Genomic DNA, 57,671 nt, shown 5'->3' with positions numbered 1-57,671 from the left:
ACGCCCACATCGAGTCGTTCAACGGGTCCCTCCGGGACGAGTGTCTTAATGTCCATTGGTTCGAAACGCTGTCCGAAGCCAAGCGGACGATCGAGGCTTGGAGGACGGATTACAATGAGAGCCGACCTCACATGGCTCTCAATGGCCTCCCGCCTGCAGAATACGCTTTATGCGCAAGGACATCTTGCGGCAAAGAAGAACAATCAGCGGTCGGAAACTCACCCTGATCCTGGACCACCAATCCCAAGCGCTTCANTTATGCGCAAGGACATCTTGCGGCAAAGAAGAACAATCAGCGGTCGGAAACTCACCCTGATCCTGGACCACCAATCCCAAGCGCTTCAAACCTGCAAGGTCTAACGCTACCGTTGGACCACCTCGCGGGGTCAGGCCAGTTGGTGCAGCTGCTTTGAACTCAGACCTCTCTGCGCGTGAGAAGCGAGACGTGCTGCAGCGAGCGCAGGCCGGGTCAGTCAAACTACTATACGTCTCTCCTGAAGGACTGGCTGCTGGCCTTCTCGAACGGGTGGCAGAGCTGCCCCTATCACTCGTCGCTGTGGATGAAGCGCACTGCATCAGTCAGTGGGGACACGACTTCCGTCCCGACTACCTCAACCTCGCCACAGCAAGGGAGGTGCTGAAGGAAGCACCTTGGATGGCGCTCACCGCTATCGCTGACAGGCGGACCCAAGCCGATATCGTCCAACTGCTGAAGCTAAGAAAGCCTTCGGTCTTTGTGGCGTCCTTCGACTGGCCAAACCTGACCCTCTCCGCCGAGCCGAAGGGGAAGGGCATGGACCAGCGTATCATCGACTACGTCAGCTCCCGCAGGGGACAGTCCGGGATCGTCTACTCCCTGGCCCGGTCCAGAACGGAAGACCTCGAAGCGAAGCTTCAGGCCGCTGGGGTACCGGCGCTCGCTTACCATGCGGGACTGGACCCGAAGGAGAAGGCCAAACGCCAGAAGCTGTTCGTGCAGGAGGAAGGCATCGTCATCGTGGCCACGATTGCTTTTGGCATGGGCATCGACAAGCCGAACGTCCGCTTCGTGCTCCATGCCGATCCGCCGAAGACGATCGAAGCCTACTGGCAAGAGGTTGGCAGGGCAGGACGCGACGGAAGGCCTGCCGAATGCCATGCTTTCTACAGCGCTGGCGATATGGCCATGCACCGGCGCTTCCTAGACGATAGCGACGCTGAGCCGGCGTTCAAGCACGTGCTGCGTGGAAAGATTCGCGACCTCGCAGCCTTCTTGGACGGTATCCAGTGCCGCAGACAGGCAGTGCAGCAGTACTTTGGGGAAGAGGGGGCCGAACCCTGCGGGATGTGCGACAACTGCACGAACCCACCGGCTGATCTGACCGATGTCACGGAGACAGCGAACAAGATCCTTTCCGCGGTTCACCGGACGAAAGGCAGCATGGGGTCGGGGCGGCTCATCCGGCACCTTCGCGGCATTGTTCAGGATGGCTACGACAGGAAGTTCGAAGGCCTATCGACCTTCGCCATCGCTGAGCAACGCACTGCCTCTGAACTCTCGCGGGTCGTGAACGAACTGCTTCTGAGGCAGCTTCTCGTCCAAACCGGGAACCAACTCCGGCCATCGTTGGCGATGGGCGATCCCGAGCAGGTTCGCCACGTTTTCAAAGGGGCAAGGCAGGTCCAGCTGCGTAGCCGATCACCGCAGCCACGAGTACCGAAGGAAGCGGACGCGACAATAAACGCATCGCCGCAACATGCGGAAAGTTCGGGGCATGCTGAGGAGTTGGAGGTTGGTGGCACCTTGCTCGATCGGTTGCGTGCGTGGCGACGCACTACGGCTAAAGAAGCGGGCGTTCCCGCCTACGTGGTGCTACAGAACGCAGCTCTTGAACAGATCGCGCATGGAAAACCTTCTACCATCAACGACCTTAGGATAATCAGCGGAGTGGGTGCGAAGCGTATTGAGCAGTACGGGGAGGAGATCCTACGATTGGTCGCAGAGCGCGAAGGTAAGGCGCAAATCGGCCGGTAGCTTCGAGCACCTCACCTCCTCCCTATTTACTATACACAATGCCATACTAACCGCTATACCGAATTGGAGAGATGTTCGCCAACTCACTGTTTTTACTGTGTATGCTCTAGGGTACGAAGCACGCTACCCGCTCCACTCGGTTTCTGCATCGGACCACAAGGCCGTAAGCGGTGAGGGTCGCACGAAGCGGCTCTTCAGTGCTCCTCAGTACTTATAGAGCCGGACGCGCTGGAGGGAGAAGCCGTTTGGCGGCAGGCGGACGTGCCGCCCCTGGTGGGTCTGGTCGCCGTTCAGCCGCCGCACCGCCTCGAACTCGCCCTCTACGATGTGTCCGAGATCCGCCCTCTCGATGCCCGACCCTCCCTCTTCGGAAGAGAACGTGATCGTGGCCCCCCTGCCAACGGCGAGAAACTCCTCGTCGCCGGTCTGGATGAGGAGCAGCCCGTGATGGGCAGGGTCCTGCGCATCGGCGGAGGCCCAGGGATCGACGAACGAGACCGTCAGCGTGTGCCCGCCTAGCTCGATCGTCTGCGGATCGGTATCGACCTCGCTGCTATAGGAGACCGAAGGCTTCAAGCCGTGCAGGGTATCCGTGCCCTGATGTTCCAAGATAAGGGGCTCAAGGGAGGCGACGAGCCGGTAGGCCTCGCCGAGGGAGTGGTCGGCAGCCATGTCCTCGATGGAGAAGGGCGCAAAGCCGATCGCATCCAGGGCGCCCACCGCCCAGAGCATGTCCGCGCCTGCGGTCTCCCTGCCTGCCCTGTTGGCCTCGGGAATGAAGACGGCGTTGCCTTCCCTGTCATAGGCGCGAACGAGCTCGACGAAGTTCTCGACATAGATGTCCGGGGACAGAAAGTCGATGGCCGGTGCGGCGGCCCTTCAAAGCTCGAACAGATGATCGAGTGGCCCGTCGGAGGGGTACTGCCCCGGCAGGGCGCCTGGCCGGTTGAGCGCGGCGTTGACGAAGAGCGGGAGGTCGTAAGCCTCGAGCCCCGCCTCGGCCACATGGTTCACATAGCGCGCCAGACCCCAGGCGCTGAACTTCTCCTCGCCCTGGGGCGTTGTCCCCACCGCGTCCCGCCAGTTTCTCCCCTCGATGCCAAGCAACCCGGAAGGCGGCGCTTCGGCGAAAACGGCTTCGGCATCGGGCGAGTGGTCTCTGGCGTTAGGCAGCAAGCCTACCTCGTTCTCTACCTGAACCATGATGACGGTCTTCTCTTGGCCGTCGATGCGGCGAAGGTGGTCCATGAGCATACGGAACGCCTTGGCATCTGCCTCCCAGTTGGCCGGTGCGTAGGGGGAGAGCATCTCCTGCGCCGTGCCGTCGGCGGCCCGGACCCGCGGGAACCGCTGGGTATCCCGTTTCACCCAGGCGGGCACGTAGCTCGACATCGAGTTCTTGTAGGAGCCGAACCAGAGAAGGACGAGCCGCATCTCCGCCTGCCGGGTCTGGGCGACCAGTCCCTCTACGGAGGAGAAGTCGAACTCGCTCTCCACCGGTTCGATCAACTCCCACGAGACCGGTGCGAGCAGGGTGTTGAGGCCGAGCGCCTGGAACGTCTCCCAGTGGCCAGAGAGGGCATCGAGATCGGAGGCCGTCGAGTTGCCTAGCTCACCGCCCCTGATCAGAAACGGCTCCCCGTCCATATGAAGCTGAACGGCCTCCCCTTTGGTCTCCAGCTCCGGAGGCGGAGCGGCCGAGGTTTGCACCGCGATAGCAGCGATCAGCATGATGAGAAGCATAGCTCCGTTCCGATTCGTTGTTCCCCGAGAGCCGTCAAGGCCCTTGCGTTAGCGCTAACATCCGCTAGCGTAAGCTCTATCGAGGCCGCCGGGCAAGAGCGGCTGCGCACTGAGCAGGAGGTGACGCATGGAGCGGTTCAGCCGTCGATCAGTCATGGCCGGGATGGCCACACTGCCCTTGGTTGCTTGCGGCGGTGGAGGCGGGGGTTCGTCGCCGACCCCTCCATCCCGTGAGACACCGCCCCCGCAGCCGCCGCCCCCTCCTCCTCCCCCGCCGCCGCCGCCGGTGAGCGTGTCGCCGATCAAGGCTGCTGCCTCGGCGAAGAACATGCGCTTCGGGACTGCCTTCTTCACGGGCGACACCTATCTCGACAACGCCTATCTCGGTCTGATGCAGGAGCACTGCAACGTCGCAGTCTCCGAGAACGAGCACAAATGGGGTGACATCCGAAGAAATCCGCCCCCCGAATACCGCTGGCAGAACGGCGATACCCTCGTCCTCTGGGCACAGCAGAACATGATAGACTACCGCTTCCACGTTCTTCTGTGGGAGGTGGAGGAGCGCTACCCGGACTGGTTCGCCTCCTATAACTGGGGCACCAACGAGGCGGCCGAGGCGGAGCGTCTGCTGACGGATCATATCGAGACGGTGGCGCGCCGCTCGCCAAGTGACTTCTACTCTTGGGACGTCGTCAACGAGGCCGTGGACAACACCAGCGGAGCCTATCGCGAGACGCCCTTCTCACGCCGCTTGGGAGGTATGGAGAACGTCGTCGAGCTCGCCTTCAGAACCGCCAGGGCCGAGCTTCCCACGGCGCAGCTCGTCTATAACGACTTCATGTCCTGGAACTCTTGGAGCGAGAACCACCGCACCGGTGTCCTGCGCCTCCTCGAGAACATGCTGGCGAAGGGCGTGCCCATCGACGCGCTGGGCCTGCAGAGCCATGTCTGGGGACCCCGAAGCGGCGGGGAGGAAGCTACCTGGCGCGCGTTCCTGAAGGAGGTCACGGATATGGGGCTCGAGCTCACCATCACCGAACTCGACATCGAGGACCAGCAACTCTCCGCCGACATCGAGACCCGCGACCAAGAGATCGCCGACACGACCAAGGCCTATCTGGAGGCCTGTTTCGAGTTCGATCAGCTCCGGGACGTTCTGTGCTGGGGCCTGGTCCACCGCTACTCCTGGCTGCAGACGTTTCAGCAGCGGGCGGACGGCCTTCAGAAGCGAGGGCTGCCGTTTGCGGACGATTACAGACCGACCCTGATGGCCGAGGCGATCCTCGAGACCTTCGAGGGCGCGACGGCGCGCAGCTAGGGGGCGGAACGGCGCTCGTCTTTTCGGCGCGGTGGTCCGGGGGCGAGGGCTCCTTCGTCGGCTCCTAGCTTCGCCTCCCTTCGCAGTTCGTATTGTTTGCAAACAGACGGAATTTTGGGTGCTGGTGGCTTGCTCCCCCTCAGCCTACCGGCAGCTCCCCCACGCGTGGGAGAGCGACATAGAGAGCAACAGCGGTTCTGCTTCCCTCCCCCATTGGTGGGGGAGGTGCCCGTAGGGCGGAGGGGGCCACCTAGGTTTGCAACAGATACAAACGCCAGCCCTTTAGCGAAGTTCTATGCTCTTGCCTCCTGACAAGGGGAGGCAATCCTGCCACGGTCTTGTGCCGACCGTTATGCTAACGCTAACATTGTCGTCAAAAAGAGTAAGATCAACGCCGCCGCCAAGCCGAGCGGTCAGATAGGGCAGGAGACCATGGACCAACACGTAACTGCGCCCGGCGAGACGGCGCTGGGCGAACCCAAGACGGGCGCGATCATCGCCATCGCCTTCGTCGCGACGCTGGGAGGCTTTCTCTTCGGCTTCGATTCGGGCGTCATCAACGGCACGGTGGACGGGCTGCAGCAGGCCTTCAACTCGAGCTCCGTGGGCACGGGGTTCTCGGTGGCGTCGATGCTGCTAGGCGCCGCCCTCGGCGCGCTGATGGCCGGGACCCTGGCCGATGCGTTCGGCCGCCGCTCCATGCTGATCGCGGCGGCGGTGTTCTTCGTCGTCTCGGCCTTTGGATCGGGGATCGCCGGGTCGAGTTTCGAGTTCATCATCTACCGGCTGATCGGCGGCTTCGCCGTGGGCGCCGCCTCGGTCATGTCGCCCGCCTATATCTCCGAGATCGCGCCGGCCCGCTACCGCGGCGCGCTCGCCACCACCCAGCAGATCGCTATCGTCGCAGGTCTCTTCTTCGCCTTCCTGTCGAACTACGTGCTGGCGGGCAGGGCGGGGGGCTCCACGGCGGAGTTCGCGCTGGGCTACGAGACCTGGCGCTGGATGTTCTGGGTCGAGCTGATCCCGGCGGGCATCTTCCTCGGTGCTTTGTTCCTGATCCCCGAAAGCCCCCGCTTCCTAGTGGCTAAGGGACGCAGCGACGACGCCCGCTCGGTCCTGGACCGGCTTTTCCGGCGCGGCGCGAAGGAGAAGGTGGTCGAGATCGAGAAGAGCCTCGCCGCCCAGCACAAGCCGCGCTTCTCGGACATCTTTGCGGGCGGCAAGCTGCGCCCCATCGTCTGGGTGGGCATCGGCCTCGCCGTCTTCCAGCAGCTCGTCGGCATCAACGTCATCTTCTACTACGGCGCGGTCCTCTGGCAGTCGGCGGGCTTCACCGAGTCCGACGCTCTCCTGCAGAACGTGCTGACCGGGGGCTCGGGCATCCTGGCGGTGATCCTCTGCCTCCTCTTCATCGACCGGATCGGGCGCAAGCCGTTCCTCCTCTTCGGCTCCATCGGCATGGCGGTGAGCCTCGGCATCATGGCCTTCGCCTTCTCCACGGGCACGGTGGGCGAGAGCGGGCTTCAGCTCTCCGACGGCATGGGCCTGACGGCGCTGGGGGCGGGGCTCGCCTACGCCTTCATCTTCAACCTGAGCTGGGGGCCGGTCATGTGGGTCATGCTGGGCGAGATGTTCCCCAACCAGTTCCGCGGCAGCGCTCTCGCCATGGCGGGCCTGGCCCAGTGGGTAGCCAATTTCCTAGTCACTTGGACCTTTCCTCGGATGCTGGAAAGCATTGGGCTGGCCGGTTCCTACGGTATCTACTGCTTCTTCGCGGTGGTCTCGGCGGTCTTCATCGCCAGGTCCGTGCGCGAGACCAAGGGCCTGGAGCTCGAAGAGATGGTGGGCTGAGCGAAGCCCACTAGGTGAACGAAAAAGGGGAGCCGAACGGCTCCCCTTTTTGCTGGGCAGTAGGGAAGCTACTGGCCGGGGCAGGGGGCGCCGCCCTCGGAAGGGGCGAGGCCCACCTCGTAGACCGTCAGGCTGAGCGGCCCCTGGCTCTCGATCGCCATGAGATCGGTAAGCGCGGAGAGGTCGCCGCCCTCATCCGCGAAGCAGGTGAGCCTCGCCTGAAAGGTCTCGAAACCGCCCGCTTCTCCCATCGGCAGGGGGAAGGACGCCCCGCCGACACCGACGCTGGCTTCGGCCTCCGACGCCTCATCGTAGCGGTAGGTGACCGACAGGCCGATATCCGCGTTGGCCTCGCGGCGAAGGTCTCGCTCTTCCGCACGCAGGACTAGCCGGGCCGTGGCCGAGCCGTCCCAGACGAGCCGTAGCGAGTCCTCCTGGGCGTAGCGGTCCGTTCGGGACAGGCGGAGGGCGCCGTTGGGGGTCTCGGCGACCGCATCAGTGATCCGGCGCTCGCCGCCGCCGGACAGAAGGACGAGCTCGCCTCCGGCCCCCGGCGCGCCGTCGGCGATCAGCGTGTTGGAGTCGCTTTCGGAGGTCTCGTAGTCCTCCGGCAGTGTGCCGACGGTTCCCTCCTCGCCGTAGGACAGCCCGTAGCCAAGGGCGAAGAGCGGGTCGTAGTCCTCGTCCTGGGGGTTGAGGCGGAACTGGTCAGGGCGCTTCGGCCAGGAGAAGGAGAGCCTGCCGGTGAAGTCGGCCCGCGGCTCACCGTCCTCGCCCGCCACCAGGACGTCGGCGACGCCGCCGCCCTCGCTCCCCGGCAACCAGGCGGCCACGAAGGCGTCGGAGGCGTTGATCTCCGGGTTGGTCCAGAGCGGGCGTCCCGAGAGGAAGACGGCGACCACCGGGATGCCCGCCTCCTTCAGCGCCCGCATCCGGGCCTGGGGCTCCTCTGGCGTGAAATCGAGATTGGGCCGGTCGCCCCGGAACTCCGCATAGGGGTCCTCGCCGAAGACCACGACGGCAAGGTCCGGCTCCTCGCCCTCCGGCATCTCGTCCAGATACGCCTCGCCGCCCGAAGCGCCGATGGCCCCCTCCAGCCCTTCGAAGATGGTGTCGGCGTTCGGGAAGTCCTCTCGGCTGTTGCCGTCCCCCTGCCAGGAGAGGGTCCAGCCGCCGGTCTGCTTGCCCATATCGTTCGCGCCGTCCCCGGTGATGAGGACGCGCTGCCTTGGCCGGATGGGCAGGACGCCGCCCTCGTTCTTCAGGAGGACCAGGGATTTGGCCACCGCCTCGCGGGCGACGGCGCGGTGCTCGTCCGAGCCTAAGAGATCGAGCTCTCCGGCAAAGGGCCGCTCGGAGGGCAGGCCCCGCTCCATCAGGCCCATGCGTAGCTTCACCCGAAGGATGCGCAGCACCGCTTCGTCGAGGCGCTCCATGGGGATGGTGCCCTCCTCCACATGGCGGAGCGTGCTTTCATAGAGGCCCTTCCAGCTATCCGGCGCCATGTACATGTCGACCCCGGCGAGAAGCGCCTGGGGGCAGTCCGTCGCCTCGCAGCCCGCCACCTGTCCGTGTCCGTTCCAGTCGCCGACGACGAAGCCGTCCAGACCCATCTGGCCTACCAGCACGTCGGTGAGAAGCTCCTTGTAGCCGTGCATCTTGCGGCCGTTCCAGCTCGAGAAGGACGCCATGGCCGTCTGCACGCCTGCCTCCAGCGCCGGCACGTAGCCCGCCACGTGGATGTCGCGCAGCTCCTCCTCGGTGGCGACGGTCTCGCCCTGATCGGTGCCGCCCCTCGTGCCGCCGTCGCCGACGAAGTGCTTGGCGGTGGAGAGGACGCGGCCGGGGGCGAGGAACTCGTCCGTGTTCGCCCTGCCCTGAAGACCCTCGACCAGCGGCCTGGCGAAGGAGGCGACGATGGCCGGGTCCTCCGAATACCCCTCATAGGTCCGGCCCCATCGGTCGTCCTGGGGCACGGCAAGGGTGGGGGCGAAGGTCCAGTCGAGGCCGGTGACGGCGATCTCCTTCGCGGTGATCTCGCCGATCCTGCGCATCAGCTCTGGGTCGTTCGCGGCCCCAAGCCCGATATTGTGCGGGAAGATCGTGGCGCCGACGATGTTGGAGTGTCCGTGTACGGCGTCGGTTCCCCAAAGAAGCGGGATGCCGCTGCCGTCCTCGCCGGTGGAGGCGCGCCAGAAGGCGTCCGCCAGCGCCACCCAGTCGCCAGGGTCGCCGCGAAGCTCTCCTTTGGGGGCGGAGTTGCCGCCGTTCAGCACCGAGCCGATATGGTAGGCGCCCGCCTCCTCCGGCGTGATCGAGGCGATGTCGGGCTGAATGATCTGGCCGACCTTCTCCTCCAGGCTCATGGAGGCGAGAAGGCGCGCCGCCTCCTCCTCGATGGCCGGGTCTCGGTCGACGGGGCTCGTGATCTTCGGCCAGTTCTCGGGGTTCACCATCGGTGCCTCAGCGGTTTCCGCCGATGCCGCCTGCCCTTGCGGTTCAGGTTCGGAGGGGGTCGGGGTCGAAGGCTCTTCTCCGCATGCCGACAGGCAGGCAGCGAGGCTCGTCGTGAGAAGCAGTCCTTTGAGGGTCATCGTCATCGCCGCTACTCCGTCACCGTGAGGGTTGCCGTCTTCAGGTCCTCGGAGCTCGAGCCGACCATGATCTCGAACTCGCCCGGCTCGACGATACGCTCCATGTCGGCGTTCCAGAAGCGAAGATCCTCCGGGCCGATCTCGAAGCGCACGGTGCGCCGCTGGCCGGGCTTCAGGCTCACCCGCTGGAAGCCGCGCAGCTCCTTGACCGGGCGGGTCACCGAGCTGACCTTGTCGCGGATATAGAGCTGGACCACTTCGGCACCCTCGCGATCGCCTGTGTTGCGCACCTGGACGGAGACCGTCGCTTTGCCGTCCGCCTTGATGGAGCTGCGGCGCAGCTTGGGCTCGCCGATCTCGAAGCTCGTATAGCTCAGCCCGTAGCCGAAGGGGTAGAGAGGCTCGGTCGAGCCGAAGGCGTAGCCCCGAAGCGCGCTGGGCTTGCGGTTGTAGACCAGGGGGAGCTGGCCGACATCGCTGGCGATGGTGACCGGCAGCTTGCCGCCGGGGTTGGCCTTGCCGACGAGGATGTCCGCGAGCGCCGTGCCGGTCTCCTGGCCGAGATACCAGGCCTCGACCAAAGCGTCCGTGCGCTCCGCCACCTCGTCGACGCCCAGGGGCCTCCCGTTGATCAGCACCGTGACGACCGGCTTGCCGAGGTCGAAGATCGCGTCGGCCAGCTCCTGCTGCTCGCCGAAGAGCTCGATATCGGTGCGGTCGCCGAGATGGTTCGCGGCATAGGCCTCGCGGCTCGTGGCCTCGGAGCCGCCGATGGCGAGGATGACGAGGTCGGCGTCCCTGGCTGCCTCGGCCGCCTCCTCGATCATGGCGAGGTTCGCGTCCCTGTCCGCAGGGACGGGTTCGTTGGTCCACCAATCGTCACCCGATTCGAACAGCTTGACGCCTTCATGGTGGACGATCTCGGCCCCCTCGCCGAACTCGTTGCGAAGACCATCGAGAAGGCTGATCGTCCGTGTGGGCACGTCCGAGTAGCCGCCGAGGCGCGTGACTGCCGCGTTCGGTCCGATTACGGCGATCTTCTGGTAGGCCGCCTTGTCGAGGGGCAGCACGCCCTCGTTCTTGAGAAGCACCACGGAGCGCCGCGCCGCCTCCTCGGCCAGTGCGCGCGCCTCTTCATTGTCGGTGATCTCCTCCGCGTAGTCCGCATCGGCATAGGGGTTCTCGAAGAGGCCCGCCTCGAACTTCATGCGCAGCATTCGGCGCACGGCGGTGTCGATCTCCTCCTCGGTGATCGCGCCCTCCTCCAGGGCGGCGGGCAGCTCCTTGAAGCTGTCGCCGTCGGGGAGGTCGTAGTCCACCCCGGATTTCAGCGCACGGACGGCGGCGCCTTTCAGGTCAGGCTCGACATTGTGGAGGGTGACGAGGTCGCGCACGCCCCAATAGTCCGAGACGACGCCGCCCTGATACTCCCACTCGCCGCGCAGCACGTCCTGCAGCAGCCAGTCATTGGCGTGGGAGGGGACGCCGTCGATTTCGTTGTAGGAGGCCATGATCGACATGACGTTGGTGCGCTCTACCGCCTCCTCGAAGGGGGGGAAGAAGACCTCGCGCAGCAGGCGCTCGGAGATGTTGGCCGGGCCGACATTGGTGCCGCTTTCGGGCTGGCCGTGGCCGGTCATGTGCTTGAGGGTGGCGAGCACCTTGCCGTCGGCGAGGGGAAGCCCCGTCCCCTGAAAGCCGCGAATGGCGGCCACGCCGATCTCCGAGACGAGGTAGGGGTCCTCGCCGTAGGTCTCCTCGATCCGGCCCCAGCGCGGGTCCCGCGCCACGTCGATGACGGGGGAGAGGACGAGATGGGCGCCGCGCGCGCGGATCTCGCGGGCGACCACGCCGTAGACCTCCTCGATCAGCTCCGGGTCCCAGGTGGAGGCAAGGGCGATGGCCTGGGGGAAGGAGGTGGCGCCGCGCGCGGCGTAGCCGTGCAGGCCCTCCTCATGGAACAGGACGGGTATGCCGAGGCGGGTCTCCTCCACGGCGTAGCGCTGGATGGTGTTGACGAGCTCGACGGTCTCCCGCTCGTCCCTGAAAGGCTCATCAAGCGGGCTCGACGAGCCCTGCCGGTCGTTGGGTCTTGCGAAATGGCCGATGCCGCCGGGATGTAGCTCCCTCGCCTTGGCCGGATCGAAGCTGCCATCCTGGGCAAAGAGGTTTCCCTTCTCGCTCCAGATGGTGGTGATCTGCGCCAGCTTCTCCTCCAGCGTCATGCGGCCGAGAAGGTCCTCGACCCGCTCCTCGATGGGCGCGGAGGCGTCCTTGTAGAGAGCTTCCTGGCTGGGCTCGGCCTGCTCCGTCCGGTCCTGCATGGCGTCCGCCTGCGGCACTGCGAGGAGCAGCGCCCCCGCCATGGCCAGCGAGCTCAGCCAAGTGGTCGATACTGCCCGTTTTCTCGTCGTCACTACCCGTTCCTCCCGGTGGCCGGATCGTCTCCTGGGGGTAGGAGTGACCCGTTCTCATTGCTTGAATGTTAGGGCTATCATCAAGCGGCGGCGGGGCAAAGGGTAAGCTGCACTGAGCCCGGTTCTTGCCATCCCTTCGGCAGGTAGCGAAAGTGAGCGCTAACATAAAAACTCGCGGGAGGTGCAGCATGGTTGGAGCAAGGGTATGGAGAAGTGGGCTTCCACTTCTGGCGGGGTCGTTCTTCGTGATCGGTGATGCCGCTGCCCAGGAGCTGCATCTCAACCAGACGGGCTTCGAACCGGGCGGCGCCATGCGGGCGACCCTGGTGTCCGACGCCAAGGAGCCGGTCCCGTTCGACATCGTCGCGAGCGATGGGGAGGTGCTGGGGCAGGGCATGACCGAGCCCTTCGGCATGGACCGGGCATCGGGCCAGCACGTCCACCGGATCGCCTTCGAGGCACCGGCGGGCAGCGGTCTGTCCCTCAAGGCGGGCGGCGCGGCGAGCGAGCCCTTCGATGTCCGGCCGGGCATCTATGACGAGCTGGCGGATGGCGCTTTGGCCTTCTTCTACCACCAGCGCGCCAGCACACCCATTGAGGCTGAGCATGTCGGCGAGGCCTTCGCGCGTGAGGCAGGGCATACGCCCGACATCGCCGCCTGCCCGGCAACCGACCATAGAGGCAATGAGTGGGGCGGCTGCCCCTACAAGCTCGACGTCTCGAAGGGCTGGTACGATGCGGGCGACCACGGCAAGTACGTCGTCAACGGCGGCATCTCCGTCTGGGCGCTGATGAACGCAGCGGAGCGCGGCATCGCCGGGCGTGACGGATCGGCTGCCATCCCCGAGGCAGGCAACGGCGTCCCGGATGTTTTGGACGAGGCGCGCTGGGAGATGGACTTCCTCCTGGCCATGCAGGTCCCCGAAGGCACGACGCTCCGCCTGCCCCTTGGCATGCAGAACGGACCGGAGTTGGAGCTGTCCGAGGTAGATGCCTCAGGCATGGCCCACCACAAGGTCGGCGATCAGTTCTGGACGGGGCTTCCCACTATTCCAGCAGAGGCGCCGGACGACCGGGCGCTTGCATACCCTTCTACAGCCGCAACCCTGAACCTAGCCGCCGCGGCGGCGCAGTGCGCACGGGTCTTCGCACCCTATGACGAGGACTACGCCGCACTTTGCCTCGAGGCTTCGGAGCGCGCCTATGCCGCCGCGCGCCGTGTGCCGGACGCTTTCGCCACCGATGTCACCGACGGCGGCAGCGGCGGTTACGGCGACCGGAACCTCGAGGACGAGTTCTACTGGGCAGCCGCCGAACTCTTTGCCGCCACTGGAAAGAGGCGCTACCGCCGCGACATGCAGCGCTCGGACCATTTCCTGGCGCTGCCCAAACCAGGTCAGCGGGACATCGCCTGGCCCACGGTCGAGGCGCTCGGCACGCTGACCCTCCTGACCACGGACAGCCTCCCCGCCCGTGAGCGGGCACGGGCCGAGGCGGCGCTCCTTGCCGTCGCCGGCCAGATGCTCGAGGAGGCCGAGGGGCAGGGCTACGGCGTTCCCTTCGACCGCAGCTATGTCTGGGGCTCCAACGGCGATATGGCCAACCGGGGCATTATCCTGGCCATGGCGGCGGAGGCGACCGGGGACGACAAGTACCGCGACGGGGTGGTCGCCATCGCCGACTACCTTCTCGGGCGCAACCCGCTCGGCTTCTCTTATGTGGCGGGCTTTGGGGAGAACGCGATGAAGAGCCCGCACCACCGCTTCTGGATGGGTTCGAGCGTCGAGGGCCTGCCCCTGCCGCCGCCCGGTGCGCTCTCGGGAGGCGCCAATGAAAGTCCCGGTGCGGAGGAGGTGGCGAGCCAGCTCAAGGAAGAGGGTTGCGCGCCCATGCTCTGCTACGCGGACGACCACCGCGCCTACTCCCTCAACGAGGTGGCCATCAACTGGAACGCGCCGCTCTACTGGATCGCCGCCTATCTCGCCGCCACCGAGGCGGGCTGAGGGCGGCTCAGACCTCCTGCGGGGGAGGGGCGACGGACTCGCGCTCGATGATCTCGACGTCGAGCTGGTAGGCAGCATCGGACTGGCTGCCGGCATCGCCCAAGAGCAGCACGGCGCGGCTGGCCATCTCGGCGATGGGCTGGTGCACGGTGGTGAGGCTCGGCCAGATGGTGCTGGCGAGGGAGGTGTCGTCGAACCCTGCCACGGAGAGCTGCTCGGGCACGCGCAGACCCCGCCGGTGCGCCTCGGCCACGGCCCCCGCCGCCATGTCGTCATTGGCCGCGAAGATCGCCGTGGGCGGTGCTGCAGCGCTGAGGATGGAGGCGGCCGCGTCCATGCCGGAGCGGTAGGTATAGGCCCCTCCGGCGATCAGCGCCTGGTCGGTCGGAAGGTTCGCCTCGTCCAGCGCCCTCTCGAACCCCCGGCGGCGCTCGGCGGACTGGAAGTCCCCTTCCGGCCCCGCGATGAAGGCGATGCGGCGGTGGCCGAGCCCGATGAGGTGCCGGGTCATCAGAAGGGCCGCCCGCTCGTCGTCGATGCCGATCCGCATCGCCGTGCTGGTTCCCTCCCCGGGGGAGAGTAGCACCACCGGAATGCCGATCCCCGAGACGGCGGCGGCCACCTCCGCGTTCTCGCTGAGCGGCGGGGCCAGGATCAGACCGTCGAGGCCGCTGTCGCGCAGCTTGCCGGCGAGCGCTTCGGGGTCGCCGACCGCGCTCTCAGGCAGCTCCTCGACCACCAAATGGTGGCCGGCGCTCCGGCAGGTGCGCAGCGCCCCGAGGAGCAGCTCGCTCAGATAGGCGCTGGAGGGGTTGTTGTAGCCCACCCCGATGAACAGTGACCGCCCTGCGGCCAGGCTCCTGGCCATGAGGTTGGGGCGGTAGTTGAGCTCCTCCACCGCCCGCTGGATGCGCTCGCGGGTGGGCTTGCGCACCATCTCGGGGGCGTTCAGCGCGCGGCTGACCGTCATCTGGGAGACGCCGGCGAGCTCGGCGACCTCCTTCAGCGTTGCCTGCGCTCGCTTCGTTCTAAGTTTGGAGCCCTTCGCCGCCAATGCCTTGCCGCCCGTCCTTCCAGCCTGCACAGCCGCCTCTTCATAGCGGTCGTTTCTCTTGCGGGGCGTTGGAGCGGAAGACAACGCTTCGGACAAGGGCACCTCCTCAGACGTAGCGCTGGAGAAGGTTCTCGAGATACTCCTGGCGGCCCGAACGCGGCTTGGGGTCGTAGCTCTCCTGAAGCGCCCTGTCGGCCAGGGTGTCGAGGGAGGCGTCCTTCATGATGAACTGGCCGAGATCGCCCTTCCACCCCTCATAGCGCTCGTCGAGGAAGCGGTCGGTCGCGCCGTCCTCGATGATGGCGGCCGCCGAGAGGAGCCCCTTGGCGAGGGCGTCGATGCCGCCGATATGGCCATAGAACAGGTCCTCGGCACCGATGGACTGGCGGCGCACCTTGGCGTCGAAGTTGAAGCCGCCCGTGGTGAAGCCGCCGTTCCTCAGGATGTGCACCATGCTCTTGGCGATATCGAGCGGGTCGTTCCAGAACTGGTCCGTATCCCAACCGTTCTGCGGATCGCCGCGGTTGGCGTCGATCGAGCCGAAGATCCCTAGCGCGTAGGCGGCGGCGATCTCGTGGTCCATGGGCAGGCCCGCGAGGGTCGCGTGGTTGGTCTCGATATTGACCTTCACGTCGGCGAGGAGGTCGTACTTCTCCAAGAAGCCGTAGATCGTGCCGACATCGCGGTCGTACTGGTGCTTGGTCGGCTCGTGGGGTTTCGGCTCGATGAGGAGGGGGCCTACAAGACCGATCTTGTGCTTGTAGTCCACCGCCATGGAGAGCATGCGCGCGTACTGGTCGAGCTCCTTGGAGAGGTCCGTGTTCAGAAGGGTGTCGTAGCCCTCGCGTCCGCCCCAGAAGACGTAGTTCTCACCGCCCAGCCGCTTGGTCGCGTCCAGCATGGCGCGGACCTGCACGGCGGCGCAGGCGAAGACCTCCGGGTCCGGATTGGTGGCGCCGCCGCCCATATAGCGGGGATGGCTGAAGAGGTTCGCCGTGCCCCAGAGGAGTTTGCGCCCGGTCTCGCCCATCTTCTCCTCGAGGGGGTCGAGGATGCGGCCGAGATTGGCGACATGCTCCTTCATCGTCACGGCCGGGGCCATCATGTCCACATCGTGGAAGCAGAAATAGGGAAAGCCCAGCTTGGAGAAGAAGTCGAAGGCCGCATCGAGCTTGGCCTCGGCCATCTCCTGGCCTTCGAGCTCGTGCCAGGGGCGGGAGAAGGTGCCCGCGCCGAAGACGTCGAAGCCGTCCCAGCAGAAGGTGTGCCAGTAGCAGGCGGCGGCGCGCAGATGCTCCGCCATGGTCTTGCCCATCACCACCTTGTCCGCATCGTAGAAGCGGAAGGCGAGGGGGTTGTCCGTATCGGGACCTTCGAACTTGATGGGGTCGATCTTATCGAAATAGCCGGACATGGATCTATACCTTTCCAAAATAGTCTTTGTTCTGTCTGTAGAGGGAGGAGAAGAGCTCGCGCTTGGTGGCCAGGCGTTCGGCGTCCTCCTTCCGGGGGCTGATCTCGTGCAGCACCGGAGGCGGGGCGAGGGCGGCCTGCCTGTCTCCGCCCGCCGCGATCTGCGCGAGGCGCGCCGCACCGTAGGCGGGGCCGACATCGGCGTCGCGGCGGTAGAGGAGAGGCCTGCCCAGCGCGGCCGAAAGGATGCGCCCCCAGTAGGAGGAGCGGGCACCGCCGCCGATCACGGTCAGCGCCTTCACGCGCTCGCTCTCGGCCAGGCAGTCGAGGCCGTCGGCGAAGGCCATGGCGACCCCTTCCAGGACAGCCTGCCCCAGGGCTGCCGCGTCCGTGTCGTGGTCGAGCCCGAACAGGACGCCGCGCGCCAAGGGATCGTTGTGGGGGGTGCGCTCGCCCGAGAGGTAGGGAAGAAAGAGAAGGGGGCCCTCCAGCGAGCCGCGCTTCTCGGCGGCGGCGATCAGGCTGCCGGCGTCACCCATGCCGGTCAGCTTGGCCGCCCAGTCCACGCAGGAAGCCGCCGACAGCATCACCGTCATCTCGTGCCAGGCATTGGGCAAAGCGTGGCAAAAAGCGTGTACCCCGCTTTGCGGGTTGGGAGCGAAGCTCGACCCGGCGACGAAGATGACCCCTGAGGTGCCGAGCGACAGGAACGCGTCGCCGGGGTTCGTCACCCCGACGCCCACCGCGCCCGCCGCATTGTCCCCGCCGCCGCCTGCGACGACGACCTCGCCCATGCCCCAGTCTCGCGCGACATGCGGCAGAAGCCTGCCGGAGACCTCGTCGCCCTCGACCAGCTCCGGCATATGGGACCGGCGCAGCCCGGTGGCCTCAAGCATCTCGTCCGACCAGGAACGATCGGCCACGTCGAGCCAGGACGTACCCGACGCATCGGACATCTCGCTCACCGCCGAGCCGGTCATCAGAAGGCGGATATAGTCCTTCGGAAGAAGAACCCGTTCGGTCCTCTCGAAGATGTCCGGCTCATTCTCGGCGACCCAGAGGAGCTTGGGCGCAGTGAAGCCCGGAAAGATCAGATTGCCGGTGATCTCGTGGGCGCGCGGCTGTCGCTGAAGCAGCGCCTCGCACTGGGGGGCGCTGCGTCCATCGTTCCACAAGATGGCGGGGCGCAGCACCTCGTCATCCGCACCCAGAAGGGTAGCGCCGTGCATCTGGCCGGAAAGGCCGATGGCCTCGACCTTACCGCGACGGTCCGCCGATAAGGAGAGGACGGCCTCATTGGCAGCGCGCCACCAATCGGCCGGGTCCTGCTCGGACCATTGCGGGCGGGGGCGCGAGACGGAGAGCCCGGCCTGCGCCTGCTCGATGACGTCCGCGTCCTCATTGACGATGACCGCCTTGACCCCCGACGTCCCGATGTCGATGCCCAGGAACATGCCGCGCTCAGCTCCTGACCGGGGCTGCGCGAAGGGCGGCAACGATGGCCTCGCGCATCGGCTTGGCCTGGTAGTCGCTGTCATAGACGGTGGGGCGCTTCTCCACATCGTCCTCGCGCGGCAGGAAGGTCTGAAGCCAGCTGTCCTTGTCCACCATGCCCCAAGCCAGAAGGTCCTTGGTCTGAGGATAGGACAGCATCATGTCGAGATAGTCCTTCGTGTAGTCGGCGATCAGCCGGTCGCGCATGGCCTCGTCCGGGCCGAGGCGCGTGTCGTTCACGTCGAACTCGGTCAGGTAGATGTCGAGGCCCATGCCCACCACCTCATCGACGAAGCCGCGCCACGCCCGCTGTCGCTCGGCGGTGAACTCGTTCGGCATATTGTAGTTGGAGTGGGACTGGATGCCCAGCGCGTCAATCGGCGCGCCGTCCTTCTTGAGGCGCTCGAGAAGCCTCAGCACCCCAGTGCGGTGGCCCTCATTGCCCTCTTCCCAGGACATGTAGTCGTTATAGGCGAGGGTGGCGCCGGGCGCCGCCTCCTTGGCCGCGTGGAAGCTGTGGGTCAGCGCATCGAAGCCCATCGCCCTCGTGAAGGTCGTCTCGCGCAGCTCGCCGGTCTTGTCGTCCACCGCCTCGTTGATGACGTCCCAGGAGTAGACCTGCGGGCTGTAGCGACCGGCGACGCGGGCGACATAGCTGTCGATCCAAGCTTCCGCACCTTGGGCGTCGAAGGCCGTGTTGTTCAGCCAATCGGGCAGCCAGCGCGGGTGCGACCAGATCAGCGTGTGCCCGCGCATGGCCAGGACTTCCTCCTCGGCGAAACGCGCAAGGGCGTCGGCGGGGCCGAAGTTCCACTCGTCCTCCTCGGCGAGGATGGTGTAGATCTTGTGCTCGTTCTCGGCGACGATCGCCCCGCACTCGCGTTTGACGATCTCCACATAGTTCGGGTCATCGAGCTGCCGCGCCGCCATGGCCGTGCCGAAGCGCAGACCCTTCGCCGCCGCAAGCTCGTGCAGCGACGCCGCCGCGGCCTCTTCACTTCGCGCCGAAGGGACGCCGCCGCAGCCAGCCGCAAGCAGGCCTCCCCCAAGAAGCATCATCGCCTGACGGCGGTCTTGACCTCGAAGCATTCCGGTTCCTCCTGCCTGGTGCCCACGGTGCAGCCCGGTGGTGCCCGTACTGTCGTTTTGTGTTAGCGCTACCACTTCCAAGCCCATGGCGTCTAGACGGAGAAGGCCGAACCATGCCGAAACATGACTGGCGCGCTGCATTCCTTACCCTTTTGGTAGCGGGGTGCACCGGGCCAGATGGAGCCGGGGCTGCCGATCCCGCACGCTTCCACCGCTTCGTCTATGAAGGCAGCGAGCCGGAGAATCTGCCGCGGCCGGGGCCTGGCCAGTACGCGAACCCCATCCTTGCGGGCTTCTATCCCGACCCTTCGATCACGAGGGCCGGGGACAAGTACTACCTCGTGACTTCGACCTTCGCCTACTTCCCCGGCATCCCGGTCTTCGAGAGCCGCGACCTCGTCTCGTGGACGCAGGTGGGCAACGTCATCGACCGTGCGGGCATGCTGGATTTTACGGGGCTCGGTCTGTCGCGAGGCGTCTTCGCGCCGACCATCGAGTTCCATGACGGTCTCTTCCATGTCGCCAACACCTGCGTCGATTGCGGCGGCAACTTCGTCGTGACGGCGGAGGATCCGAAAGGTCCGTGGTCGGACCCCATCTGGCTTTCCGAGGTGGGCGGCATCGACCCAGGGCTTTTCTTCGACGAGGACGGCAAGGTCTACGTCATCAACAACGACGCGCCGGAGGGGGAGCCGCGCTATGAGGGTCACCGCGCGGTCTGGATCAGGGAGGTGGACCCCGAGACCTTCCAGTCCATCTCCGAGCCCCGTGTGCTGATCGACGGCGGCGTTCGCCCGGAGGAGAACCCGGTCTGGATCGAGGGGCCGCATATCTACCGGGTGGGGGAGCGCTACTACCTCTCCGCCGCCGAAGGGGGCACCGCCATCAATCACAGCCAGGTCGTGCTGCGGGCGGACAATGTGCTCGGCCCCTACACTCCTTACGAGGAGAACCCGATCCTTACCCAGAGGCATCTGCCGCCGGACCGGGAGAACCCGATCACCTCCGTGGGCCATGCCGATCTCGTCACCGATGCGGAGGGGCAGTGGTGGGCGACCTTTCTCGGCATCCGTCCCTATGAGGAGGACTACCACAATCTGGGCCGCGAGACCTTCCTCATGCGAGTCGAGTGGAAGGACGGCTGGCCGGTGATGATGAGCGGCGAGGAGGAAGTGCCCTATGTCGCCGACCGTCCGGCCCTCCCCAAGGCCGAGCCGCCGGCTCTACCGACCAGGGGCGCGTTCCGGGTGGAGAACGAGTTCGACGAGCCCCTTGGCTACCACTGGATGACGGTGAGAGGCGACCCTGACGGTTTCAGCCGCGTGAAGGACGGCGACCTCCTCCTCGAACTTGGCCGCGAGCGCCTGGGTGAGCGGGGAAAGCCGTCCCTCTTGGTCAGGCGGGTGCAGCACACCAGCGCCGAAGCCGTGACCGAGCTGACCTTCAGCCCGGCCGGGGAGGGCGAAGAGGCGGGCCTCGTCATCCTGCAGTCGGATGGTTTCTTCTACAAGCTCGGGGTGGGGAGAGGTGAGGAAGGTTTGGAGGTGCGCCTGCGGAAGAAGGCGGGGGACGATGCCGCCCCTCTGGGCGATCTGGTGGCCCGCGCCCCGCTGGCGGGCGCAGGACCGGTTGAGTTACGGGTCGCGCTGGACGGGGGAGAGATGCGCTTCTTCTATCGTGAAGACAAAGAAGAATGGCTGCCTCTAGGCGGCGTCCAGGACGCGAGGATCCTCTCCACCAAGATGGCGGGCGGCTTCGTCGGCGCGACGGTAGGGGTCTACGCCGAGAGCGGGGAGTAGCCGCGCCTACCCTGCCCGCAACGGCGCGGTACCCGAGGCGCAGTGCTCGGCGATGAAGCGCTCATGGGGCGGCATGTGCTCCGTGCAGGTCGCGATGGTGCGGCGGATGTTGTCGAGCTTCGCCTCGGTCTCCTCGCGGCTCAGCACATCGGCGACGGGGTCGTAGTCCTCCGGTACAATGTTCTGGCCGATCAGGACCGAGAACCAGGACGTGTCGTTAAAGAGCTCGTCGTTCTCGCGGAAGACACGGCCATGGGTCCTGTAGAGGGCGAGCTTGTCCTTAAGATAGTCCGGTATGCTCATGGTGCGCACGTAGTTCCAGAACTCGGTATCGTCCCTTTGGGTGGCGTGGTAGTGCAGGATGAGGAAGTCCCGGATGCGCTCGAACTCGAAGGTGGAGAGCCGGTTGAAGCGGTCTATTTCCGCCTGGTCGAAGCCGCATGTGGGGAACATCTGCAGCAGCTTGGCGATGCCGCTCTGAATGAGGTGGATCGAAGTTGATTCCAAGGGCTCCAAGAAGCCCGCCGACAGACCGATGGCGACACAGTTCTTGACCCAGAACGCCTTGCGGTGGCCGGTCAGGAAGCGCAGGTGGCGGGGCTCGGCGAGGGGCTGGCCCGGCAGGTTGGCGAGCAGGGTTTCAGTGGCCTCGTCCTCGCTCGTGAAACCGTCCGCATAGACATGGCCGTTGCCGATCCGGTGCTGTAGCGGGATGCGCCACTGCCAGCCCGCATCCCTCGCGGTGGCGCGCGTATAGGGGATAGGCGGCCCGTCGCTCTCGCAAGGGATGGCGACGGCGCGGTTCACCGGCAGCCAGTGCGACCAGTCATTGTAGCCGGTCTTCAGCGCCTCCTCGATGATCAGCCCCCGGAAACCGGTGCAGTCGATGAAGAGGTCGGCCTCCAGCTCCTCCCCGCTCTCCAGCCGCACCGCGCGGACGAAGCCGTTCTCGCTGTCGAGCTTCACCTCCTCGATGCGCCCCTCCCGCCGGGTCACCCCTCGGCCCTCCGCCTGCTCGCGCAGGAAGGCGGCGTAGAGACCAGCATCGAAGTGGAAGGCGTAGGCGATGGAGGAGAGCGGCGAGTTGCCCGCATTGACGGGGCGCATGAAGAGGTTCTTCTTCGCCGCCACCGACTGCAGCGAGTAGCGCGCTAGATCCTCCGCAGACGCATGGGGGTGGCGCTTCAAGAAGAAGGCATGAAAGCTCACCCCCTCCATATCGAGGCCGTAGGGGCCGAAGGGGTGGATGTAGCGCTGGCCTTTGCGCCCCCAGTCCACGAACTCGATGCCGAGCTTGAACGTGCCCTCCGTACGCCGCACGAACTCGTCCTCATCGAGGCCCAGGGTCCGGTTGAAGGTGCCGATCTGGGGGATCGTCGCCTCGCCCACGCCGACCGTGCCGATGGCGTCCGACTCGATGAGGGTGATGTCGCAGAGCCTGTTCTTGAGGATCTTCGACATGGCCGCCGCCGTCATCCACCCGGCGGTGCCGCCGCCGACGATGAGGATCTTCTCGATACGGGCCTTCGGTGTCATGGTGTGCCTTCTCGGTCGAGTGTGCCCGGACAGTAGCGCGAGACGAACGCCGCGTGCTGCGGCATGGCGTCCGCCGTCCGCTCGATGCTGCGGTGCATACCGGCCAGCATGCGGAAGAGATCCTGGGGCGGCAGCCCGTCCGTCATTGGATCGTATCCTGAGGGCCTGACGCCCTGCCCCCACAGAACAGCGAGCCAGTTGTCCTCGTCGAAGAGCTCGTCCTGGTGGCGGAAGATGCGGCCTTTAGAGGAGAAGAGCTCGATCCTGCGCTTCAGACTTTCCGGCGGCTCGGCGGCGGTGACGTCGCGCCAGAACGCCGTGTCGCGCCGCTCGGTCTGGATGTAGTGAAGGATCAGGAAGTCGCGCACCTGTTCGAACTGAAGCGCCATCAGGCGGTTGAACTCGTCGCGCTCGATGGGGGCGAAGCGCTGGTCGGGGAAGAGGGCGATGAGCTTGTGGATCGCGGTCTGAATAAGGTGGATCGAGGTCGATTCGAGGGGCTCGAGGAACCCGGCCGACAGCCCGATGGCGACGACGTTCCCCTCCCACATACGGCGCCTGCGCCCCGTTTCGAAGCGCAAATGTCGGAGCTCGCCCGTCGGCTCGCCCGGCAGGGAGGAGAGAAGCGCGCCCTCGGCATCCTCCCTACCCAGATGAGCACTTGAGTAGACATAGCCGTTGCCGGTGCGGTGCTGCAGCGGGATGCGCCACTGCCAACCTGCGTCTCTCGCGGTGGCCTGGGTATAGGGCAGCAGCGGCTCGGTCCTCGCGCAGGGGGCGGCGACGGCGCGGTCGCAGGGCAGCCAGTGCGCCCACGATTCGTAGCCAGCCTGCATCGCTTCCTCGATCAGGAGCCCGCGAAAGCCGCTGCAGTCGATGAAGAGGTCGCCTATGATCTCTCGGCCGTCGTCCAGCACGACCGACTCCACGAAGCCGGTCTCGCCGTCCTGGCTGACCCCGGTGATCCGCGCCTCGGTTCGTACCACCCCTCGCTCCTCCGCATGCCGGCGAAGGAAGCGGGCGTAGAGCCCGGCATCGAAGTGGTAGGCGTAAGCAAGCGATGAGAGGACGTCGCCAGGGTCGCGGGAGGGGAGGGCGAAGCGGTTCCGCCTCGCGGCCACCTCGGACAGGCAGAAAGTGCCCAGCGGCGGGGTCGGCTCGATCGACTGTGCCCGCAGCCAGAGCTGGTAGAAGCGCAGGGCCTCCATGTCCCGGCCGTAGCTGCCGAAGGGGTGCATGTAGCTATGCCCGAGCCGCACCCAGTCGCGAAACTCGATGCCGAGCTTGAACGTGCCCTCGGTCGCCGAGAGGAACGCAGCCTCGTCCAAGCCTAAAAGGGTGTTGAACTGGGCGATGGGGGGGATGGTGGCCTCGCCGACCCCTACCGTACCGATGGCATCGGACTCGATCAGCTCGATCCTCAGCCCCGTCCGCTGCGAGACGGTGGCGAGGGCGGCGGCGGTCATCCAGCCCGCCGTGCCGCCGCCGACGATCACCACATTTTTGATCGGTTCGGCTTTCATGACCCTGGCCTCTCCTGAGGGGACCGCCGACGGTGCAAGGTGGAGAGAACCTGCTTCTGCGGCGGGGTGTCAGCCAGCTTTCGCTCCGTGTCCCGGAGCTGCTTGTCGAGGAGAGCTCTCGAAACGCCGGGGGGTACGGCATGAAGGGCCTTGCTGTAGCGGTCAGGCACCACTCCGTAGCCGTCATAGACGGCGAGATGCTCTTCAGCGGTGTAGCTCTCCTCATCGAACAGCACGACGCGCCCACGGCTTCGGAACTGCTCGATCTTGCGCTGAACATCCGTGCTCGGCTGCGGCAGTTCTCCTGCTAGCGCCAGATGCAGTTCTTCATGCTCGTGAAGGCGCTTGTAGCCTTCCGTCGTCACTCTTGCGTACTCGCCGCGCTCCGCCTCGCCCGGTCCGCCCACCGGCAGAAGCTTGAGGAGCGCCTCGATGCCGATCTGCGCGATGCGCAGCCGAGGTCCCGCTAGCGGCGAGAGGCGGCAGGCAGCAGGGCCGAGCCTGACGACCTTGCCCCGCCAAGGCCCCTCGGACCATCCGTTCACGCCAGCAGCCCCGAGGTTCCAAGCGCCTACCCAGCCCCCCTGCGCCAGCGGTACGTGAACGGCAACTTCTTTCCCTTGGCGTTCGAAGACAGTGGCCGAAGGGTTCTCAGGCGTAGCGACCTCTTTCCATTCGACCGGACTACCGGGAACACTGTGCCAGTCGGGGTCCGACGTCGGTAGCTGCCGCTCGGAACAGTCGATCACCAGATCGGCGTCGAGGGACTGCAGGTCGTCACCATCAGTAGGGGAAGTCGAGTCCAGCGTTCGCGCACCATAATGAACGGCGGCTCTTCGTAGAAAATCGGTATACAACCTGTAATCCAGATGCAGGCCGAACCCCTCCTGACTAGGGGTCAGAAGGGGCATATGGCCGCCTTCGGCTAACCTCGCTGCCAACTGATAGTCCGCCCACAGTCTGGCTTCTTCGTCGCGGTGCAGCCTCAGCCAGTGCTGATGGAAGGAGTGACCGTCCGCGGCAGGCAGGTCCTCCCCGAACCCCGTGGTGAACTCCCGCGATGAGAGCCTGCGATAGACTGTGCCGCCCCTCAGCGTCCCGCCGCATGCGCGGAGCACGTCGCGGACGTCGAAGCTGAGAAGTTCGTGCAGTCTGTTATAGGAAGGGAGCGTCACCAGCGCTGGCTCGGGCTGCGGCGTACCCGCCTCGGGATGCAGCACCGCCTCCGTCTGCCGCGTCAGCGACCGCGCCAGGACCGCGGCGGTGAGTGCCGCCTCTACATTGCCTCCCAGAACAGCGATACGCGCAATGCTCATCCTCGCGCCGCTACCCTCGCCGCCTGGTTCAGATAGGCGCTGTGGCTAGGCAGGGTGTTCACCACGCTTCTGATCTCAGTAGCGAGCCCTGTCAGGGCGGCCTTGGTCTTCTCGCCGTCCGTGCGCACGGCCCGCGGGTCGAACGCCTTTGGCAGAACCCTTTGGCCCAGATAGACCGCCAGCCAGCTCGGTTCGAGGAACAGGCCATCCTTGTACTGGATGACATAGCCTCGTTCGCGAAACAGGGCCATCTTCTCCGCGAGGCTGTCCGGTATGCTGAGTGTCCGCATGCGGTTCCAGAAGGGTGTGTTGTCCCGCTCGGTCGCGTGGTAGTGCAGCACGAGGAAGTCGCGCACGCGCTCATATTCGAGGTTCAGCACGCGGTCGAACTCCGCGCAGTCCTCCTCGCGAAGACCGTCGGATGGGAAGAGCTCCACGAGCTGCGTGATCGCGGCCTGGATGAGGTAGATGCTGGTCGATTCGAGCGGCTCGAGGAACCCGGCGGAGAGCCCGACGGCGACCACGTTCTTGGACCACTGCTTGCGGCGGCGACCGGTGGTGAAGCGCAGGAAGCGGGGCTCGGCGATGGCTGCCCCTTCGATGCCGGAGAGGATGTCGGAGGCTGCCTCGTCGTCGCTCAGATGGTCCGAGCAGTAGACATAGCCGTTGCCGACCCGGTGCTGCAGCGGGATGCGCCAGTGCCATCCGGCGGGCCGGGCGGTGGCCCTGGTATAGGGCCGGGGCGCTTCGGTGCTCTCGCAGGGCACGGCGACGGCGCGGTCGCAGGGCAGGACACCCGACCAGTCCTCATACCCCGCACCGAGCGCGCCTTCGATCAACAGGCCGCGGAAACCCGAGCAGTCCACGAAGAGATCTCCGCCAACCTCCCTGCCGCCATCGAGGCGCAGGCCCGTCACGAAGCCCGTCTCGGGATCGAGGCGGTGGCCTGTGATTCGGCCCTCGGTCCTCGTCACCCCGTGGCGCTCCGCGAAGGACCTCAGAAAACGGGCATAGAGCCCCGCATCCATCTGATAGGCGTAGGAGAAGGTGGACATCAGGCTCTCGGGGTCGTCCGAGGGCGGAGAGAACCTGCCCTCTTCCGCCATCACCACCGGCAGTGAGAAGTCGCAGATGCGCTGAGCTTCCGGCCCTCCGAACGCCCTCAGCCAGTGATGATGAAAGCCGACGCCGCCGATGCTGCGTCCGTAGTCGCCGAAGGGGTGGATGTAGCGGTCGCCGATCCTGCCCCAGTCGCAAAACTCGATCCCCAGCTTGATGGTCGCCTCGGTCCTGGTGATGAACTCGTTCTCGTCAATGCCGAGACGCTGGTTGAAGAAGCGCAGGTGCGGCAGGGTCGCCTCACCCACACCCACCGTGCCGATCGCCTCCGATTCGACGAGCGTGATACTGACCCCGGCGGGGCGGAGAAGTTTGGCGAGGGCGGAGGCCGTCATCCAGCCTGCCGTACCCCCGCCGACGATCACCACCTTCTCGACCTGCTGCCCGAACCTAGCCAATTCGCCGATTTTCCCATGCCTTGACGCCACTATGCGTCTTCTTTGCCACGCTCGCCAGAGGATAGCTTCAAGCCGGTTGATAGCGCAAACATTCTGTGCTTACGGTAACCAATAAACAGATCCGAGAGGGCCTCGCGTCGGGAGCAAGGTCACCTTGAGGGCGGGAGGACTCACATGAAACAGAACGACAAGCAGAAGAAAGTTGTGCCCGGATGGGCCAGCTTGTTGATGGGGACGGCCTCAGCGCTTTCGCTGGGCATCGCCGCACCTGCGCTGGCGCAGAGCACGACGGCAGAGGACGCAGAGGAGCTTCTCGACGAAGACGAGGGCGACGTCATCGTCGTTCAGGGCATCCGCCGCTCGCTCTCGAGCTCCCAGGACGTCAAGGAGAACGCCGACACTTTCGTCGATGCGATCACGTCCGAGGACATCGGCGCTTTGCCCGACCGCTCCGTGACCGAGGCGCTGCAGCGCGTGCCGGGTGTGCAGATCAGCCGCTTCGCCGCCGCCGACGACCCCGACCACTTCTCCATCGAGGGGCAGGGCGTTCTCGTGCGGGGCCTGACCTTCGTGCGCTCCGAGCTCAACGGACGCGACACCTTCTCGGCCAATAACGGCCGCGCGCTGAGCTTCGCGGACGTGCCGCCGGAGCTTCTGGGCGGCGTCACCGTGTACAAGAACCAGACTGCCGACCTCATCGAGGGCGGCATCGCAGGTACCGTGAACCTTATCACCCGCAAGCCCTTCGACCGCGACGGGCAGGTCATCGCCGGTACGGTCGAGTACAATTACGGCGACTTCCGCGAGGAGTGGACGCCCACCGTTTCCGGCCTCTACAGCAATAACTGGGACACCGATGCCGGTAAGTTCGGCATTCTGATCAACGGCGTGTTCTCCGAGCTGAAGACCCGCTCGGACGGCACGCAGATCTCGAGCTTCCAGCCCCGCGACGAGCTGACCGTGGGCGAGGGCGTCGGCGCCTTCCCCGAAACCCGTTTTCTGCCCGAAGGCGCGGTCATCCGTAGCCAGGACTACGACCGCGAGAGGAAGGGCTATGGCGGCTCGGTGCAGTGGGAGAGCCCGGACAAGACCATGCTCGCCACGGCCGAGTACCTGCGGTCCGAGGCCACCACGTCGTGGAACGAGCATGCCAGCGAGATCGCCACGGACAATGTCGGCGACAACGCCTTCTTCTTCGTTCCGGGTACGGAGTTCGGCTTCAACAGCGACCAGCTCCTCACCAACGGTACGCTGACGGCACCGACGGGCTGGCGTGCCGATCAGAACTCCGACCCGACCACGCCGATCTACGGTCTGCAATCGAACAACATCTTCCGCGGCGTCGAGCAGGAGTACCTGACCGAAGACGCGTCCCTCAACTTCAAATGGAAGCCGACGGAGCGTCTGGCCTTCAACTTCGACTACCAGTTCATCAACTCGACGGTCGAAAACACCGATTTCGGCATCTGGGGTTCGACCTTCCAGCAGGTGACGATCGATACGACCTCGGACATTCCCAACGTCGTCTTCGATGCGCCGACTCAGGCGGCTTTCGGCAATCCGAACTCCGGCATCGAGGCGGCGTGTGACGCCGATCTGACGCCTTCCAACACGTGTCCGGCCTATGCCCGCTCGGCGGCCGATCTCACCGATCCTCAGTACTCTTTCTGGCGTTCGGCGATGGACCACCTCGAAGACAGCGAGGGGACCGAGCACGCCTTCCGCGCCGATGTCGAGTACGACTTCTTCGACGAGTTCGGACCTCTCAAGTCCGTCCGCGTCGGCGGCCGCTGGGCCGAGCGCGATCAGACGACCCGCTTCTCCACCTATAACTGGGGTGCGCTGAGCGAGATCTGGGGCAATGGCGGCCCGGTCTGGATGGACGAGCTGGGCGGGCCCGAAGGCCTCGTCAGTAATTACGAGTTCGAGAACTACATGCGCGGCGACGTCACCCAGCCGCCTTCCTTCCCCTTCTACAACGTCAATCCGGGCCAGAACTATGATGCGACGGCCGATTTCGCCGATCAGGTGGTGTCCACCTGGCTCTCCGGCGGCGACGCCACGGGCGGCGGCGGCGGATGGCGCCGTCTCGCCGAGCGTCCCAACGTTGTGGAGGGAACGCCCTTCCTGCCCGCTGAGATCGCTGACGTGGTCGAGGAGAACCTCGCCTTCTACGTGAAGTTCGACTACTCCTTCGACGATTTCGTCGGCACCGGGCTGGCGCTGGACGGCAATTTTGGTGTCCGCTGGTTCAACACCAAACTCTCCTCGACGGGCGCGTTCGGTTTCCCCAACGGTGAGGAGGTCTTCCCGATCACGACCGGCGACACGCCGAACAGCGACCCGGACGATGCAGGCTTCAACGGCGGAACCGGTAACCGCTGCGTCACGCCGGTGGGCAGCTCGGCCTCCGATGCAGACGGCAACCCCGTCTCCGACGGTCAGCCCGGTGTTCCGCAGGCGAGCTACACCGCGCCTGAGTTCTGTGATCTGACGGATGCAGAAGAGGCGGCGGCAAGAGCGTTCGCCGACGGCACGGCGCAGGTTCGCGAGCTCGAGAACGACTACAACATGTTCCTGCCCAGCTTCAACGCGAAGCTGCAACTGGACGACGACAAGCTGATCAGGTTCGCCTACTCGCGGTCCATCTCGAGGCCGGATGTGGGGCTGCTTCGCCCGAGCTACACGATCACGCCGTCCAGCAACGACGATCCGCGCACGGTCGAGACAGAAGCGCCCCGAGGTGGGCAGGGCTTCTACGGCTTCCAGGCCACCGGCGGCAACCCGTTCCTGATGCCGGTCAGCTCCCACAACTTCGATGTCTCGTTCGAGTGGTACTTCGCGGAGGTGGGTTCACTGACGGTGTCGGCGTTCTACAAGGAGATCGAGGACATCATCATCTCCGGGCAGTCCTCCGTTCTGTTCGAGAACAACGGGCAGGAATACGACGTCTTCGTCACCCGCGCGCCCTCTAACAGCCAGGAGACCGGCAAGGTCCAAGGGTTCGAACTCGCCTACCAGCAGTTCTACGACTTCCTGCCCGCGCCGTTCGACGGTCTGGGTATCCAGGCGACCTACACCTTCATCGACAGTGAGGGCGTGCAGTCTTCAGGGGTGAGCCCGACCTCGGCCACACCCGTCACGGACGAAGCGCTAATCGACCTTTCGGACTTCCCGCTCCAGGGGCTTTCGAAGCACAACTACAACATCGCGGGCATCTACGAGAAAGGCCGCATCTCCACCCGTCTCGTCTACAACTGGCGTGACGAGTTCCTGGTTACGCCTCGCGACGTGATCACCCCGTTCTACCCGATCTTCCAGAACGCGACGGGGCAGCTCGACGGGTCGTTCTTCTACTCCGTGAACGATTCGATTAAGATCGGTGTGCAGGGTGCGAACCTTCTCAACGATGTGACCGAGACCACCTCGTTCATCCCGAACTCGGGCGGTCTCAAAGGTCCGCGTTCTTACTTCATGAACGATCGGCGGGTTACCCTTTCCGCTAGGTTCAGCTTCTAAGCTCCCTCCCTGGACTTGGAAGTCGACTGGGTGTCGCCAGCAATGGCGGCACCCTTTTTTATGTTGCAGCTTGATGCCGAAGCGCGATCCCGTAGGGTTTGCGTCCTCACTCACAGGACGGAAGATGCCGAACCTCGAAGAGCTGCCTCCCCTCCAGGAACGGGGTCCCGTCGACCGGCAGGACTTCGTGCAGGAGATAGTGAAGCCGGGGTTGCCCGTGGTGCTTCGCCGACAGTTCGGGAACTGGCCCATCTGCCAGGCCGCACGGCAGGGCCATCAGTCTGCGGCGCGCTACGTTGCTGGATGGGATCGGGGACACCAGGTCGAAACCGTCTTCGGCGACCCGTCGATCAAGGGGCGCTTCTTCTATAGTGAGGACCTGACCGGCCTCAACTTCGAGAAGAGACCCTCGACCATCGCCGCCGCCCTCCACGCCATCACCTCGGAGGTTTCCGCAGATAGAGGATCCGTCTACGTTCAGTCCGTGCCCGTTGCGGAACATCTGCCCGGCCTGGAGCGGGACAACCCGGCAGGCCTGGCGCCCGAGGGCGTCGCCCCTCGCATCTGGATAGGCGGCCCACTGAGGGTGCAGACCCATTTCGACCTCAAGGAGAACCTCGCCGTGGTCGCGGCCGGCAGGCGTGAGTTCATCCTCTTCCCGCCGGAGCAGCTTGCGAACCTCTATCCCGGCCCCTTCGAGCACACGCTCGCCGGACCGCCCGTCAGCATGGTGGATCTGGACGATCCGGACCACGCCAGATATCCGCGCTTCGCCGAGGCGATGAGCCGCGCCCGCCGCGCCGTGCTGGAGCCGGGGGATGCGATCTACATCCCGTATTTCTGGTGGCACCACATCCGCTCTTTGGACGGGTTCAACATTCTTCTGAACTACTGGTGGAACGACAGCCGGGCGGACCTCGGCTCGCCCTACGACGCGCTGCTGCATACCGTCCTCGCCATAAGGGACATGCCGGACCGGCAGCGGGACATCTGGCGGCATGTCTTCGGCTACTACGCCTTCGGGTCCCATGGCGACCCGGTGGCGCATCTGCCGCCTGCCGCCAGAGGGGCGCTGGGCGTCCATGACGAGCGCAGCCGCCTCCACCTATGGGCGACTCTCACCCAGGCCGCAGGAATGCAGACGGCCAAGCTGAGACAAATATTCGGTAGAGGGAACAAGCCCTAGGCCACCCTCTGTGGAAGGCCCCCTTGAAGGGATGCCAATCCCCGATCAGCAATCTCTTTGCTTCGTAAGCTGAACGAGGGGCGGACCAAGATACCGCGGCGAAGGCTCACCGGTGAACAACTGAACCTCCTGCAGGACCAGGGACGGGCTGAGCAGCTTGATCTCCACATCGTGCCTGCCCCGCTCCACCTCGAACACCGTATCCATCGGCAGGGCGTAGGAGGCGACCGCCTCGTTCCAAAGCGGCGTGTCCGGCCTAAGGTCGAAGCCACCCACCTTGGGTTGGCCCCCGCCGAGACCTACCGCGTAGCGCAGGCCTTCGGCCCCGTCCGTGTCGAAGGCGGGCAGGAACAGAAGCCTGACGGTCAGCTCGCCGGAGCGCTCAGCCTCGAGGGGCAGGGTGAGGGTGGGCGCGTCCTTGATCGGGATGGCGGTGCCGTGGTCGGGGCTAAGCCCTAGGGCATCGCCGCGCCTGCCTAGGTTCGGCAGGACGGACCACGCTGCCCCGCCGCCGCCCACTCGGCAGGTGATCGCCTCCGCGCTGATCGCGACGGGACGTTCGCCGATGACCAAGCGCCCGGCCGACGACGCCTTGGAAGGTTTACCGCCGCGCTCATTGGGCTTCGCCTGGGTTCGCCCTGCTTCCGTCTGGACACGCACCAGTTCCGGCATAGCCTGCTGCTCCGGCTGCTGCCAGTAGGTGTAGCCGATATGGGTCTGGGACATCATGTGGTCCCATTTGCCGCCCGCGATCTCCTCGTGGTAGGTGTCCGTAAGCTGCTTGTCCCGCTCGAAAGCCTTCTCCGCCGCCTCGGCCCACTTGTTGGCCGAGGCTAGACCGGCTTCGGCGTCGGCACGGTTATGCGCGACCGCGCGATAGAGGTCGTAGAGGTTGCTCATGGCCTGGATGGGGAACCACACGGTCTGATCGTATGCGGCGAGACGCTCCTCGGAAATATCCGTGCGAAGAGTATCGGCCCGCTCCGCAAGCTTGCGGTAGGCGAGGGCGACCTCGTCCCACTCGCCGGATGCGAGGTCGAAGGTCTCAGCGTCCAGAAGCTCGGGCTTCCGCCGCGCGTTGAACTTCACGGACTGCTCCAGCAGTGCGCCTATCTCGGCAGCGTGCTCACCGCCGAACATCCGGCCTGCCCAGCGCTCAGCGTAGCCATCCATCCGCTCACGGCTCATCTCGCTGGGAGCCCAGGCCTGCTCGAGAAAGAAGCTGATGGGCAGCTCCATCGGCTTGAGGTCCCCGACATTGACGATCCACAGCCTGTCCACGCCCCGGTCCCATGCGAGGGACATCTGCTGCCAGGTCCGCTCGATCTGGGTGACGTTGAGCCACTTGTAGTTCCGCGGCCCGCCGACATAGTCGAAATGATAGTACACCCCGTAACCGCCGGGGCGCTCCGCTCCTTCCTCAGGCAGGCGCCTGATGCCGCCCCAGTTGTCGTCCGCGAAGAGGAGGGTCACATCGTCCGGTACCTCCATCCCCTCGTCGTAGTAGTCCTGCACCTCCTTGTAGAGCGCCCAGACCTGGGGGGTCTCGGCGGCGGGCCTGCCGGTCGTCTCGGCGATGATCTTCCGCTGGTCGCGGACGATCCGCTCGAGAAGTGGGATGGCGGTGCCTTCGGTCATGGCCTCGTCGCCGTCACCGCGCATGCCGATCGTCACGAGTGCCTCGCCTTCACCGAGCCGCTCCATGCCGCCGCGCCAGAACTCCTGCAGCTTCTCTGGGTTCTGATCGTAGTTCCACGGACCTTCGCCGTAGCGCGACCACTCCACATGGGCTCTGGTCAGGGGTTCGTGGTGAGACGTCCCCATGACCACCCCCATCCGCTCTGCCAGCGCGCCGCTCGCCGGGTCGTCGTCGTAGAACGCCTTGCCCCACATGGCGGGCCAGACATAGTTGCCCTTGAGGCGCAGGACGAGGTCGAAGACTTTCTCGTAGAACGAGGCGTTCAGCCCGCCGAAAGTGTCCCTGGCCCAGTTGCCGAGCGCCGGCTCCTCATCGTTGAGGAAGATGCCGCGGTAGCGCACTTCCGGCGCATCGGTACGGCTTCCCGCGGCAGCGTAGAGGGTACCCTGACGATGCGGCGGTACGTCGGCCCAGTAGTGCCACGGCGACATGCCCGCCCGCTCGGCAAGGTCGTAGAGGCCGAAGATCGTGCCCCGCTGATCCGCACCGGCGATCACCAGCGCCCGCTCGATACCGGGCAGGGGATCCTCCACCACGGCCTGCATGAAGCCTTCCCAGACCCCCTCCACCTCCGAGGAGTCGAGCTTGCCGCTCTCGATCAGGGAACGGATAGTAGGAGAGCGGTCCAGCGAGCCTGCGATGATGGCGAAGGGCTTGGCCTGTCCGTCCGGAGCGTCGTCCTGCAGGCTTATTTGCGTCAGGTCCTCCGCCAGGTTCGATGCGGCCAGGCGGACACCTTCGTGCTCGGTCTGATCGGTTCGTACGCCAATAACCCAACCCCCCTCGATGAGGGGCATGCCTGCCTCGGGAGGGCTTACGCAGAGGCTCACGGCCTCGCCGCAGCTTTCGGATGGCTGCGCCAGCGCCGAGCCGCCCGCGAGCAGCAGAAGGACAAGGATAAAGCGGCAAATAATACTGAGCATCAAGACCGTCCTCAACAACCGATTGGCCCGTCCCTTCGCAGTCCAGGTAGTCGCGGCCTGTCTTCGCGGTCGGCAGCAATGGACATGCGTGTGACGTAGGGGTTCCATGTTAGCGCTAACCTATACGCGACAAGAGATGGTTGGCAACTAAATGGCTGATGAATGGTCTCACCGTCTTGTCAGAGAACAGCCAACGATCGCACTGCCCCAAAGAGAGACATGAGCTAGCGTGCTCCCTTGGCTGAGCCCCCTCGTCGTTTGAACCCACCTCGCGATCGCTGACCGAGCGGAGCTAGATCTCGACGGAACGACCGGTGGCTGCGGCTCGGTAGATCGCTTCGATCAGACGGCTGTCACGAAGGCCTATCTCGCCCGGCGTCTTGATGGGCGTTCCCTCGCGGACGGCTTCCGCGAAATGGTCAAGCTGCCCGGCGAACTGCACCTGCGGGTCGCCGGGGGTGAGGGTCTCGGACCCCTGTCCGCGGCTCAGCGTCATGGTCTGACCGCCATAGGAGGTGCCCGGCTCCATCACGATCCGGCCCTCGCTGCCGAAGATGTCGAGCCGGTTCAGACCGGCCGCGTCATAGGAGGTCGAAAGCTGCGCCGCCGCTCCGCCCGGAAAGGTGAGCTGAGAGGCGGTGTGCGCAGCGATCTCCTGAAAGCGCGCATCGCCTTCTGGCCGCATCACGCTCGCACTGATCCGCTCGGGCATCTGGCCACTGATGTAGAGCGAGGCCTGAAGGCCGTATAGGCCGTAGTCCTCGAGCGGCCCGCCCCCCGCAAGACGCCTGTTCAGCCGCCAGTTGGTCTGGGGCGTCGCCATGCCGGCCTTGTACTGATGGTTGGTCCTGATGGTACGCAGCTCGCCGATCGCGCCCTCACGCATCAGCTCCATGAGCTTGAGGTTGTAGGGCTCGAAATGGCAGCGATAGGCGATCATCAGCTTGCGGTCCGCTGCCTTCGAGGCAGCAATCATCCGCTCGCACTCGGAAGGCGAGAGGGCCATGGGCTTCTCGCAGAGCACGTGCTTGCCCGCGGCGAAAGCCTTCTCGGTCCACTCCGCATGGAGACCGCTGGGGAGGACGATGTAGACCGCGTCGATCCGGTCGTCCTCGGCGAGCCGGTCGAAGCTGTCATAGCTGTAGATCTGATCGCTCTTCAGTCCGTAGGCGTCAGCCACCCTCGCTGCCTTCTGCCGGTTGCCCGACACGAGACCGGCGATGCGGCAGAGGCGGCTTTCAGCGAAGGCCGGCATCATGCGCGCCAAAGCGTAGCGCCCGAGGCCCACCACCGCGATGCCGATCCTGCCCGATGAGGGGGGTTGTTCCCAGGACCGCGGCAGCTTGACGCCCTGGGGGAAGGGCTGACCGGCCGCCTGAGGCCCGGTGTCCTGCAACATGCTGGCCCCGGATTCTGCGCCCGTGGTCAGGGCGGCGCCCGCAGCCAGGAGCGTACCGCGCCTCGTCCATCTGATGCTCATCTCTGGTCCTCCTCATTCTCCGTCCACCGCCGAAGGGCAGTCCAGTTTTCGGTCAGAAGCAGCTTCAAGGGTTCTTCGATAGACTGCCTGAAGACGGAAGAGCGCGGAAGGTCGCTGCCGAACACGCTTTGAAGATCGAGAAAGGCCGAGAGGAGGTCGTCTGTCCGCCCCCCTCCCTTCTCAGCGGCCGTGCGAAGCTGCTTCGCGATCGGGTCGTCGATGTCGTCCAGACCGGCCGGGCCGCTGCCCGAAGCATAGGCGATCCATGCAGCCACCGCGGTGGCTAGCCTGCGGAACGGCCGCCGCGCGGCGAGGTTGTCGGCGATCGTGCTGAGGAGGCGAGGGGGCAGCTTCTGGCTGCCGTCCATCGCAATCTGAGAGGTGCGGTGCTGAAGAGAGGGGTTGCGGAAGCGCTGGCGTAGCTCAAGAGTGTAGGAGGAGAGGTCGAAACCGGATGGTCCGCGGACGACCGGGGCGATCTCGTCCTCCATCAGACGCTCGACATAGCGCCCGAGATAGGCATCGTTCATCACGTCGTGTACGAAGGGAAGCTCCTTGAGGCAGCCAAGATAGGCAATGGCCGAGTGCGGACCGTTGAGAAGGCGCAGCTTCATCGCCTCAAACCGTTGCACCTCGGAAGAGAACACCGCGCCTGCGCGCTCCCATGCGGGCCTGGGGCCGCAGAACCGGTCCTCGATCACCCATTGGGTGAAAGCTTCGGTGGCGACGAACCCCTCGTCGCGAAGGCCCAGCTTGGCCTTTGCCGTGTCCAGATCATCAGGGGTGGTGGCCGGTACGATCCGGTCCACCATGGTGGAGGGGAAGGCGCCCTCGGCCTCGATCCAGCTGGCGAGCACCGGTTCACATAGCTGCGTGTACTGAATGACCGCCTCGCGCAGCTTTCCGCCGTTGCAAGAGAGGTTGTCGCAGGAAAGAGCGGTGAACGGACGGTATCCGGCCTGCCGTCTCCGCCTCAGGGCCTCGGCGATGTAGCCGATGGGCGTTGTGGGCCGGTGCGGGTGCGCCAAGTCACTGGCGATGTCACCTCGGTCCACCAGAAGCTTGCCGCTCGAAGGGTCGAGGCCGTAGCCTTTCTCCGTGACGGTCAACGTCACCACATGGCAGGTTTCCGCGCTCATCAGGGCTAGCACCCGTTCGGGGCTCTGGGGGGCGAAGAGCGCGGCGATGTTGCTGCCGATCACCCGCAGGCGTTCCTCCCCGTCGCGCACCGCGACCGAGAAGAGCCCGTCCTGGGGAGAGAGCTGGCGGGTGACGCCGTCGCTGCGCAGGCTCACCCCCACCGACCCCCAGTCGCCGCCCTCCTCGAGGACATCGTCCGTATAGACCGCCTGGTGGGCTCGGTGAAAGGCGCCGATACCGAGATGCACCATGCGCGGCTTGAGCAATCGGCGGTCATAGGAAGGAAGCTGCACGCCCTCGCGTGCCTGTCCTATGCTGACGGATGAGAGGCGCAGGGTCATGACAGGAGACCTGGAAGAAGGAGGGTCAAAGCGGGTACATAGGCCGTGAGGAGGAGCGCCGCCAAAAGCGCGAGGTAGAAGGGCCAGATGGTCCTGACCGTGTCCTCGATCCGGATGCGTCCGATGGCCGTGCCGACGAAGAGCACCGCGCCCACGGGCGGGGTGACGAGGCCGATGCCGAGGGCCAGCATCATAACGATGCCGAACTGCACGGGGTCGAAACCTGCTTCCATCAGCACGGGCAGGAAGATCGGTGTGGTGATGACGATCAGCGGCGCCATGTCCATGAAGGTGCCGAGGACCAGAAGCGCCGCGATGACCATCAGTAGGATGACGGCTGGTTCATCCGACAGGGAAGTGATGCCCGCCGCGATCATGGCGGGCGCTTCCAGAATGGCGAGCAGCCAGCCGAACGCCCCCGCCGCGCCGATGATGAACATGATCATCGCCGTCGTCCGGACTGCCCCCGTCACCGCCAGCCCGAACTCACGAAGCCCCAGGCTACGGTAGCCGAAGGCGCCGATCAGCACGGTATAGGCCACCGCGACCGCCGCGCTCTCGGTCGGGGTGAAGATGCCTGCGAGAATGCCGACCACGATGATCACCGCCGTCAGTAGCCCAGGCAGCGCAGCGGCGGCGGCCCTTAGCAGCACGCGCCAGCCGGGGAAGGCGCCCTTCGCATAGCCGCGCCTGCGCGCCACGAGCCACGCGGCAAGGCACAGCATGCCCCCTGCCGTCAGCCCAGGGAGGAGCCCTGCGATGAAGAGTTCGCCGATCGACACGCTCACCCCCGAGGCGGCGGCGTAGATGATCATGTTGTGCGAGGGCGGGATGACCACGCCGAGGATGGCGGCGGTGGAGGTGACGTTCACGGCGTAGTCGCGGCCGTAGCCCTTCTCCTCCATCATCGGGATCATGGCCGATCCCAGGGCGGAGACGCTGGCCACCGCCGATCCCGATATGGCGCCGAACATCATCGAGGCGCCGACATTGACTTGCCCCAGCCCCCCTCGCGTCCCCCCCATCAGCGCGTCGGCGACGCGGATCAGTCGCTCGGCTATCCCTGCACGGTACATCAGCTCCCCTGCGAAGACGAAGAAGGGAATGGCCATCAAGGAGAAGATATTGATGCTGGAGGCGAAACGCTGCGCCGCGATGATCGGCGGGATGTCGAGCAGAAGGAAGGTGAGAAGCGAGGCGCCGAGAAGCGCGAACGCTACCGGCACGCCGAGGATAAGGAGGAGCCCAAGGGCGAGAAAGAGGACGGTCAGGGCCATGACGCCTCGACGTTTCTGCCGACGAAGCGACCAGCCATCTTCTCGGCGGCGAAGAGCGCGATCAGCGCGCCGCTCACCGCCATGGGGATGAAGGCGGAGCCGCGCGGCAGGCCGAGGGTGGGGATCGTGTTAGGCCACAGCCGTCTGACGAGGTCCGCCCCGAGAACGAGAAGCGCGACGCCCAGGCACAGAACCAAAGCGTCAATCAGCAGTAGGAGCGGTTTTCGCGCATCGCTTGGCAATCGGTCCTGACCCGCCGTGATGCGGATATGGAAGCCCTCCCGCACACCGGCTGCGGACGCCAGAAGCACCGACCACAGAAGGAGGTAGAGCGAGAGCTGTTCGGACCAGGACGGCGCGTCCCCGAAGACGTAGCGGCCGATGACCTGCCACAGGATGACGAGGGTCATCGCGCACAGCCCGAACCCGCTCACCCACAGGCAAAGCCGCGACAGCGTCTGGCTGAACCGGCCCACGAACCGAAGTGCGTCATGCAGCCTAGCCAAGAGGCACCGCCGTATCGCCGATCAGCTCGACCAGGGGTATGAGCTTACGGTTGATGAAGCGCTCATAGACGGGCTGGACCTTGGACCTGAACAGCGACTTGTCCGAGATGTCGTTCACCGTGACCCCAGCGCCCAGAACAATCTTTCGGCTCGTCTCGACCCGCGCGTCCCAGATTCGCCGCATCACCGGCACGGACTGGCGGGCGGCTTCCAGGACCGCCGCCCGCTGATCGTCGGTCAGAAGGCGCCAGCGCCTCATCGACATGACCAGCACCTCCGGCGCCATGATGTGCTGGGTCAGCGAGTAGAAGGGCGCCGCCTCGAAATGCCTCGTACTCTCATAGGAGGGCCAGTTGTTCTCCGCCCCGTCGATCACCTTCTGGACGAGTGCCTGGTAGACCTCCGAGAAGCTCATCGGCGTGGCGCTGGCGCCCAGCGCCTTCATGGTCGCGACATAGAGATCGGAGTTCTGCACCCTGATCTTCAGGCCCTGGAGGTCCGAAGGCTCAAGGACGGGGCGGCGCGAGTTGTAGAAGCTCCGCGCACCCGAATCGTAGAAGCAGAGGCCCTTGAGGCCCGCGGGTTCCAGCGCCTCGAGGATGTGCCGCCCCGGCTCCCCATCCATGCACGCCCTCATATGCCGGATGGAGCTGAAGACGAAGGGTAGGGCGGGGACGATGGTCTCCTCGGCGATCGGGTTCAAGGGCGCCGTGTTGACCCTGTTGATGTCGAGACCACCGAAGATGGTCATCTCCAGCGTATCCCGCTCTGGGCCGAGCTGCGCGCCCGGATAGATCTTGATGCGGAGCTCGTCGCCCGTGAGCTTTTCCAACGTCGCGGCGAAGTGGCGGAGCGCCTCGACCGTGGGGTAGTTCGCAGGCTGCGCATCTGCCGCCCAAAGGGGCCGCTCCGTCTCGCCGCACCCTGCCAGCCCGGCGAGGCTCAGGCCTGCCACGGCGGAGCGCCGCGTGAAGCTGCTAGCCACCGCTCAGAGCCTGTAGGCGGCTTTGGCGAGACCGTAGGCGAGGTCTCGCGCCACGTCATGGGCCTCTGCCTCCCCCAGCCGGTGCTCGGCGACGAGCTGCGCCAGCCAGCCGCAGTCCATCCGCCTCGCCACGTCGTGCCGGGCGGGGATGGAGAGGAATGCCCTCGTATCGTCGTTGAACCCGGCGGTGTTGTAGAAACCGGCGGTCTCTGTCGTCCGCTCACGGAACCTTCGCATGCCTTCGGGGCTGTCGTGGAACCACCAGGGCGGCCCGAGGAGGAGGGCGGGGTAGTGCCCGGCCAGGGGCGCCAGCTCGCGGGCATAGGTGTCCTCGTCGAGGGTGAAGAGGATGATGTTGAGATCAGGCTCGTTCCCGACTTCGGCCAGAAGCGGCGCCAGTGCCGAGACATAATCCGTCTGCAAAGGGATGTCGCCGCCCTTGTCGGGGCCGAAGCGGGAGGCGACCGCCGGGTTGTGGCTTCGCGCGACGCCCGGATGGATCTGCATGGTCATGCCGTCCGCAAGGCTCATCCGCGCCATCTCGGTCAGCATCTGGGCACGGAAGAGCTCGGCGTCCGCCTTCGACGACCCGCCCTTCGAGACGCGGCCGAACAGCGCCTCAGCGTCCGCCTCGGGCAGGTTCGCCGTCCGCGTGGTGGGGTGCCCGTGATCGGTGGCGGTCGCGCTTCCGACCTCGCGGAAGTAAGCACGCCTGACCCTGTGCGCTTCGAGATATCCCTGCCAGCTCAGCGTGTCCTGCCCTGTCAGCTCGCCGAAGCGGCGGAGGTTTGCCGCGAAGCACGAATTGTCCGGGTCGATCACATCGTCGGGGCGGTAAGTGGTGATGACCCGCCCCTTCCAGCCGCTCTCCCCAAGCGCGCGGTGATGGACGAGCTCGTCGAGCGCCCCTTCCGTCGTGGCCAGCACCTCGATGCCGAAGCGCTCATAGAGGCTCCGCGGCAGGAAGGCGGGCCGGCGCAGCGCGTCGTCCACCAGCGCGTAGACCCCGTCGGCGTTGGCCTCCTCCAGCACCTCCTCGCAGCCGAAGACCTCGCCCAGCACCCAGTCGAGCCACATGCGCGACGGCGTGCCGCGAAAGAGGTGGTAGTGCTTCGCAAACAGACGAAAGATGGCCCCCCCGTCCTCCTCATGCGGACCACCGTCTAGGGGCGGGATGCCCATATCCTCGAGCCTCACGCCCTGGCTGTAGAGCATCCGCAGCACATAGTGGTCGGGGGTGATCAGCAGCCGCGCCGGATCGGGGAAGGGCTCGTTCAGCGCGAACCAGGCCGGGTCCGTGTGCCCGTGCGGCGAGACGATCGGCAGGTCCCGCACCCCTTCATGGAGCCCGCGCGCGATGCGGCGCGTCCGCTCCTCGGCCGGGAACAGCCGGTCGGGGTGAAGGGTCAGCTTCAAAGGGTCACTCCTCCTGTCCGCGCTGCAGGTGCTCTCTTGACGGCCTGTCTTCGGGCGGCGAACCTCGCCAGTAAGTGAGCGCTAACATGCTTTGTCAAGGAGAGCACGCCGCATGGAGGAGGGGACCGCCAAGGAGCGCAGGATCACCGGTGCACGGGTGGTGGCCTGCTCGCCCGGACGCAACTTCGTCACCCTCGTCATCGAGACGGCGGGCGGGGTCACGGGGATCGGTGACGCCACCTTGAACGGGCGCGAGCTGGCGGTCGCGAGCTATCTTCAGGACCATGTCTGCCCAGCCCTCATCGGGTGCGACGCAGGCATGATCGAGGACATCTGGCAGTATCTCTACCGCGGTGCCTACTGGCGCAGGGGGCCTGTCACCATGTCGGCGATCGCCGGTGTGGACACTGCCCTTTGGGACATCAAGGCCAAGATGGCGAACATGCCGCTCTACCAGCTTCTCGGTGGGCGAAGCCGCGACCGGGTGCTGGTCTATGGCCACGCCAACGGGCGCGACCTCGAGCACACCATCGAGGAGATGCAGCGCTACCGCGAGATGGGCTACCGGGCCATCAGGCTTCAATCGGGGGTGCCCGGACTTCAGACCGCCTACGGCGTCTCAAAGGACAGCCTGTTCTACGAGCCCGCGAGCGATGCCCTGCCGGAGGAGCAGGTCTGGGATACGGCCCGCTACCTGGCGTTCGCGCCAAAGCTGTTCGAGCGTGCCCGCGAGGCGGCGGGGCCGGACATCCACCTCCTCCACGACGTCCACCACCGCCTGACCCCCCAGGAGGCGGCGCGGCTCGGCAAGGCGCTCGAACCCTACAGCCTCTTCTGGATGGAGGACCCGACGCCTGCGGAGAATCAGGAGGCCTTCCGCCTCATCCGTCAGCACACCACCACGCCCCTGGCCGTGGGCGAGGTCTTCAACACCATCCACGACTGCCGCGAGCTGATCCAGAACCAGCTCATCGACTATATCAGGACCACGGTGGTCCATGCGGGCGGCGTCACCCATCTCAGGCGGATCGCCGATCTCGCCTCCCTCTATCAGGTGAGGACGGGCAGCCACGGCGCCACCGATCTGTCGCCCGTCTGCATGGGCACAGCGCTCCACTTCGACACCTGGGTGCCGAATTTCGGCATTCAGGAGTATATGCGCCACACGGAGGAGACGGACGCCGTCTTCCCCCACGACTACCGCTTCGAAGAGGGCGCGCTCTTCTGCGGTGAGAGCCCCGGCCACGGCGTGTCCTTAGACGAGAAGCTGGCGGCGAAGTACCCCTACGATCCCAAGCAGCTACCCGTTGCGAGGCTCACGGACGGCACGCTTTGGAACTGGTGAGACCGTCACCGGCGAGGCCGGTCGTCTGCTTCGGGGAGGCGATGATCGAGCTGTCGTCCCTGTCCGAGAGCCAAGCGCGGCTCGGTGTCGCGGGGGACAGCTTCAACACCGCCGTCGGTCTCGCGCGGCGGCGCCTTCCGGTCAGCTATCTGACGGCGCTCGGTACGGATCACTTCTCGGAAGTGATCGCCCGGCGGATGGAGGAGGAGCGGATCTCTTCGGGCCTTGTGCTGCGTGCGGAGGGTTCGAAACCCGGCCTCTACGCGATCAGTCTGGACGAGAACCGCGAGCGTTCGTTCACCTACTGGCGGTCGGACAGCGCCGCGCGGCAACTCTTCCGTATGCCTGGTATCGAAGATTGCCTGGCGCTCGCAACCGAGGCTTCGGTCCTCTACCTGACAGGCATCACCCTCGCCCTCTTCACGGAAGCCGAACGCAGCAAGGTCCTCTGGCTCATACGGGAGGTGGGCACGCGAGGCGGCATGGTGGTGTTCGATCCGAACTACCGGCCGTCGCTCTGGTCGTCCCCTGACGAAGCGATCAAGGCCTTTACGCTAGCTGCACCACACGCGCATACCGTGCTTCCCACCTTCGACGATGAAGCCCTTCTGTTCGGTGATCAGTCCCCTGCGGATACCGCGAAGCGCTGGTCCGAACTCGGCGCGGGCTTCGTGGTGGTCAAATGCGGCGCGAGCCCCGCGCTGTTGAGCGATGGCGATAGGGTGCCCCCTGAGGAGACCATCGACCCCGTCGACACCTCCGGCGCGGGCGATGCCTTCAACGCAGGCTATATCACAGGCGTCCTCGAAGGAAAGCAGCCGGCGGAAGCCGTCTCGGACGGCCACCGCGCGGCGGCAGCGGCACTCAGATGCGAAGGCGCGATCCCGCCTATCGAAAAGCGAGACTGACCTATGAAGAGCAACCTCAAAACGGCGCTTTCCTGCCTTGCGATCGTCGCCTTGACGGGCGGCGGGGCATCGGCGGAACTGACCATCGACCACCCGTGGATGGACGGTGCGGTGATCCAGCGGGGGCAGTCCGTCGTACTCAGCGGAAGGACGGACAGCGCTTCGGCCCGGCTGCGCTTCGGGGGCAACGTCTACGAAGCTGCCGTCGACGCTGGCCGCTGGACGGTGGAGCTTCCCCCCCTCACGGCGCGGGCCGGAGACGGCCTGACGATCGAGGCAGGCGGCGAAGAGCTGCGCCTCGAAGACGTAGCGGTGGGCGATGTGATGTTCTGCTCGGGCCAGTCGAACATGGCCTGGCCGGTCTCACGCTCCACCGGTAGGCCTGACGCCGAGCTCTCCACCAGCGCCGACATCCGTCTTCTGAACGTCCCCCTGCGCCACCACGCTGCCGAGCAGGCGGAGCTGCCCACCGGAACCAGATGGCAGCGAGCATCGCCGGAAGCGGTCGAAGCGTTCTCGGCGGTATGCTGGTACACGGCGGAAAGGGTGATGGCGGACGGCGTGCCCCTGGGTCTCGTCCAGGCGGCGTGGGGCGGGTCCCAGATCGAAGCCTGGGTGCCGCGCGATTTGCTCGCGGAACTGGGCGGCTACGAGACCGAGATCGGCCTCATCGAAACCTACCGCGACAACGAGGCGGCGGCGCAGCGGGCCTTCGGCGCGCAGTGGGAGGCCGCCTGGGAAGAGAACGGCGCCCGTCCCTGGGCGGATGGCGACTTCGCCGAGAGGGCCGTTCCGGAAGGGGAGATGCGGGACTGGAAGACTTACGGTGATCCCGACGCCGACCGTCACCTCGGCCACGTCTGGTTCACCAAGACCGTGGTCCTCTCGAAGGCCGAGGCCGAGGAGGCCGAAACCATCGGCATCGGTCTCGTCGACGACATCGATGCGACCTGGGTGAACGGCATGTTCCTGGGCTCGACCTTCAGTTGGAGCGACCAGCGCCGCTACGAGCTGCCGGACGGTCTCCTGACCGAGGGGGAGAACGTCGTCACGGTCAACGTGCTGAACGGCTACGGCCAGGGCGGGCTCCTCGGTCCGAGTAAGGACATGACCATCGAACTCGCCGGGGGTGAGGCTGTCCCTATCGCCGACGGCTGGTCCTACGAGATCGTCCCTGCCGCGCCTTCCGCCGTACCGCAGCCGCCATGGAGCTCTGTCACCGGCTTCTCCACCATCCACAACGCGATGGTGGCGCCGCTGGGAACGCTGAAGGCTTCGAAGGCGATCTGGTATCAGGGCGAGTCGAACACGGATCATCCGGAGACCTATCAGGGCCTGATGAGCGCACTGGTGTCGTCATGGAAGGCACGGTTCGGCCCCGACCTGCAGACGGTCATCGTGCAGCTTCCCGGTTTCGGGCAAACCCTGAGCGAGCCATCCGAGTCCGGCTGGGCAGCGGTCCGCGAGGCGCAGCGCAAGGCGGCTTTGGCAGACGAGAACACCGCGCTGGCCGTGACGATCGACGCAGGAGACGCGACCGACATCCATCCGCCGAACAAGGTGGTCGTGGCGGACAGGGTGTCGGCGGCCTTCGAGGCGATGCGTACAGGCAGTAGCGGCGGCGACGGGCACGGACCGACCACCCCTGCTACGCGGACGCGCGACGATGTCGTCGTGCACCTTCCGGCGGGCAGCTACGAGGTGAAGAGCGGCCCATCGCCCATGGCGCTGGAGCTCTGCAACGAGGGGGGGCGCTGCCGGTGGGCGGATGGAAAGCTTGAAGGAAGCACACTGATCCTGAAGGCCGGGAACAGGCAAAGCGCCTCTAAGGTCCGGTACTGCTGGTCCGACGCCCCCCTATGCAACCTCTACCGGGCCGACGGCATTCCCGTATCGCCGTTTCAGGTCGATATAGCGAAGCAGCGGTAGCGGCTAGCCCTCCTGACAGTTGCGAAATAACTGAAGCGTACACAGAGGAAACGGTGTGAGAACGATAGCTATCTTGCTGCTCATGGTCGCTATATCGGGGTGCGCAGCCCAAGACGCCTTGAAGGCTGAACCGCTGACCGCGGAGCGGCAGTTCCGGTCGGTAGGCTCCATCGAGCGCCTGGACCCCGCGGCGGACGCGATCATTCCCGATGGGGCGGTCGTCGAGAAGCTCACGGACGACCTCTTCGGCTGGTCGGAGGGTCCTGTCCACATGCCCGAGCGAGGCGAAGTCCTGTTCACGGACGTACCGGGCAACACGCTCTACGGCTGGTCCGAAGAAGAAGGCCTGCGGATCGTTCTAAAACCTTCAGGACTGGCCGGCCCCGTCCCCAAGGCGTTCCGGGAGCCGGGGGCCAACGGCCTGGTGGCCGATGGGCAGGATGCGGTCCTCATGGGCGACCACGGCAACCGGGCCATAGCGCGGCTCGATCTGACCACGATGAAGAAAACGTTCCTAGCGCAGACTTTCGAGGGTAGGCGGTTCTCCAGCCCCAACGACCTCGTTCGCGCAAAGAACGGCCGGGTCTACTTCACCGACCCGCCTTACGGCCTCAAGGGCGGCGACGCTTCGCCGTTGAAAGAGATGGAAGCAAACGGCGTCTATCTTCTGCGCACCGATGACAGCGTGGAGCGTATCGAGGCAGGTCTCACCCGACCCAACGGCGTGGCGCTCTCCCCCGACGAACGGGTCCTCTACGTGTCCCAGTCCGATCCTGACGCTGCCCATCTCTACGCCTACGATCTTGGTACTGACGGGAGACCATCAGGAAGGCGCCTCCTTCTCGACCTGACCGAGATGGTGAGGGCGGGCGAGCCCGGCCTGCCCGACGGGCTCGCCGTGACGAGGGACGGCCATCTGTTTCTGGCGGGGCCGGGCGGAATCCATCTTCTCAGCCCCGAGGGCAAGCGCCTCGCCCTGGTCCGAACGGGAACGGCAGCGGCCAATGTCGCCCTGACCGAGGACGAGGACATGATCTACATCACCTCAGGCCCCTTCCTGGCCCGCATGGCGCTCAAGCCACGCTAGGCGGAAGGGCATTTGTGTCGTTGGCAATGATGGAGGCCTAAGCGCTGCTGCTTCCTCCCCCTCAGCCTGCCGGCAGCTCCCCCTCGGGGAGGGGGAGCGAAGAAGAGAGCAGGCGTTGGTTCTGTGTTCCTCCCCTACGCGAGTGGGGGAGGTGCCCGGAGGGCGGAGGGGGCTACCTGCATTTGCAAAGGGTACAAATGCCAAAGCAAAGCCATGCGCGTTCCCAACCGGCGTCTCGCCGAACCCCTCCAACCCATCCCCTCGACGCTCCGGTCCGGAACCGGACCTTCTACGCCTTCTCCGCGAACATCCAGGCGTAGCCGCTAGGGCAGGTGGCGGTGAAGGCCCGGTCGCCCCAGGGCATGTCCTGGGGCTCGCCGTCTACCTTGACACCCGCGCCGCGCACCTTCTCGAATTGAGCGTCCAAATCCTCGACATAGATGTAGAATGTGACCGGCATCCGCTCGATCCCCAAACTGGAGGGCGCTTTCTCGCCGCGCTGTTCCGTCCCGGCCATGAAGATGACGGCGTCCTTGTGCCCCCACTCGGTGTGGGCGAGCTTCCCCTCGCCGTCCTTCTCCGAGGAACGCAGCTCGAACCCGAACGCCTCCTCATAGGTCTTCGCGCAGGCCTCGAGGTCGGCGCAGACGATATAGTTGCTCGCCCACTGGGCGCCTTGCGGTTTACCGGTCATGCTTCAGAGTCCCCGTTTGGTTTCCGCGCACCATATAGAGCGGGTGTTCGACCAAGACCCATCACAGCTACCGGCGCCGCTGCCCGAGCGCTTCACCCGCTGGTTCGAGGCCAAGGGCTGGGAGCCGCGCGAGCATCAGCTTGCCGTGCTCGATCGCTCGCTGGCGGGTGAGAGCGTCCTCCTCATCGCGCCCACCGGCGGAGGCAAGACCCTTGCCGGGTTCCTGCCGAGCCTGGTGGAACTCTCCGCAGCACCGAAGAACGAGCGCTCGCTGCACACCCTCTATATCTCTCCCCTCAAGGCGCTCGCCGTGGACATCGAGCGCAATCTCTCCGCACCCATTGCCGAGATGGACCTGCCCGTGGTGGTCGAGAGCCGGACGGGGGACACCAAATCCTCCGTGCGCCAACGGCAGCGAACGGCGCCCCCCGATATCCTCCTGACGACGCCGGAGCAGCTTTCCCTGCTGCTGGCGCATCCGTCGGCTTCGGACCTCTTCGCGGGACTGCGCTGCGTGGTGCTGGACGAGCTTCACGCGCTGAGAAAGTCCAAGCGCGGCGATCTTCTCTCCCTCGACCTTGCGAGGCTGTGGACCCTGGCCCCGGCGCTCCGCACCGTCGGCCTGTCGGCTACGGTAGACGACCCCGAGCCCCTGCAGCGCTACCTCGTAGCGCAGGACGGCACTGACGAGGCGCTGGCGAAGCTCGTCATCGGCAAGTCGAACGTCAAGCCTGCCGTCCGTGTGCTGACGCCGGACGACAACATCCCCTGGTCAGGCCACTCGGCGAGGCACAGCTTCGAGGCGATCTACGAGCTGATCCGTCAGCACACGACGACGCTCATCTTCACCAACACCCGCTCCCAGGCCGAGGTCTGCTTCCAGGAGCTGTGGCGCATGAACGAGGACGCGCTTCCCATCGGCCTCCACCACGGCAGCCTGGAAAGGGAGCAGCGAGAGCGTGTGGAGGCCGCGATGTCCACCGGCGACCTCAAGGCGGTGGTCTGCACCGCGACCCTGGACATGGGCATCGACTGGGGCGCGGTGGACCTCTGCATCTGCCTCGGCGCTCCTAAGGGCGCGGCGCGGTTGGTGCAGAGGATCGGCCGCTCGAACCACCGCATGGACGAGCCTTCCGAAGCCGTCCTCGTTCCCGCCAACCGCTTCGAGGTGCTCGAATGCGTCGCCGCCAAGCGCGCCGTCGATGCCGGCCTGATGGACGGTGAGCCGTATAAGGAGGGTGCCCTCGACGTCCTCTGCCAGCACATCTGGGGCATGGCGTGCGCGGAGCCGTTCTTCCCCGACCGTCTCTATGAAGAGATCATCTCCGCCGCCCCCTACCGCGAGCTTCCCCGCGAAACCTTTGATGAGGCTTTGGATTTCGTTGCGACCGGCGGCTACGCCATGCGCGCCTATGACCGCTTCAAGCGGATCGTGCGCCAGCCTGACGGGAAGATGCGCATCAAGGACGCCCGCACCGCGCAGCTCTACCGCCTCAACGCAGGCACCATCGTCGACATGCCATCGTACAATGTCCGCCTGGGGAGGATGACTCGTTCGGACGGCAGACCCGGCGTGCCGAGGGGAGGGCGCAAGCTCGGCACCATCGAGGAGTGGTTCCTCAGCCACCTCACCCCCGGCGACACTTTCCTCTTCGCAGGCGAGGTGCTTCGCCTGGAAGGCACCAAGGACATGGACGTCTTCGTTAGCCGTTCGTCATCGGACGATGTCAAGATACCCTCCTGGCAGGGATCGAAGTTTCCCCTCTCCAGCTTCCTTGCCTCTTCGGTGCGCGAGATGGTGGCCGATCCCAAAACCTGGCGCGGCATGCCCGGCCCGGTGCAGGAGTGGCTAGGATGGCAGGAGAAGAAGTCCTACCTGCCCAAACCCGACGAACTCCTGATCGAGACCTTCGCCCGCGGCGGCAAGTTCTACCTCGTCTGCTACCCGTTCGACGGGCGTATTGCGCACCAGTCCCTCGGCACGCTGATCACGCGCCGCCTTGAGCGCTGGGGCATGCAGCCCTTGGGCTTCTGCCCTACCGAGTACGCGCTCTCCGTCTGGATGCGGAAGGACCCCCGCGGTCTCGACATGGACCAGCTCTTCGAGGAGGACCTCCTCGGTGAGGACCTCGACCTCTGGCTCGCCGATGCGCAGCTCATGAAGCGCACCTTCCGCTACTGCGCGATGATCGCCGGGATGATCGAGCGCAACCATCCGGGCCAGGAGAAGTCGGGGCGGCAGGTCAGCTTCTCCGCAGGCCTCATCTACGACGTGCTGCGCGAGCACCAGCCGGACCACATCCTCATGAAGGCAGCCTGGAACGACGCGGCGGCGGGGTTCCTCGACATCGGCCGCCTCTCCAGCCTCCTCAGCCGGGTCAGCGGCAACCTCGTCCACCGCCGCCTCGCCCGCGTCTCCCCCATGGCGGTGCCGGTGATGATGGAGGCAGGCCGCGAGACCATCGCCGGTCAGGCCAACGAGGCGATCCTGGAGGAGCTGGAGCGCGAGCTTCTGGAGGAGATGTCGCTCTAGAGCATCGGACCGCGAAGTGGAAACTGGTTCGCGGTGGAAAGATGCTTCGAAACAGGAACCTAGAGCATCGGACTGATTCTATGAAGCAGTCCGATGCTCTAGGCCGGTGTTGTGCTTTTGCCACCACACTCCCGCTCAAGCACGCATGATGGAACTTCCGTAACGCCCGCGCCTTCTTGAAGCATCAGCAGGGCTGGCCCATCCCTTGCAGCAGGGGGGTCACCAACCCTTGGGAGGGCACCGATGCGTATTTTTTCGATGATTTTGGGCGCGGCCCTTCTGGCGGCCTGCGCCACCAGCGTGCCTCCCGTACCGGAGACCGGCGCCTACACGCTCCGCTACATGGAGCTGGAGGGCGACTACTTCCTCAAGGTGGAGAAGGTGGGCGTGAACCAGGCCGTGGTGGTCTATGACGCAACCAATCCTGGCCGCCGCGAGTGGCGCCGCGGCGACTGGGAGGGCTATGCCGACCGCCTCTTCCCCGCCGACGAGATCAGCTTCGCCGCCCTGCGGGAGCTGCGCGGCTCGAACCTCGTGCCCCGCGGCCTCGTCTCGCCGACCCCCCAGGTGATCCCGCCCTGCGAGACCACCCGCAACCCTGAATACGCCAAGGTGCAGCAGCGCCTCATCCGTCGGGCCAAGCGCCGCCAGCCCCTTGGCGAGATCGCCATGAAGACCACCTGCGAGCTCCACGCCGGTCTCTCGCCCAGCCAGTATGACGGCGTGCATGCGCGGCCCAACCCCTACCGCTTCCCGGTGCGCTACGAGACCATCGTGGACCTCGACCGTAACAACCGCCCCGAAGAGCGCGCGGTGCGTCTCTACAATGTGAAGAAGGCCGAGGTGCTGGAGTTCATCCACACGGAGAGCAGCCTGCCGGGCCGGGTGCGCAACCAGGCAGGGCAGGCGCTGGACCGCCTTTAGGTTGAAATCAGGGCGCATTCCCACGGGCGCGTAAGCGATCCGTGGGACCCATCACCTTGAGCAGCAACCGGACGGAGCGTAGGAGTTGGGTCCCACGGACAAGCCGTGGGAAGGCGCAGGATCGACCTCAGTCAGCCGTCGCCGTCTTCCAGTGCTCTCGCTCGGTGCAGCGCCCGAAATACGCCTTCACCTCGTCCGGCGCGCCATCGAAGATGCCCGCGAACTTGGCCAATAGCAGCATGTAGACCACCGAGATGTCCGCCGCGGAGAAGCCGCTCGGCAGAAGGTAGTCATGGGCGCGCAGGGGTCCGGCAAGAACTTCGTAGGCGTTCTCCGCTTCCCTTTTGCCCCAGGCGGCCATGGCCGGGATGCGGTGCTCCTCGGGCAGCATCTTGTTGTGGGCGAGGGCGAGGGTGACATACATGCCCATCCCCGCCTCGCCGAAATGAAGCCATTGCAGGAACGGGCCGTAGAGCTTGTCGCCCGGCTTCGGCGCCAGCTTCTCCGCCCCCGGCTTGGTCAGGAGGTACTCCTGGATGGCGGTGCTTTCGAACAGGATCAGCTCGCCGTCCTTGAGGGCCGGGATCTTCCCCGCCGGGTTCACCGCGCGGTACTCCGGGGTCGCCAGGAAGGCCTTGTTGTTCTCGACCCGCTCGATCTCATGGCTGAGGCCCTGCTCCAGACACTGCCAGCGCACGCGGACCGAACGGGCGAAGGGAGAGTGGTAGATGGTCAGTGTCATGGATTGTTCCTTCGCTTTAGTGCGTCTGCAAGTTGAACCTTACCGCGGTTTGAGGAAATACCCCCGCTTTTGCCACCGAATGCCGCAGTCTGAGCCCTCGTCAGGTGGGCGGGAGCTTCTACATTCCGAATGTCGATAAACCGACCAGGAGGAAGTCCTATGAAGTTCCGTTTCGCTCTGCTTGCCGCTGCCGCCTCTCTCGCCGCCGCTCCGGCTGCGTCCGTAGCCGCCGACCACCACGGCAAGAAGAAGATGGCCAAGGCCGAAGAGACTATCGTCGGCGTCGCCGCCGGCAACGATCAGTTCTCGACGCTGGTGACCGCGGTCAAGACCGCTGAGCTCGTCGACACGTTGAACAGCGAAGGTCCGTTCACGGTCTTCGCGCCGGTCAACGACGCTTTCGCAGCCCTGCCCGAGGGCGCGGTCGATGCGCTTCTCGAAGAGGACAACCGCCAGGCCCTCACCATGGTGCTGACCTACCACGTGGTTTCCGGCAAGGTGGCCGCCAAGGATCTCACCAAGATGATCCGCGACGGCGGCGGCGAAGCCAAGGTCACGACGGTCGAGGGCTCCGAGCTCACGGCTCGCGTGGAGAACGGCGACGTCATCCTGACCGATGTCGCGGGCAACGAGATCAAGGTGGTGAAGACGGACGTTCCGGCTACGAACGGCGTGATCCACGCGATCGACGGCGTCCTGCTTCCTGCGACGTCTCCGTCTGAGTCGTAAGCCGTCGCGGCTACCTCTCCCGCCCGCGGGAGAGGTCGAAATCTTCGATTTCGGGTGAGGGGATCGGCAAAGCCGTAGCGCGGCGCTTCCCGCCAGTCTTTATGCTTCGAAGCCCTTACCCACGGTCCCTCTCCCCTGAACGGGAGAGGGAAGCGCTAGAACCAAGCCCTGCGCTCTCAGTAAAACTTATCGGCCCTCCGTCCCCGTCGCTTCGGCGGCCAGGGTCTTGAGGTTCTCGGCGATCCGTTCGAGGCGCTTCTTCTCGGTCTCGAGGCCCGGATAGGTCCGTGTCAGGACGTTGGGGCTCGTGACGGCGACCACCACCTCGCCTTCGGCGTTCTCATAGACCGCCGCGCGCAGGGGGAGTTCGGCCGCGAGGATCGGCTCGGCCTGCATCAGGGCGGTGCCGATGGCGGGGGAGCCGAAGACGACCACCGTGGCCGGGCGCATCTGAAGATCGGCCTCGGCGGCGCCCGCCTGGTGGTCGATGCTGGCGAAGACCGTCAGATCCCGCTCGTCGATGGCGCGGTAGAGGGCGGCGAGGGTCTCCTCGAAGGACAGCGTGCTCTTCTTGGTGGTGAAGCGGGGTTCGGACAGGACATCGCGCTGCGTTTCGGCGCGGGGAGGCTGGTTCTCGCCTTCGGTGCCGTCCGCGCCGCAGGCTGCGACCAGAACCGGCAAAGTCACCAGTGCGGCGATCGTTCTCAACATCTTGTCCCTCCCATGGCCCATATGGGCCATCTCCCGCGGATCTTCGTCAGGCAGCGCGCCTTTGTTACGCGTTCCTTTGGTCCCCTCCGCTCTTATCTTCAAGAGTTTTCCGGGGTACTTCGCGAAGTTGCGGGTTCTGCGGCGCCTCGCAGGTGACATCCTTGATCCCGGCAACGAGCAGAAGCTGCTCGCGGCGCTTCATGGCTTCGAGATAGCCGCGCTCCTCAATCTCCTCCCAACGGTCGAAGGCAGCAGGGGAGATGTCGTCGAGCTCGGGGGTGAGCCGGAGGTCGGCCACGTCGATCTGCGCGCGGGCGGCGGCGAGGTGCGCCTGGACAATATCCATGGTGGCCCCGGCCGTCTCGAACAGCTGCGGTTTGGCCAGGACGCGCGCGCGGGCCATGCTGATCTCCCGTTCCAGATAGCTCTGGGTGTCGCGGATGAAGCGCTGCACGGGTACAGGGATGAAGGAGTGCTCATCGGTGGCGGCCGGCTCGGCCACCGGGACGACGGCGGTGGTCTTAGGCCTCACGAAGCGCTTCAGGGTCACCGCCGAGGCGTTGAGGTCCACCGCGATCACCCGGTCCGCGCCGAGCGCCCTGGCGAGGCTCACCGGTACTGGGTTCGACGCGGCGCCGTCGATCATCCACCGCTCGGCCCCCTCGAACATGACCGGCGCCGCCTGGAAGACGAGGGGGATGGCGCTCGACGCCCTCGCCGCGTTCAGCACCGACCCCTTGGTCAGCCAGACCTCCGACCCAGTGGCGAGGTCCGTCGCCACCGCGCCCCAGGGGGCGTCGAGCTCGGTGATGTCCTTGTCGGCGTAGCGGAACACATCGAAGGCGCGGGCCGGGTCGACGAAGCCGCCCGCACCGATGGAGATGGCGAACTGGCCGAGCGCTCCGACCGGGTTCAGCTCCCGCGCCCAGCGCAGGAACTCCTCCCAGATACCGAGGCGTCTCGCCGCCGAGACGAGCGCGCCGACCGAGCAGCCCGCTTCGATCTCGACGTTAATACCTAGCTCGTCCAGCGCCCGCAGGACCCCCACATGCGCCCAGCCCCTCGCGGCGCCCGAGCCCCAGGCCATGCCGATCTTGGGAAGGTTTTCATCCATAGCCCCTCCAGACCCTAGCGATAAGAAATTCGCAAGGTCCGTTAACGTTAGGGTAACGCTACCTTGCGAACCAGCTTAGGTCGAAAAGTCCGGCTTGCGCTTGGGCGGTCAGAAGGCTGCCGTGTGGGTGCGCAGGGACAGGATGGTGAGGGCAGCATGGCAGAAGCCGCAAAGAAGAAGTTCATGGGTCTCGGTGGGCGTGGCCGTAAATCGGCCGAGACCTCCGCCGAGGAGAAGAAGACCACCGGCAAGGCGGCGCTCTCCAAGGCGATCGCCTTTGCCGACGTGCCTGCCGAGGAGTCCGACAGCACCGAGGCGGATTTCGACCGCATCCTTCTCGACGTGATGAAGAAGGAGAGCGAGCCCTCCAAGCTCACCGACGACGACGCGGAAGGGGCCGCCGCCCTGGCCCTGCGCCTGGCCGAGCGGGTCGCTAAGAAGCGCTCCGAGATGGAAGGGGAAGCCGAACCAGCCCCCGAAGCCGCTGCTCCCGCCCCCGCGCCGGAGCCCGCAAACCAGCCCACCCCCGCCGAGGAGCTCCACGCCCGCCTCAAGGCCCAGATCGAAGCGGCCAAGAAGATGGCCGCCGGCGCTGCCGAGGTGGAGGACGACGGCGCCGAGCCCATCGGCCTCAAGCGTCTCTCCAAGGCCCGTGACGAGGTCTCCGCGCCCCCTGCGCCTATCTTCGCACCGAAGCCCGCCGCGAAAGAGATCAAGAAGCAGCCCGCCGCCGCTGCTCAGGTGCCGCTGGCGCGCAAGGACCGCCCACCCCTCAAGCAGATCGACCTGAGCGAGGATGAAGAGGTCGTGCTGGAGCCTCTCCCCGAAGCCTCCGCCGAGAAGCCGGTGCTGCAGCCGCTTCCCGAGGACGAGTTCGAGGATGAGGACGAGCTGCGGTCCTTCGACGAGGTCGAAGAGAAGCCCTCGGGTGCCAAGGACGACTTCCTCGCCATGCTGCGCGCCATGGATGCGGCCGATGAGGAGACCACCGACACCCCCCAGGGCGGCGACGGCGGTGACGGCGGCACGCTGACGACCGGCCTCAAGGCCGACGCACCCCTGCCCGAAGCACCCAAGGAGCCCAAACTCCGCAGGCTTGCCGAGGTGGTGACGCCGCTCGCCATCTGGACGAGCCTGGCGCTGATGGTCGGCGCCCTCGGCTACGGCGCCTATCAGGGCGGCGTGGACCTTCTGGTTGCCAGCCTCTTCGGCGCGGGCATCCTCATCTTCGTCACCGTCCTGACGATCGCCAGCGTGGTGCAGGCCTACTCGCCTGTCCTCCTGACGAGCTTCCTCTTCAAGCGGGTGAGCCGCAACCGCTCCGACGCCCTAGCGCTCGCGGGCAACGAGATCCTGCAGTCGCTGGGGCTGGCGGAAGGCATCATCGACGCAGACAACGATGCGCGGCTCGTGACCACGCGCGACGGCGTCGTGGTCTATGCGAACGACAGCTACATGGAGATCGCCCAGGAGGCGGGCGTGCGCGGCGCGACGGGCCTTCCGCCCAGGATCGACCGCCTGTTCGGCCAGTCCGGCACCGAGAGCTCCAAGATGTTCCGCCTCGCCAAGGCCTGCCGCTCCGGTGTTCCGGCCTCGGAGGTTCTGACCCAGACCATGGGCAGGCTCAGCCACCGGGGCAAGGGCGATCTGCCCGTGCGCCGCTTCTCCGTCGATGCACGGCCCATGCGCCCCTCCGCAGACGGACAGCTCTACACGGCCTGGCGCCTGCAGGAGCAGGAGGTGGACCGCAAGCAGGACCAGCTCAAGGAGGCCTATCACCGCTTCCCGCGCCCGGTCATGGCGCTCGAGCGCTCGGGTGCTGCCGCCTGGTTCAACCTCGCCGCCGCCGAGCTCTTCGGCACCAAGCCCGGCCAGCCGCTGACCTTGGGCGACGTCGTCCTCGGCGAGAGCGCGCCGGTCATGCGCCACCTCTGGGAGACCGAAGGAGAAGAGTACGAGGTCCGTATCCGTCAGCGCGGCGGCTCGCTTTCGGGCGGCAAGGACGTGGTCCTTACGCCCTTCACGCGCGGCGGCACTGGCGAAGGCTTCGTCTGTGTGGAGATCGCCGACAAGTCCGCCGTCAAGGGCGACCCCGTGGGCATGCAGGCGGGCGCCGACCTCACCGATGCGCCCTTCGGCGTGGCGGTCCTCGAGGGCGATCCGTCGGCGGACGGCAAGATCACCTACGCCAACACGCTGTTCACGGCCTATTTCCCGCAAGGCGGCGACGGTGCCAAGCTCTCCTCCATCTTCACCTCCCACGCCATCTCCGAGCTGATGGCGGCGCTGAAGACCCGTGCCCAGGGCAAGCCGCTGACCAAGCCCATCGAGGTGCGCGTCGGCGAGGGCGCCCAGGCGCACACCTTCCGCCTCTTCGCGCGTCCCGTCCGCAGGCGGAGGGGCGCCTACGGCCCCCGCCAGACCGTGCTCTACGCCGTGGACATCACCTATCAGCGCCGCATGGAGGAGGAGAGCGTCCAGGGCCAGAAGCTGCAGCAGATCGGCCAGATCGCAGGCTCCGTCGCCCATGACTTCAACAACCTCCTGCTGGTCGTGAAGGGGTCCACGGAGCTTCTGATGAGGAACCACCCGGTGGGCGACCCCTCCTACCGCGACCTCGCCATGATCTACGAGACCTCGCAGCGGGCCCAGGACCTGACGCGGAACCTCCTCGCCTTCTCGCGCAAGCAAACCCTGACACCGGAGATCTGCTCGATCACCGAGCTTCTCAACGACTTCACCCCGGCGCTCAAACGCTGCGTCACCGAGAAAGTGCAGCTCTCCGTCGTGCACGGAAGGAACCTGCCCGAGGTCAAATGCGACAAGGGCCAGGTCGACCTCGCCATCATGAACCTCGCGGTCAACGCCCGCGACGCCATGGCGGGCAAGGGCGGCGGCTCGCTGGTCATCGAGACCAAGCACGTTCCCGCCGAGAAGATCGCCGATTACGGCTATGAGGTGCTCGAAGAGGTTGATCACGTTCTCATCGAGGTCGCCGACACCGGCGGCGGCGTACCCGCCGAGCACACGGAGGATATCTTCGAGCCCTTCTTCACCACCAAGGGCGAGGGCCAGGGCACCGGGCTAGGCCTTTCCACCGTGGCCGGAGCGATCGGCCAGATGGGCGGGCGCATCTTCCTCTTCAACAGGCTCGGTGAGGGCGCGACCTTCCGCATCTTCCTGCCCGCCGTCACCGCCGAGGAGGCGAGGCTCGCCGCCGAGCGCCGCCGGGAGACCAAACGCGTCGAGGAGGCCCAGGACCCCACCGGCAAGGGCCGCATCCTGGTCGTCGAGGACGAGGACGGCGTCCGCTCCATCGTCACCCGCGCGCTGCAGATGTGCGGCTACGAGATCCACGAGGCCACCGACGGCGAGGAGGCGCTCGAGATGATCGAGGAGGATGCCGAGCGCTTCGACCTCATCCTCACCGACATCATGATGCCGGAGATGGACGGCCCGACCCTCATCCAGGAGGCGGGCGAGAAGCTGCGCGGCGCCAAGGTGGTGTTCATGTCCGGCTACGCCGAGACCGCCATGCGCGACAAGCTCAACGAGATCGAAGGCGCGAAGTACCTGCAGAAGCCCTTCACCCTGACGAGCGTCGCGGCGGTCGTGAAGGAGGCCCTGACGCGCTGACGGTAGGGGGGCCGCCGACGCCCCGGCCCTGGCCGCCCCCTCAGCCTGCCGGCAGCTCCCCCACGGAGTGGGGGAGCGAAGGAGATAGCTACCGCCGGTCACAGCTTCCCTCCCCCTTGCAGGGGGAGGTGCCCGAAGGGCGGAGGGGGCAGCAGCGCCAGCAACT

General features: G+C 65.9%; 39 protein-coding genes and 1 pseudogene (1 of these 40 running past the window's edge). 17 read left to right on the top strand and 23 right to left on the bottom strand.

Translation table 11 applies throughout. The features are described 5' to 3' along the window. The 3 genes and pseudogenes from NOG11_RS12035 to NOG11_RS12025 form a co-directional block, all read left to right on the top strand. Window positions 1-227, top strand: a protein-coding gene (locus NOG11_RS12035) for an IS3 family transposase (RefSeq protein ID WP_370468280.1) (it extends 903 nt beyond the left edge of the window). Within the gene, window positions 1-227 belong to an annotated coding region that runs on past the window's edge; the region does not span the whole gene. A 179-nt stretch (window positions 228-406) separates the two neighbouring features. Further along, window positions 407-1,675: pseudogene (locus NOG11_RS12030) on the top strand (RecQ family ATP-dependent DNA helicase); the annotation flags it as partial. 90 nt (window positions 1,676-1,765) lie between these two features. Then, window positions 1,766-2,014 (top strand): HRDC domain-containing protein, encoded by a 249-nt coding sequence (locus NOG11_RS12025; RefSeq protein ID WP_256620019.1) that lies wholly within the window; start codon window positions 1,766-1,768, stop codon window positions 2,012-2,014. Between the two features lie 204 nt (window positions 2,015-2,218). On the opposite strand, the gene NOG11_RS12020 is transcribed toward NOG11_RS12025, so the two are convergent. Together NOG11_RS12020 and NOG11_RS12015 are read right to left on the bottom strand one after the other, a co-directional pair. Then, window positions 2,219-2,746 carry a DUF5597 domain-containing protein gene (locus NOG11_RS12020; protein ID WP_256620012.1) on the bottom strand — a complete coding sequence of 176 codons (528 nt, stop codon included), beginning with the start codon at window positions 2,744-2,746 and terminating at the stop codon, window positions 2,219-2,221. Between the two features lie 147 nt (window positions 2,747-2,893). Continuing rightward, a complete protein-coding gene (locus NOG11_RS12015) occupies window positions 2,894-3,757 on the bottom strand; it encodes a beta-galactosidase (RefSeq protein WP_256620011.1) in 864 nt (287 codons plus the stop codon). Between the two features lie 292 nt (window positions 3,758-4,049). Between NOG11_RS12015 and NOG11_RS12010 the strand changes: the two genes are divergently transcribed. Further along, entirely contained in the window at window positions 4,050-5,075 is a 1,026-nt protein-coding gene (locus NOG11_RS12010) for an endo-1,4-beta-xylanase (protein WP_256620010.1), read from the top strand. 432 nt (window positions 5,076-5,507) lie between these two features. Beyond that, the gene (locus NOG11_RS12005) at window positions 5,508-6,926 is read left to right on the top strand and encodes a sugar porter family MFS transporter (RefSeq protein ID WP_256620009.1); all 1,419 of its coding nucleotides are present in this window, start codon (window positions 5,508-5,510) and stop codon (window positions 6,924-6,926) included. Window positions 6,927-6,994: 68 nt separating this feature from the next. Here the strand turns inward: NOG11_RS12005 and NOG11_RS12000 are convergent, their stop codons facing one another. Next, the gene (locus tag NOG11_RS12000) at window positions 6,995-9,526 is read right to left on the bottom strand and encodes a glycoside hydrolase family 3 protein (RefSeq protein ID WP_256620008.1); all 2,532 of its coding nucleotides are present in this window, start codon (window positions 9,524-9,526) and stop codon (window positions 6,995-6,997) included. Window positions 9,527-9,531: 5 nt separating this feature from the next. Next, complete coding sequence (locus tag NOG11_RS11995) at window positions 9,532-11,886, bottom strand: glycoside hydrolase family 3 N-terminal domain-containing protein (protein WP_370468282.1); 2,355 nt, start codon at window positions 11,884-11,886, stop codon at window positions 9,532-9,534. Window positions 11,887-12,125: 239 nt separating this feature from the next. Between NOG11_RS11995 and NOG11_RS11990 the strand changes: the two genes are divergently transcribed. Beyond that, window positions 12,126-13,940: a glycoside hydrolase family 9 protein gene (locus tag NOG11_RS11990; RefSeq protein ID WP_256620006.1), complete on the top strand. Its 1,815-nt coding sequence runs from the start codon at window positions 12,126-12,128 to the stop codon at window positions 13,938-13,940. A 7-nt stretch (window positions 13,941-13,947) separates the two neighbouring features. On the opposite strand, the gene NOG11_RS11985 is transcribed toward NOG11_RS11990, so the two are convergent. From NOG11_RS11985 to NOG11_RS11970, 4 genes are read right to left on the bottom strand one after another with little or no spacing between them, the layout of a single operon-like run. Then, the gene (locus NOG11_RS11985) at window positions 13,948-15,090 is read right to left on the bottom strand and encodes a LacI family DNA-binding transcriptional regulator (protein ID WP_256620005.1); all 1,143 of its coding nucleotides are present in this window, start codon (window positions 15,088-15,090) and stop codon (window positions 13,948-13,950) included. 10 nt (window positions 15,091-15,100) lie between these two features. Continuing rightward, window positions 15,101-16,408, bottom strand: coding sequence for a xylose isomerase (gene xylA / locus NOG11_RS11980; RefSeq protein WP_256620004.1), 1,308 nt, complete (start codon window positions 16,406-16,408; stop codon window positions 15,101-15,103). Window positions 16,409-16,412: 4 nt separating this feature from the next. Further along, window positions 16,413-17,861: a xylulokinase gene (gene xylB / locus NOG11_RS11975; RefSeq protein WP_256620003.1), complete on the bottom strand. Its 1,449-nt coding sequence runs from the start codon at window positions 17,859-17,861 to the stop codon at window positions 16,413-16,415. Between the two features lie 7 nt (window positions 17,862-17,868). Beyond that, window positions 17,869-18,990, bottom strand: coding sequence for an endo-1,4-beta-xylanase (locus NOG11_RS11970; RefSeq protein ID WP_256620002.1), 1,122 nt, complete (start codon window positions 18,988-18,990; stop codon window positions 17,869-17,871). A gap of 113 nt (window positions 18,991-19,103) precedes the next feature. Here NOG11_RS11970 and NOG11_RS11965 point away from each other — a divergent pair, with 113 nt between their 5' ends. Next, window positions 19,104-20,789 (top strand): glycoside hydrolase family 43 protein, encoded by a 1,686-nt coding sequence (locus tag NOG11_RS11965; protein ID WP_256620001.1) that lies wholly within the window; start codon window positions 19,104-19,106, stop codon window positions 20,787-20,789. Between the two features lie 6 nt (window positions 20,790-20,795). On the opposite strand, the gene NOG11_RS11960 is transcribed toward NOG11_RS11965, so the two are convergent. The 4 genes from NOG11_RS11960 to NOG11_RS11945 are packed head-to-tail and all read right to left on the bottom strand — an operon-like array spanning window position 20,796 to window position 26,681. Next, window positions 20,796-22,325, bottom strand: a complete 1,530-nt coding sequence (locus NOG11_RS11960) for a tryptophan halogenase family protein (protein ID WP_256620000.1) — start codon at window positions 22,323-22,325, stop codon at window positions 20,796-20,798. Beyond that, on the bottom strand, window positions 22,322-23,848 hold the full coding sequence (locus NOG11_RS11955) for a tryptophan halogenase family protein (protein WP_256619999.1): 1,527 nt from the start codon (window positions 23,846-23,848) through the stop codon (window positions 22,322-22,324). Before NOG11_RS11955 ends, NOG11_RS11960 begins: the two co-directional genes overlap by 4 nt. Then, window positions 23,845-25,164, bottom strand: a complete 1,320-nt coding sequence (locus tag NOG11_RS11950) for a tryptophan 7-halogenase (protein ID WP_256619998.1) — start codon at window positions 25,162-25,164, stop codon at window positions 23,845-23,847. Before NOG11_RS11950 ends, NOG11_RS11955 begins: the two co-directional genes overlap by 4 nt. Then, complete coding sequence (locus NOG11_RS11945) at window positions 25,161-26,681, bottom strand: tryptophan halogenase family protein (protein ID WP_256619997.1); 1,521 nt, start codon at window positions 26,679-26,681, stop codon at window positions 25,161-25,163. Before NOG11_RS11945 ends, NOG11_RS11950 begins: the two co-directional genes overlap by 4 nt. A 174-nt stretch (window positions 26,682-26,855) precedes the next feature. On the opposite strand from NOG11_RS11945, the gene NOG11_RS11940 reads away from it, so the two are divergent. Both NOG11_RS11940 and NOG11_RS11935 read left to right on the top strand, forming a co-directional pair. Continuing rightward, window positions 26,856-30,200: a TonB-dependent receptor gene (locus NOG11_RS11940; protein ID WP_256619996.1), complete on the top strand. Its 3,345-nt coding sequence runs from the start codon at window positions 26,856-26,858 to the stop codon at window positions 30,198-30,200. 124 nt (window positions 30,201-30,324) lie between these two features. Beyond that, the gene (locus tag NOG11_RS11935) at window positions 30,325-31,386 is read left to right on the top strand and encodes a cupin-like domain-containing protein (protein WP_256619995.1); all 1,062 of its coding nucleotides are present in this window, start codon (window positions 30,325-30,327) and stop codon (window positions 31,384-31,386) included. Window positions 31,387-31,431: 45 nt separating this feature from the next. On the opposite strand, the gene NOG11_RS11930 is transcribed toward NOG11_RS11935, so the two are convergent. The 7 genes from NOG11_RS11930 to uxaC all read right to left on the bottom strand — a co-directional run bounded on the left by NOG11_RS11930 (window position 31,432) and on the right by uxaC (window position 41,153). Further along, window positions 31,432-34,008, bottom strand: a complete 2,577-nt coding sequence (locus NOG11_RS11930; RefSeq protein WP_256619994.1) for a glycosyl hydrolase 115 family protein — start codon at window positions 34,006-34,008, stop codon at window positions 31,432-31,434. Window positions 34,009-34,300: 292 nt separating this feature from the next. Continuing rightward, window positions 34,301-35,488 carry a Gfo/Idh/MocA family protein gene (locus NOG11_RS11925; RefSeq protein WP_256619993.1) on the bottom strand — a complete coding sequence of 396 codons (1,188 nt, stop codon included), beginning with the start codon at window positions 35,486-35,488 and terminating at the stop codon, window positions 34,301-34,303. Further along, entirely contained in the window at window positions 35,485-36,969 is a 1,485-nt protein-coding gene (locus tag NOG11_RS11920; RefSeq protein ID WP_256619992.1) for a mannitol dehydrogenase family protein, read from the bottom strand. The genes NOG11_RS11925 and NOG11_RS11920 overlap by 4 nt, the downstream gene beginning before the upstream one ends. Next, window positions 36,966-38,246 (bottom strand): TRAP transporter large permease, encoded by a 1,281-nt coding sequence (locus NOG11_RS11915; RefSeq protein WP_256619991.1) that lies wholly within the window; start codon window positions 38,244-38,246, stop codon window positions 36,966-36,968. The genes NOG11_RS11920 and NOG11_RS11915 overlap by 4 nt, the downstream gene beginning before the upstream one ends. Beyond that, window positions 38,237-38,656: a TRAP transporter small permease gene (locus NOG11_RS11910; RefSeq protein ID WP_256619990.1), complete on the bottom strand. Its 420-nt coding sequence runs from the start codon at window positions 38,654-38,656 to the stop codon at window positions 38,237-38,239. The genes NOG11_RS11915 and NOG11_RS11910 overlap by 10 nt, the downstream gene beginning before the upstream one ends. 88 nt (window positions 38,657-38,744) lie before the next feature. Beyond that, entirely contained in the window at window positions 38,745-39,737 is a 993-nt protein-coding gene (locus NOG11_RS11905; RefSeq protein ID WP_256619989.1) for a TRAP transporter substrate-binding protein, read from the bottom strand. A gap of 3 nt (window positions 39,738-39,740) precedes the next feature. Beyond that, the gene (gene uxaC, locus NOG11_RS11900) at window positions 39,741-41,153 is read right to left on the bottom strand and encodes a glucuronate isomerase (RefSeq protein WP_256619988.1); all 1,413 of its coding nucleotides are present in this window, start codon (window positions 41,151-41,153) and stop codon (window positions 39,741-39,743) included. A 112-nt stretch (window positions 41,154-41,265) separates the two neighbouring features. Here uxaC and manD point away from each other — a divergent pair, with 112 nt between their 5' ends. The 4 genes from manD to NOG11_RS11880 all read left to right on the top strand — a co-directional run bounded on the left by manD (window position 41,266) and on the right by NOG11_RS11880 (window position 46,422). Beyond that, a complete protein-coding gene (gene manD, locus NOG11_RS11895) occupies window positions 41,266-42,498 on the top strand; it encodes a D-mannonate dehydratase ManD (protein ID WP_256619987.1) in 1,233 nt (410 codons plus the stop codon). Further along, a complete protein-coding gene (locus NOG11_RS11890) occupies window positions 42,495-43,406 on the top strand; it encodes a sugar kinase (protein WP_256619986.1) in 912 nt (303 codons plus the stop codon). Before manD ends, NOG11_RS11890 begins: the two co-directional genes overlap by 4 nt. Window positions 43,407-43,409: 3 nt before the next feature. Continuing rightward, entirely contained in the window at window positions 43,410-45,335 is a 1,926-nt protein-coding gene (locus NOG11_RS11885) for a beta galactosidase jelly roll domain-containing protein (protein WP_256619985.1), read from the top strand. A gap of 118 nt (window positions 45,336-45,453) precedes the next feature. Further along, complete coding sequence (locus NOG11_RS11880) at window positions 45,454-46,422, top strand: SMP-30/gluconolactonase/LRE family protein (protein WP_256619984.1); 969 nt, start codon at window positions 45,454-45,456, stop codon at window positions 46,420-46,422. Window positions 46,423-46,711: 289 nt separating this feature from the next. On the opposite strand, the gene NOG11_RS11875 is transcribed toward NOG11_RS11880, so the two are convergent. Continuing rightward, window positions 46,712-47,116, bottom strand: a complete 405-nt coding sequence (locus tag NOG11_RS11875; protein ID WP_256619983.1) for a VOC family protein — start codon at window positions 47,114-47,116, stop codon at window positions 46,712-46,714. A 43-nt stretch (window positions 47,117-47,159) separates the two neighbouring features. Here NOG11_RS11875 and NOG11_RS11870 point away from each other — a divergent pair, with 43 nt between their 5' ends. Continuing rightward, window positions 47,160-49,649, top strand: coding sequence for a ligase-associated DNA damage response DEXH box helicase (locus tag NOG11_RS11870; protein WP_256619982.1), 2,490 nt, complete (start codon window positions 47,160-47,162; stop codon window positions 49,647-49,649). Between the two features lie 243 nt (window positions 49,650-49,892). Continuing rightward, the gene (locus NOG11_RS11865) at window positions 49,893-50,573 is read left to right on the top strand and encodes a hypothetical protein (protein ID WP_256619981.1); all 681 of its coding nucleotides are present in this window, start codon (window positions 49,893-49,895) and stop codon (window positions 50,571-50,573) included. Window positions 50,574-50,700: 127 nt separating this feature from the next. Here NOG11_RS11865 and NOG11_RS11860 read toward each other — a convergent pair whose 3' ends face one another. Next, window positions 50,701-51,315 carry a glutathione S-transferase family protein gene (locus tag NOG11_RS11860; protein ID WP_256619980.1) on the bottom strand — a complete coding sequence of 205 codons (615 nt, stop codon included), beginning with the start codon at window positions 51,313-51,315 and terminating at the stop codon, window positions 50,701-50,703. 159 nt (window positions 51,316-51,474) lie between these two features. Between NOG11_RS11860 and NOG11_RS11855 the strand changes: the two genes are divergently transcribed. Further along, on the top strand, window positions 51,475-52,044 hold the full coding sequence (locus NOG11_RS11855; protein ID WP_256619979.1) for a fasciclin domain-containing protein: 570 nt from the start codon (window positions 51,475-51,477) through the stop codon (window positions 52,042-52,044). Window positions 52,045-52,230: 186 nt separating this feature from the next. Here NOG11_RS11855 and NOG11_RS11850 read toward each other — a convergent pair whose 3' ends face one another. Both NOG11_RS11850 and NOG11_RS15035 read right to left on the bottom strand, forming a co-directional pair. Further along, complete coding sequence (locus NOG11_RS11850; RefSeq protein WP_256619978.1) at window positions 52,231-52,755, bottom strand: DUF302 domain-containing protein; 525 nt, start codon at window positions 52,753-52,755, stop codon at window positions 52,231-52,233. A 64-nt stretch (window positions 52,756-52,819) separates the two neighbouring features. After that, window positions 52,820-53,869 carry a patatin-like phospholipase family protein gene (locus NOG11_RS15035; RefSeq protein ID WP_305889069.1) on the bottom strand — a complete coding sequence of 350 codons (1,050 nt, stop codon included), beginning with the start codon at window positions 53,867-53,869 and terminating at the stop codon, window positions 52,820-52,822. 156 nt (window positions 53,870-54,025) lie between these two features. Here NOG11_RS15035 and NOG11_RS11840 point away from each other — a divergent pair, with 156 nt between their 5' ends. After that, a complete protein-coding gene (locus tag NOG11_RS11840; RefSeq protein WP_256619977.1) occupies window positions 54,026-57,505 on the top strand; it encodes a response regulator in 3,480 nt (1,159 codons plus the stop codon). Window positions 57,506-57,671 lie beyond the last annotated feature (166 nt).

The sequence above is a fragment of the Parvularcula maris genome (assembly GCF_024505085.1).
Lineage (GTDB): Bacteria > Pseudomonadota > Alphaproteobacteria > Caulobacterales > Parvularculaceae > Parvularcula > Parvularcula maris.
The sequence above is the reverse complement of the archived record's forward strand: the minus strand, read 5'-3'. Positions and strand labels throughout refer to the sequence as shown.

Bases quoted from the DNA above. Each gene is read 5' to 3' on its own strand.
- NOG11_RS12020 (WP_256620012.1), bottom strand. From the start codon at position 2,746: ATGCTCTGGGCGGTGGGCGCCCTGGATGCGATCGGCTTTGCGCCCTTC.
- NOG11_RS12015 (WP_256620011.1), bottom strand. From the start codon at position 3,757: ATGCTTCTCATCATGCTGATCGCTGCTATCGCGGTGCAAACCTCGGCC.
- NOG11_RS12005 (WP_256620009.1), top strand. From the start codon at position 5,508: ATGGACCAACACGTAACTGCGCCCGGCGAGACGGCGCTGGGCGAACCC.
- NOG11_RS12000 (WP_256620008.1), bottom strand. From the start codon at position 9,526: ATGACGATGACCCTCAAAGGACTGCTTCTCACGACGAGCCTCGCTGCC.
- NOG11_RS11995 (WP_370468282.1), bottom strand. From the start codon at position 11,886: ATGGCGGGGGCGCTGCTCCTCGCAGTGCCGCAGGCGGACGCCATGCAG.
- NOG11_RS11990 (WP_256620006.1), top strand. From the start codon at position 12,126: ATGGTTGGAGCAAGGGTATGGAGAAGTGGGCTTCCACTTCTGGCGGGG.
- xylA (WP_256620004.1), bottom strand. From the start codon at position 16,408: ATGTCCGGCTATTTCGATAAGATCGACCCCATCAAGTTCGAAGGTCCC.
- xylB (WP_256620003.1), bottom strand. From the start codon at position 17,861: ATGTTCCTGGGCATCGACATCGGGACGTCGGGGGTCAAGGCGGTCATC.
- NOG11_RS11970 (WP_256620002.1), bottom strand. From the start codon at position 18,990: ATGCTTCGAGGTCAAGACCGCCGTCAGGCGATGATGCTTCTTGGGGGA.
- NOG11_RS11965 (WP_256620001.1), top strand. From the start codon at position 19,104: ATGCCGAAACATGACTGGCGCGCTGCATTCCTTACCCTTTTGGTAGCG.
- NOG11_RS11960 (WP_256620000.1), bottom strand. From the start codon at position 22,325: ATGACACCGAAGGCCCGTATCGAGAAGATCCTCATCGTCGGCGGCGGC.
- NOG11_RS11955 (WP_256619999.1), bottom strand. From the start codon at position 23,848: ATGAAAGCCGAACCGATCAAAAATGTGGTGATCGTCGGCGGCGGCACG.
- NOG11_RS11950 (WP_256619998.1), bottom strand. From the start codon at position 25,164: ATGAGCATTGCGCGTATCGCTGTTCTGGGAGGCAATGTAGAGGCGGCA.
- NOG11_RS11940 (WP_256619996.1), top strand. From the start codon at position 26,856: ATGAAACAGAACGACAAGCAGAAGAAAGTTGTGCCCGGATGGGCCAGC.
- NOG11_RS11935 (WP_256619995.1), top strand. From the start codon at position 30,325: ATGCCGAACCTCGAAGAGCTGCCTCCCCTCCAGGAACGGGGTCCCGTC.
- NOG11_RS11930 (WP_256619994.1), bottom strand. From the start codon at position 34,008: ATGCTCAGTATTATTTGCCGCTTTATCCTTGTCCTTCTGCTGCTCGCG.
- NOG11_RS11925 (WP_256619993.1), bottom strand. From the start codon at position 35,488: ATGAGCATCAGATGGACGAGGCGCGGTACGCTCCTGGCTGCGGGCGCC.
- NOG11_RS11920 (WP_256619992.1), bottom strand. From the start codon at position 36,969: ATGACCCTGCGCCTCTCATCCGTCAGCATAGGACAGGCACGCGAGGGC.
- NOG11_RS11915 (WP_256619991.1), bottom strand. From the start codon at position 38,246: ATGGCCCTGACCGTCCTCTTTCTCGCCCTTGGGCTCCTCCTTATCCTC.
- NOG11_RS11910 (WP_256619990.1), bottom strand. From the start codon at position 38,656: ATGACCCTCGTCATCCTGTGGCAGGTCATCGGCCGCTACGTCTTCGGG.
- manD (WP_256619987.1), top strand. From the start codon at position 41,266: ATGGAGGAGGGGACCGCCAAGGAGCGCAGGATCACCGGTGCACGGGTG.
- NOG11_RS11885 (WP_256619985.1), top strand. From the start codon at position 43,410: ATGAAGAGCAACCTCAAAACGGCGCTTTCCTGCCTTGCGATCGTCGCC.
- NOG11_RS11875 (WP_256619983.1), bottom strand. From the start codon at position 47,116: ATGACCGGTAAACCGCAAGGCGCCCAGTGGGCGAGCAACTATATCGTC.
- NOG11_RS11865 (WP_256619981.1), top strand. From the start codon at position 49,893: ATGCGTATTTTTTCGATGATTTTGGGCGCGGCCCTTCTGGCGGCCTGC.
- NOG11_RS11860 (WP_256619980.1), bottom strand. From the start codon at position 51,315: ATGACACTGACCATCTACCACTCTCCCTTCGCCCGTTCGGTCCGCGTG.
- NOG11_RS11855 (WP_256619979.1), top strand. From the start codon at position 51,475: ATGAAGTTCCGTTTCGCTCTGCTTGCCGCTGCCGCCTCTCTCGCCGCC.
- NOG11_RS11850 (WP_256619978.1), bottom strand. From the start codon at position 52,755: ATGTTGAGAACGATCGCCGCACTGGTGACTTTGCCGGTTCTGGTCGCA.
- NOG11_RS15035 (WP_305889069.1), bottom strand. From the start codon at position 53,869: ATGGATGAAAACCTTCCCAAGATCGGCATGGCCTGGGGCTCGGGCGCC.
- NOG11_RS11840 (WP_256619977.1), top strand. From the start codon at position 54,026: ATGGCAGAAGCCGCAAAGAAGAAGTTCATGGGTCTCGGTGGGCGTGGC.